This window comes from Streptomyces sp. DvalAA-14, assembly GCF_900091855.1.
GTDB lineage: Bacteria > Actinomycetota > Actinomycetes > Streptomycetales > Streptomycetaceae > Actinacidiphila.
The window spans coordinates 1-57,671 of record NZ_FMCH01000356.1; the positions used below are offsets into that span (position 1 = coordinate 1).

General features: G+C 72.4%; 42 protein-coding genes and 2 pseudogenes (1 of these 44 running past the window's edge). 27 read left to right on the forward strand and 17 right to left on the reverse strand.

Features of this window, described 5'->3' with window-relative positions:
- The coding region (locus tag GA0115240_RS18245; protein WP_202451507.1) for a type II toxin-antitoxin system PemK/MazF family toxin at positions 1 to 305 on the forward strand (305 nt) is incomplete at its 5' end.
- A gap of 21 nt (positions 306 to 326) precedes the next feature.
- Here the strand turns inward: GA0115240_RS18245 and GA0115240_RS18250 are convergent.
- The gene (locus tag GA0115240_RS18250; RefSeq protein WP_256069868.1) at positions 327 to 983 is read right to left on the reverse strand and encodes a hypothetical protein; all 657 of its coding nucleotides are present in this window, start codon (positions 981 to 983) and stop codon (positions 327 to 329) included.
- Positions 980 to 1,540: an RNA polymerase sigma factor gene (locus tag GA0115240_RS18255; RefSeq protein WP_093737738.1), complete on the reverse strand. Its 561-nt coding sequence runs from the start codon at positions 1,538 to 1,540 to the stop codon at positions 980 to 982. Before GA0115240_RS18255 ends, GA0115240_RS18250 begins: the two co-directional genes overlap by 4 nt.
- 422 nt (positions 1,541 to 1,962) lie before the next feature.
- Here GA0115240_RS18255 and GA0115240_RS18260 point away from each other — a divergent pair, with 422 nt between their 5' ends.
- From GA0115240_RS18260 to GA0115240_RS18275, 4 genes are all read left to right on the forward strand, one after another.
- Positions 1,963 to 2,907: an SAM-dependent methyltransferase gene (locus tag GA0115240_RS18260; protein WP_093737739.1), complete on the forward strand. Its 945-nt coding sequence runs from the start codon at positions 1,963 to 1,965 to the stop codon at positions 2,905 to 2,907.
- Positions 2,908 to 3,146: 239 nt separating this feature from the next.
- Positions 3,147 to 3,395 carry a DUF6400 family protein gene (locus tag GA0115240_RS18265; RefSeq protein ID WP_093737792.1) on the forward strand — a complete coding sequence of 83 codons (249 nt, stop codon included), beginning with the start codon at positions 3,147 to 3,149 and terminating at the stop codon, positions 3,393 to 3,395.
- Complete coding sequence (locus GA0115240_RS18270) at positions 3,379 to 3,624, forward strand: hypothetical protein (RefSeq protein ID WP_093737740.1); 246 nt, start codon at positions 3,379 to 3,381, stop codon at positions 3,622 to 3,624. The genes GA0115240_RS18265 and GA0115240_RS18270 overlap by 17 nt, the downstream gene beginning before the upstream one ends.
- A gap of 533 nt (positions 3,625 to 4,157) precedes the next feature.
- Positions 4,158 to 7,907, forward strand: coding sequence for a S8 family serine peptidase (locus GA0115240_RS18275; RefSeq protein ID WP_237554989.1), 3,750 nt, complete (start codon positions 4,158 to 4,160; stop codon positions 7,905 to 7,907).
- A gap of 101 nt (positions 7,908 to 8,008) precedes the next feature.
- Here the strand turns inward: GA0115240_RS18275 and GA0115240_RS18280 are convergent, their stop codons facing one another.
- Together GA0115240_RS18280 and GA0115240_RS18285 are read right to left on the reverse strand one after the other, a co-directional pair.
- Positions 8,009 to 9,196, reverse strand: a complete 1,188-nt coding sequence (locus tag GA0115240_RS18280) for a GDSL-type esterase/lipase family protein (protein WP_093737741.1) — start codon at positions 9,194 to 9,196, stop codon at positions 8,009 to 8,011.
- A gap of 102 nt (positions 9,197 to 9,298) precedes the next feature.
- Positions 9,299 to 9,871: a TetR/AcrR family transcriptional regulator gene (locus tag GA0115240_RS18285; protein ID WP_093737742.1), complete on the reverse strand. Its 573-nt coding sequence runs from the start codon at positions 9,869 to 9,871 to the stop codon at positions 9,299 to 9,301.
- 212 nt (positions 9,872 to 10,083) lie between these two features.
- Here GA0115240_RS18285 and GA0115240_RS18290 point away from each other — a divergent pair, with 212 nt between their 5' ends.
- A complete protein-coding gene (locus GA0115240_RS18290; protein WP_093737743.1) occupies positions 10,084 to 12,603 on the forward strand; it encodes an ATP-dependent Clp protease ATP-binding subunit in 2,520 nt (839 codons plus the stop codon).
- A 172-nt stretch (positions 12,604 to 12,775) separates the two neighbouring features.
- Positions 12,776 to 13,120, forward strand: coding sequence for an SCO0607 family lipoprotein (locus tag GA0115240_RS18295; protein ID WP_237554990.1), 345 nt, complete (start codon positions 12,776 to 12,778; stop codon positions 13,118 to 13,120).
- 62 nt (positions 13,121 to 13,182) lie between these two features.
- On the opposite strand, the gene GA0115240_RS18300 is transcribed toward GA0115240_RS18295, so the two are convergent.
- Positions 13,183 to 13,563: a BlaI/MecI/CopY family transcriptional regulator gene (locus tag GA0115240_RS18300; protein WP_093737744.1), complete on the reverse strand. Its 381-nt coding sequence runs from the start codon at positions 13,561 to 13,563 to the stop codon at positions 13,183 to 13,185.
- 384 nt (positions 13,564 to 13,947) lie between these two features.
- On the opposite strand from GA0115240_RS18300, the gene GA0115240_RS18305 reads away from it, so the two are divergent.
- Complete coding sequence (locus GA0115240_RS18305) at positions 13,948 to 14,367, forward strand: nitroreductase family deazaflavin-dependent oxidoreductase (RefSeq protein ID WP_256069869.1); 420 nt, start codon at positions 13,948 to 13,950, stop codon at positions 14,365 to 14,367.
- A gap of 177 nt (positions 14,368 to 14,544) precedes the next feature.
- Entirely contained in the window at positions 14,545 to 17,721 is a 3,177-nt protein-coding gene (locus GA0115240_RS18310; protein WP_256069870.1) for a discoidin domain-containing protein, read from the forward strand.
- 197 nt (positions 17,722 to 17,918) lie between these two features.
- On the opposite strand, the gene GA0115240_RS18315 is transcribed toward GA0115240_RS18310, so the two are convergent.
- Positions 17,919 to 18,530 (reverse strand): peptide deformylase, encoded by a 612-nt coding sequence (locus GA0115240_RS18315; protein WP_093737795.1) that lies wholly within the window; start codon positions 18,528 to 18,530, stop codon positions 17,919 to 17,921.
- A 192-nt stretch (positions 18,531 to 18,722) separates the two neighbouring features.
- On the opposite strand from GA0115240_RS18315, the gene GA0115240_RS18320 reads away from it, so the two are divergent.
- Positions 18,723 to 21,059 carry a SpoIIE family protein phosphatase gene (locus GA0115240_RS18320; protein WP_256069871.1) on the forward strand — a complete coding sequence of 779 codons (2,337 nt, stop codon included), beginning with the start codon at positions 18,723 to 18,725 and terminating at the stop codon, positions 21,057 to 21,059.
- Between the two features lie 55 nt (positions 21,060 to 21,114).
- Here the strand turns inward: GA0115240_RS18320 and GA0115240_RS18325 are convergent, their stop codons facing one another.
- Complete coding sequence (locus GA0115240_RS18325) at positions 21,115 to 22,137, reverse strand: LLM class flavin-dependent oxidoreductase (protein WP_093737747.1); 1,023 nt, start codon at positions 22,135 to 22,137, stop codon at positions 21,115 to 21,117.
- Between the two features lie 217 nt (positions 22,138 to 22,354).
- On the opposite strand from GA0115240_RS18325, the gene GA0115240_RS18330 reads away from it, so the two are divergent.
- Together GA0115240_RS18330 and GA0115240_RS18335 are read left to right on the forward strand one after the other, a co-directional pair.
- The gene (locus tag GA0115240_RS18330; RefSeq protein WP_093737748.1) at positions 22,355 to 23,386 is read left to right on the forward strand and encodes a DUF4331 family protein; all 1,032 of its coding nucleotides are present in this window, start codon (positions 22,355 to 22,357) and stop codon (positions 23,384 to 23,386) included.
- Positions 23,387 to 23,686: 300 nt separating this feature from the next.
- Positions 23,687 to 24,577 carry a class I SAM-dependent methyltransferase gene (locus GA0115240_RS18335; RefSeq protein WP_093737749.1) on the forward strand — a complete coding sequence of 297 codons (891 nt, stop codon included), beginning with the start codon at positions 23,687 to 23,689 and terminating at the stop codon, positions 24,575 to 24,577.
- A gap of 66 nt (positions 24,578 to 24,643) precedes the next feature.
- Here GA0115240_RS18335 and GA0115240_RS18340 read toward each other — a convergent pair whose 3' ends face one another.
- Positions 24,644 to 25,198 carry a DUF488 domain-containing protein gene (locus tag GA0115240_RS18340; RefSeq protein WP_256069872.1) on the reverse strand — a complete coding sequence of 185 codons (555 nt, stop codon included), beginning with the start codon at positions 25,196 to 25,198 and terminating at the stop codon, positions 24,644 to 24,646.
- A 472-nt stretch (positions 25,199 to 25,670) separates the two neighbouring features.
- Here GA0115240_RS18340 and GA0115240_RS39035 point away from each other — a divergent pair, with 472 nt between their 5' ends.
- The 4 genes from GA0115240_RS39035 (at position 25,671) to GA0115240_RS18360 (ending at position 30,058) form a co-directional block, all read left to right on the forward strand.
- Positions 25,671 to 26,363 (forward strand): hypothetical protein, encoded by a 693-nt coding sequence (locus GA0115240_RS39035; RefSeq protein WP_093737751.1) that lies wholly within the window; start codon positions 25,671 to 25,673, stop codon positions 26,361 to 26,363.
- A gap of 495 nt (positions 26,364 to 26,858) precedes the next feature.
- Positions 26,859 to 27,833 carry a threonine ammonia-lyase gene (locus tag GA0115240_RS18350; protein WP_093737752.1) on the forward strand — a complete coding sequence of 325 codons (975 nt, stop codon included), beginning with the start codon at positions 26,859 to 26,861 and terminating at the stop codon, positions 27,831 to 27,833.
- A gap of 207 nt (positions 27,834 to 28,040) precedes the next feature.
- Entirely contained in the window at positions 28,041 to 28,790 is a 750-nt protein-coding gene (locus tag GA0115240_RS18355) for a FadR/GntR family transcriptional regulator (protein ID WP_093737753.1), read from the forward strand.
- Entirely contained in the window at positions 28,787 to 30,058 is a 1,272-nt protein-coding gene (locus GA0115240_RS18360; protein ID WP_107407165.1) for a CynX/NimT family MFS transporter, read from the forward strand. The genes GA0115240_RS18355 and GA0115240_RS18360 overlap by 4 nt, the downstream gene beginning before the upstream one ends.
- A 789-nt stretch (positions 30,059 to 30,847) precedes the next feature.
- Here GA0115240_RS18360 and GA0115240_RS18370 read toward each other — a convergent pair.
- The gene (locus tag GA0115240_RS18370; protein WP_093737755.1) at positions 30,848 to 32,566 is read right to left on the reverse strand and encodes a chitinase; all 1,719 of its coding nucleotides are present in this window, start codon (positions 32,564 to 32,566) and stop codon (positions 30,848 to 30,850) included.
- 521 nt (positions 32,567 to 33,087) lie between these two features.
- Here GA0115240_RS18370 and GA0115240_RS18375 point away from each other — a divergent pair.
- The 5 genes from GA0115240_RS18375 to GA0115240_RS18395 all read left to right on the forward strand — a co-directional run bounded on the left by GA0115240_RS18375 (position 33,088) and on the right by GA0115240_RS18395 (position 39,812).
- Positions 33,088 to 33,621, forward strand: a complete 534-nt coding sequence (locus tag GA0115240_RS18375) for a toxin-antitoxin system HicB family antitoxin (RefSeq protein WP_093737756.1) — start codon at positions 33,088 to 33,090, stop codon at positions 33,619 to 33,621.
- A 342-nt stretch (positions 33,622 to 33,963) separates the two neighbouring features.
- On the forward strand, positions 33,964 to 34,854 hold the full coding sequence (locus tag GA0115240_RS18380; protein ID WP_093737757.1) for a DUF4097 family beta strand repeat-containing protein: 891 nt from the start codon (positions 33,964 to 33,966) through the stop codon (positions 34,852 to 34,854).
- 41 nt (positions 34,855 to 34,895) lie between these two features.
- Positions 34,896 to 35,933: an ATP-binding cassette domain-containing protein gene (locus GA0115240_RS18385; protein WP_093737758.1), complete on the forward strand. Its 1,038-nt coding sequence runs from the start codon at positions 34,896 to 34,898 to the stop codon at positions 35,931 to 35,933.
- Entirely contained in the window at positions 35,930 to 36,739 is an 810-nt protein-coding gene (locus tag GA0115240_RS18390; protein WP_093737759.1) for an ABC transporter permease, read from the forward strand. Before GA0115240_RS18385 ends, GA0115240_RS18390 begins: the two co-directional genes overlap by 4 nt.
- A gap of 388 nt (positions 36,740 to 37,127) precedes the next feature.
- Entirely contained in the window at positions 37,128 to 39,812 is a 2,685-nt protein-coding gene (locus GA0115240_RS18395; protein WP_093737760.1) for a right-handed parallel beta-helix repeat-containing protein, read from the forward strand.
- Positions 39,813 to 40,017: 205 nt separating this feature from the next.
- On the opposite strand, the gene GA0115240_RS18400 is transcribed toward GA0115240_RS18395, so the two are convergent.
- Entirely contained in the window at positions 40,018 to 40,674 is a 657-nt protein-coding gene (locus GA0115240_RS18400) for a hypothetical protein (RefSeq protein WP_093737761.1), read from the reverse strand.
- A 237-nt stretch (positions 40,675 to 40,911) separates the two neighbouring features.
- Between GA0115240_RS18400 and GA0115240_RS18405 the strand changes: the two genes are divergently transcribed.
- The 3 genes from GA0115240_RS18405 (at position 40,912) to GA0115240_RS18415 (ending at position 42,984) form a co-directional block, all read left to right on the forward strand.
- On the forward strand, positions 40,912 to 41,346 hold the full coding sequence (locus GA0115240_RS18405; protein ID WP_093737762.1) for an SRPBCC family protein: 435 nt from the start codon (positions 40,912 to 40,914) through the stop codon (positions 41,344 to 41,346).
- Positions 41,347 to 41,406: 60 nt separating this feature from the next.
- Positions 41,407 to 42,168 carry an alpha/beta fold hydrolase gene (locus GA0115240_RS18410; protein ID WP_093737763.1) on the forward strand — a complete coding sequence of 254 codons (762 nt, stop codon included), beginning with the start codon at positions 41,407 to 41,409 and terminating at the stop codon, positions 42,166 to 42,168.
- Between the two features lie 99 nt (positions 42,169 to 42,267).
- Positions 42,268 to 42,984, forward strand: coding sequence for an SDR family oxidoreductase (locus tag GA0115240_RS18415; RefSeq protein ID WP_161302283.1), 717 nt, complete (start codon positions 42,268 to 42,270; stop codon positions 42,982 to 42,984).
- On the opposite strand, the gene GA0115240_RS18420 is transcribed toward GA0115240_RS18415, so the two are convergent.
- From GA0115240_RS18420 to GA0115240_RS39290, 6 genes and pseudogenes are all read right to left on the reverse strand, one after another.
- Positions 42,923 to 43,918, reverse strand: a complete 996-nt coding sequence (locus GA0115240_RS18420) for a GNAT family N-acetyltransferase (RefSeq protein WP_093737765.1) — start codon at positions 43,916 to 43,918, stop codon at positions 42,923 to 42,925. The two genes, GA0115240_RS18415 and GA0115240_RS18420, sit on opposite strands and share 62 nt — an antisense overlap.
- 81 nt (positions 43,919 to 43,999) lie before the next feature.
- Positions 44,000 to 46,141 (reverse strand): prolyl oligopeptidase family serine peptidase, encoded by a 2,142-nt coding sequence (locus tag GA0115240_RS18425; RefSeq protein ID WP_093737766.1) that lies wholly within the window; start codon positions 46,139 to 46,141, stop codon positions 44,000 to 44,002.
- A 598-nt stretch (positions 46,142 to 46,739) separates the two neighbouring features.
- Complete coding sequence (locus GA0115240_RS37635) at positions 46,740 to 49,490, reverse strand: glycoside hydrolase family 3 C-terminal domain-containing protein (RefSeq protein WP_256069875.1); 2,751 nt, start codon at positions 49,488 to 49,490, stop codon at positions 46,740 to 46,742.
- 317 nt (positions 49,491 to 49,807) lie between these two features.
- Positions 49,808 to 50,776: pseudogene (locus GA0115240_RS39285) on the reverse strand (glycoside hydrolase family 3 N-terminal domain-containing protein); the annotation flags it as partial.
- 523 nt (positions 50,777 to 51,299) lie between these two features.
- Positions 51,300 to 52,106: a LytR C-terminal domain-containing protein gene (locus GA0115240_RS38305; protein WP_237554991.1), complete on the reverse strand. Its 807-nt coding sequence runs from the start codon at positions 52,104 to 52,106 to the stop codon at positions 51,300 to 51,302.
- Positions 52,107 to 52,227: 121 nt separating this feature from the next.
- Positions 52,228 to 53,268 (reverse strand): annotated as a pseudogene (locus tag GA0115240_RS39290) (LCP family protein); the annotation flags it as partial.
- On the opposite strand from GA0115240_RS39290, the gene GA0115240_RS18440 reads away from it, so the two are divergent.
- The 3 genes from GA0115240_RS18440 (at position 53,186) to GA0115240_RS18450 (ending at position 55,009) form a co-directional block, all read left to right on the forward strand.
- Positions 53,186 to 53,656: a VOC family protein gene (locus tag GA0115240_RS18440; protein WP_093737767.1), complete on the forward strand. Its 471-nt coding sequence runs from the start codon at positions 53,186 to 53,188 to the stop codon at positions 53,654 to 53,656. The pseudogene GA0115240_RS39290 and the gene GA0115240_RS18440 sit on opposite strands and share 83 nt — an antisense overlap.
- 581 nt (positions 53,657 to 54,237) lie before the next feature.
- Positions 54,238 to 54,642, forward strand: coding sequence for a hypothetical protein (locus GA0115240_RS18445; protein WP_141708881.1), 405 nt, complete (start codon positions 54,238 to 54,240; stop codon positions 54,640 to 54,642).
- Between the two features lie 43 nt (positions 54,643 to 54,685).
- Positions 54,686 to 55,009, forward strand: a complete 324-nt coding sequence (locus tag GA0115240_RS18450; protein ID WP_141708882.1) for a hypothetical protein — start codon at positions 54,686 to 54,688, stop codon at positions 55,007 to 55,009.
- Positions 55,010 to 55,168: 159 nt separating this feature from the next.
- Here GA0115240_RS18450 and GA0115240_RS18455 read toward each other — a convergent pair whose 3' ends face one another.
- Positions 55,169 to 57,671: the 3' portion of a Kelch repeat-containing protein gene (locus tag GA0115240_RS18455; protein WP_256069873.1), read on the reverse strand. The gene runs 1,433 nt beyond the window's last position; the window shows 2,503 of its 3,936 coding nt (coding positions 1,434-3,936); its start codon lies off the right edge, out of view; its stop codon occupies positions 55,169 to 55,171.

Sequence of the window (57,671 nt, forward strand, 5' to 3'; positions counted from 1 at the left end):
CCGCGCCGCGGCGGGGTGAGATCTGGTGGGCGGATGTCCCCTTCGAGGACGAACCCGGCTCCAAGGACCGCCCCTGCCTGGTCGTTTCGGTACGGGGCCGGACCGCGCGGGTTGCCAAGATCACCTCGCGGCACCACGTGGAACTGCCCGGCGTCGTCCCCCTCCCGGCCGGGACCGTGGACGACGCGGCCGGCCGCCAGAGCTACTTGGAGACCAGGGAGCTGCGGCACGTCCCCCTGTCGGCCTTCCGGCGCCGCGCGGGCAGCCTCGATCCGCGCGAGATGAAGAGCCTGAAGCTGTCCTGAGGCCGGGGCCGGGCGTTGCCGCTACCCGGCCGCCGCCAGTTGCCGGAGGAGGCTGACGCTGACCTGGGGCACCTCCCCGTACTCCGGGTCGTCGCTGTCGACGGGCAACTGGTGGATCACCGCTGCGAGTCGGGGCGGCAGGCGCAGGTCCAAGCCCTCGTGGCAGCGCGCGATGATGTCGTCGCGCACCCAGCGGGGAAGGAGCGCGTCGGCGGGGTCCAGGACCCGCTGGACGAAGTCCTGCCGGTGCGCGGTGGCCAGGGTCTCCGCCTGCCGGCGCCAGATCTCGGCGTCCAGCACCTCGCCCCGGCTGCGGTGCAGCAGGCTGAGGAGCGAGGCGGAGGTGTAGTTGCCGCCGCCGGCGGCGAACTGCAGCCAGAACTGGCTGCCGTCACGGTGTCCGGAGACGTACAGGAGCGCGCCGAGAACGAGAGCGCCCTCCGGGTGGATGCACCGGTCGTTGGCGAGCCGGCCCAGTGAGGCCGCGGCGGTGGGCATCGCCAGGACCAGGGCGGTCGCCAGTCCCAGTTCGTGGGCTGCCTGTTCCTGGTCCGAGGGCAGCGGGTTGGGCGCCGTCAGATGCCGGGCCCAGCCGCTGTCCTGTGCCTCGGCGGCGGAAAGCTGTTCGGGCACACGTCCGGTGATCATGTACTGGAGCCGGTCCTCGTCGGTGTTCACTGTCCTCCTCGCCGGCCGCGCAGTGCCAGGGAGAGCCGGTCGAGGGCCTGCCTCGCGGTCGATCGCACATTCGCCTCGGTGGTGTCCAGGTATTCGGCGATGACGCTGTCCGGCAGGCCGAGCAGGTAGCGCAGGACCAGGACGTCGTGCCGTCGTTCCGACAGGCCGCCGACGGCCGCGTACAACTCCTCGTGGCTGCCGGGGGCCTCGGCGAGGTGCTGGGCGCGCTCGGCCGCCCGGCGCATGAGCACCACCCAGTCGGGCACCGGCCCTTGCGGCGGCAGTTGCCCGCCGGCCACCGTCCGTTCCGCGAGTGAGGCACCGATCTCCTCCTTGACCAGCGCCCACGCGTGGAAGGCCGGGATCTTCTCGCGCAGCAGCCGCCCCCAGTGCTGCCACAGGCGGTGCTTCATCCGTTCGACCGCGTCGAGCGCCGTGGCCTCGTCCCGCAGCCGGGCCCGGGCGATCCCGATCCAGGCACGCTCGTGCGTCTTGCAGAACGCATCGAACGTCAGGCGGAGGCTGTTCGCACGCACCGCCCACTCGCTCTCGTGCACGTCCCATTCCTTCCCGGCGGCGCCCGCTGCGGGGCGGCGCCCGGCGTGGGCCGCCCGGCCCCACCGGGGATCCCGGGCGGGTCGGAGCAGCAGCCGGATGGGGGAACTGGCGTCCCTCATACGTACATTGGAGCGCATCGCGGGGGCTCTTGTGCACCGGACCGGCCGGGCGTGGCGAGCGTCACCAGAGGTTATGCATGATCAGGCGACTTGTATGATGCGAAAAAATCGGCTGCCGGACGGCGGGTTGCCGGTGGCGCGGCATCATGATCCCCGTCCGGGCGTGCGCCCGCGCGGGTTGCCCGGCTGGGGATGTGGGCATATTCGCTGAGGCCGCGCCGGGGCCCGCCAGGTCCGTACCGGCGCGGTACGGCCCGTCGCGCGGCCGTGGGATCGCGGAGCCTTTGACCCAGGGGGAGCAGATGGCCGAAGAGACCGCCGGCGCCGGCGCGCACGTCACGGACGCCGGCACGGACGCCGGGACGGACGCACGGACGGACGCACGGACGGACGCCGAAAAGGAGCCCGACACGGAGCCCGGCGCAGGGATCGACACAGGGATCGGCACCGGGATCGACACCGAGGTCAGCCTCAACATCCACGTGCCGCACTCGGCCCGGATGTACGACTACTTCCTGGGCGGGACCACCAATTTCCCGCCCGACCGGGAGGCCGCGGGCCGGGCGCTGGCGGTCTTTCCGTACGCGCGCACCGCGGCCCGCGCCAACCGCGGCTTCATGCGGCGCTCGATCCGCCACCTCGCCGAGTCCGGCATCGAGCAGTTCCTCGACATCGGCACAGGGATACCCACCTCTCCCAATCTCCACGAGATCGCCCAGCGGGTCGTCCCCCGCGCGCGGGTGATGTACGCGGACAACGACCCGATCGTGCTCATCCACGCCGAAGCGCTGCTCCAGGGCACGCCCGAGGGCTTCACCGCGTATGTGCAGGCCGACGTGAACGAGCCCGAGGCGCTGCTCGATGCCGCCCGCGACATCCTGGACTTCACCGAGCCGATCGCCCTGAGCATGAACGCCCTGCTGCACTTCGTGCCGGAGCGGGCCCACCAGATCACCGAGGTGTTCAAGGCCCAACTGCCGCGCGGGAGCGCCTTGGCCATCAGCCATCTCACCCCCGCGTTCGCCCCCGAGGAGACCGAGCGGCTCGCCCAGGTCTACACCGCGGCCGGCACCCCCACCCGGGCCCGTGACCGCGCGGAGTTCGCCCGGTTCTTCAGCGGCTGGGAGCTGCTCGATCCCGGCATCGTCGCCACCCCCCGCTGGCGCCCCGGCCAGGGCGGCGACGGCGACGAGCCGACCACCGATCCCGAGGCGTCGTGCTACGGGGCGGTCGCTGTCCGCCGCTGACCTGCCGGCCCGGCGCAGCCGTGAGGTGTGTCACAGCTGGCGCCGAGGACGGCGCCCGTCCCGCACGGCCCCGGCACGGCAACACCCCTCCGGGTCCCGCCGATTCGGCCGGCACCGCCGATGGGTCCGGTGGCGCCTCCCCCCGGGCTGCCCGGCGGGCGACTTAGGTCACCCTTCCCTGCCGTCGCGGGCGCCTGATACAGATGGTGGAGATCCGCCCGTACATCGGAAGCCTCACCATGAACCAGGACAATGCCGACCACGTCCCCTTCACGTTCGACCTGACCCTCGACGAAACCCGGCGAAGGGCCGAGGTCGTGGCCGCGCTCGGCCCCGACTGGGATCCGGTCGCCGCCCTGCGGGGCGAGGCCGAGGCGTACGGCCTTCTGTACTCGGGGCTGGATGCCGAGCAGCAGCGCACCTACGACATGCTGGTGGCCGCCGGTGTGCTGCCAGGGGAGGGACCGGGCCGTGCGGGTACCCATTGATCCGCAGGCGGACCCCTCCCGCCGCGCCTGGGTCGCCTGCCCGGTCTGCGACGACGCCCGGCATTGCGCGACCTGTGCGAGCCACCGCAACTGCCAGGAGCACTGGCGCTATCTGATCTCCAACAGCGGGCCGGTGCTGCACCTCCAGTGCCCGCGGTGCACGCACCTGTGGTCGCTGAACACCCGGCCCGGCGCCTCCCGTCCCGGCGGCGGCGGCCCGCGCTCCTGACGAACGCGCCCGGTTCCAGGCGTCGGAGCCGGCCGTCCGCAGGCCCGCCTGGAACCCGGTGCGCGCGGCGAGTCCGGCCCATCAGGTCGCGCGTCCGGCGCCGGACGGTATCGGGACCGCGTCGGTCCGGACCCCCTCGAAGAGGGTGAACGACCGGCTCGACCGGCACCCCCACCGCCACGCGCGCCGGCTCGCCACCCGTCACCGGGTCGCGGGCCCGGCCAACGGCCTGCGCGGCCATCTGCCGGCCCCGCCCCGGCTACGACTCGCGACCGGGCGCGACAGCCCCCTGCGCCGGACCGGACGCGACCCCAGCCGCCCTGCCCGACCGGTGGCCGTCCGCCCGGCCGGCGGACGGCCGCGGCAGCCCCGGAGTGAGGATTCCGGCCGATCCGTCCGCCTGCGGGCTGTCCGGGCCCTGGCACATCGGCGTCGTGGCACAACGACGCCAGCGAAGGCCCATTGAAGGGCTCCGCGAGCGACCCCCATCATCCGGATGGTCTCTCAACCCTTCGAGTACAGGGGGAGTCTCCTTGGCTCACGTTCCCATTCCCCGCCCGGGGCCGATCGCGCTCGCCGCGGTCGCCGCCCTGGCGATCGGCCTCCTGCCGGCGACCGCGGTGGTCTCCACCGCGGCCACCGACCCCACCGCGGCCACCGCCGCCACGGCGGCCACGACCGGCCCGGTCGACGGGGCCGGCGCCGTCCACCGGTCCCCCGGCGACGGCACGCACACCGTCACGCTGATCACCGGCGACAAGGTCACGATCGGCACCGCCGCCGACGGCACCCCCGTCAGCTCCTTCGTCAGCCCGAACGGCGCCACCGCCGGCTTCCACCGCGCCGTCCTCGACGGCTCGACCTACGTCTACCCCGACGCCGTCCTGCCGTACATCGGCGCGGGGACCCTGGACAAGCAGCTGTTCAACGTGACGCGGCTGATCAGCGACGGCTACGACGACGCGCGCGCTCCCCGGCTGCCGCTCATCGTCAGCTACACCGCTGCCGCCGCGCGGTCCCGCACCCGGGCGGTGCCGGCCGGCTCGACCGTGGTCCGGCCGCTGGACAGCATCCAGGGCGCGGCCCTCGCGGAGAACCGGGAGCAGGCCCCGGCGTTCTGGTCCGCCCTCACCGGGGGCGCCGACGCGACGGCCGCCCGGTCGGCCCACCCGGTCTTCGCCGGCGGCGTCGCCAGGATCTGGCTCGACGGCCGGGTGACGGCGGATCTGAGCGAGTCGACCGCACAGATCGGCGCGCCGGAGGTGTGGGCCGAGGGCAACACCGCCAAGGGGGTGAAGGTCGCGGTCCTGGACACCGGAGTGGACACCGAACACCCCGACCTCGCCGGACAGGTCGACGACAGCAGCAGCTTCGTCCCCGACGAACCGGAGATCGACGACTACAACGGTCACGGATCCCATGTCGCCTCGACGATCGCCGGAACCGGCAGCGCCTCCGACGGCAAGGAGCGAGGCGTCGCGCCCGGCGCCCGGCTGGAGATCGGCAAGGTGCTCGACAGCGACGGCACCGGGCAGGAGTCCTGGATCATCGCGGGCATGGAATGGGCCGCCCAGGACGAGCGGGCCCGGATCATCAGCATGAGCCTGGGCGGGGCCGGCGACGCCGACGACCCGATGAGCCAGGCGGTCGACAGGCTCAGCCGCGGCACCGGGGCGCTGTTCGTCGTGGCGGCGGGCAACGGCGGCCCGCACGCGATCAGCAGCCCCGGAGCGGCGGACGCCGCGCTGACGGTCGGCGCGGTCGACTCCTCGGACCACCTCGCCGACTTCTCCAGCCAGGGCCCGCGCGACGGCGACGGCGGACTGAAGCCCGAGATCACCGCCCCCGGTGTCGACATCGTCGCCGCGCGCTCCCACTACACCCGGGGCGCCGGCTACTACACCACCATGAGCGGCACCTCGATGGCGACACCGCACGTCGCGGGCGCCGCGGCGCTGCTGGCCGCCGCCCACCCCGACTGGACCGGCCCGCAGTTGAAGGAGGCGCTGGTCAGCAGCGCTCGGGCCACCCCTGAGTACACCCCGTACCAAGCGGGCGGTGGCCGGGTCGACGCCTTGGCCGCGGTGCACACCACGGTGTTCGCGACCACCAGTGTGTACTCCGGTTTCCACGCCTGGCCTCCCACGCCGGGCGAGACCGACGTCCGCAAGGTGACCTACACCAATGCCGGCGACGCCCCGGTCGGCCTCGACCTGGCGATCGGCTCCGGTGTCCCGGCGGGGTTGTTCTCGCTCTCCGACGACCACGTCACGGTCCCCGCGCACGGCACCGCCTCGGTGTCCCTGACCGCGGCGCTGGACCGGCTGCCGGCCGACCAGCCGGTCAGCGGCATGATCACCGGGACGGACAGCACCGGAACGGTCCGCGCCCGGACCCTGATCGGCGGCGAGCGGGAGGGCCGGCGGCAGAATCTGACCGTCGTCGCCAAGGACCGCTCGGGCCGGCCACTGTCCGGCCAGCTCGTCCTCACCGCGGAGCACCTGTGGACGACGCTGGACCTCGACGGCTCCGGCACCGCCACGGCTCGGCTGCCCGTCGGCAGCTACAGCGGATGGCTGATCTCCGACGTCCAGGGCGCCCACGGGCCGCACTCGCTGGGCATGGCCCTGCTCAGCTTCAACGACGTCACGCTGGACCGGGACCGGAGTGTCACCCTCGACGGCCGGAAGACCCGTCAGATCCTGGCCCGGGTGCCCGGGCAGACCACCGCGGACGCGCCGCGGCTGGACGTGCGCCGGACGTTCACGGACACCGACGTCGAGACGTCCATGCTGCCCAACTCCTCCTACGACAGCATCTGGGCGCTGCCGACCGGCCGGAAGGTCACCGACGGCGAATTCGAGTTCGGCGCCCGGTTCCGGCTCGAACAGCCCGCGCTCGACCTCGGCACGGCAACGCGGGCCTACCGCGACCCGCTGGTCAAGCGCGGGGCCACCCCGCTGCCGGCCGGCACCCGCACACTGACGGCTGTCTACGCCGGGGACGGGCCGGCCGCGGCTGCCCGGCACGAGGTGCGCGGCCAGGCCGTGGTGGTCCGGCTCGGCGACACCGCCGACATCCAGGAGCAGGCGGCGACCGCGGCGGCGGCGGGCGCCCGGCTGCTCGTCGTGGTGCACGACGGCACCGGCCGGCTGGAACCCTGGGACGAGAGTCCGTGGAGTCCGGACAGCCCGGCGCCGCTCACGGTGGCGACGCTCGACGCCGACCAGGGCGGCGCGCTGATCGCCGCGATCCAGCGGGGCGACGACGCGTTGCGGGTCACCTCGCATCCCACCACCGACTACCTCTACGACGTGGTGCACCACTGGTCCGGCGCGGTGCCGGCCGACCCGACCTGGCGGGAGACGCCGGGCGACCTCGCCCGGGTGGACGTGTCGTTCCGCAACTACCGGCCGGGCAAGGCGATGGAGTACCGCGCCGACGTGTGGCGGGGCTGGGCGGTCGGCAATCAGCTCACCGCGCCCGCCCAGGGCGAGCGGACCGACTGGGTCACCGCCGGCACCGACTGGACGGACGACGCCTTCATCGTCGGCGAGACCGGGCAGCACGCGGCCGACGTCCTGCACTACGCGGCCCGCACGACCGCCGACGTCCGCTGGTTCGGGCCGATCCAGCGGCCGCGGATGGGTCCGATCGGCTACCAGCCGGTGCGCTACCTGGACACGCTGTACCTTCCCGCGCCCGGCTGGGGCGACTCCGGCGCCGGCCATGTCGGGGAGGCCGGCGGCAACTTCGACGTCCAGGACATGGAGGCGCTCTACCGGGGCGATCAGCAGCTCGACTGGGGCAACGCCGAATATCTGGAGGTCGCCGGGCTCGCGGCCGACCCGGAGCCCTACCGGCTGGTGGTCGACAACGACCGCGGCGCCTGGGCCGACCCGTACTCGACGCACACCCTGACCGAGTGGGACTTCACCTCCGCCGCGACCGGCAGCGCCTCGTCCGAGCCGCTGCCGCTGATCCAGCTCGACTACGGGGTGGACACCGACCGGTCCGGCCGCGCGGACCGGCACGCCGGGCTGACGGTGACGCCCGCCCAACTGCCCGGTGTGACGGCCGGCATCGGGAAGGTCTCCGTCGACATCTCCTACGACGACGGGGCGACCTGGCAGCGCGCCGATCTGAGCCGGCACGGTGACCAGTGGCGGACGGCCCTGCGCGCGCCGAGATCCGCCGGCTTCGTCAGCCTGCGGGTGGCGGCCCGGGACAGCGCCGGCAGCAGCGTCTCCCAGACGATCACCCGGGCCTTCGGCCTGCGCTGACACCGGCCGACCCGGCCTGCCACCCGGCAGGCCGGTGTGCGGGGCGGGACCGCGAACAGCGGTCCCGCCCCGCGGCGTTCAGCCGGAGCCGGCGGGCGGCGTCAGGTGCTGCGGCCGGCGAAGGGGCCGCCGGCGGCGAAGGCCAGCTCGGCGAAGCGTTCGCCGATGCGGTGGTGGGTGGCGGCGTCCGGGTGCAGCCGGTCGGGCAGGGGCAGTTCGGCGAAGTCGGCCTCGCCGTAGAGGTCGCGGCCGTCGAGGTAGTGCAGGTTCGTGTCCTCGGCCCTGCGCTGTCCGACGATCCGGGCCAGTTCCTCCCGGATGACGGTGAGGGTCAGTTTCCCGCTCGCGCGCTCCGCCGGGTCGCCCATGGCCCGGAAGGCCAGCTCTCCGGTGGCGAGCGCGTCGGGATCGAAGGCTGCGGGGCCCGGGGTGTCCTCATGGATGGGGCACAAGATGGGCGAGACGACCAGCAGCGGCGTCGTGGGATGCCCCTCGCGGATGGTGTCGAGGAAGCCGTGCACGGCCGGACCGAAGGCCCGCAGCCGCATCAGATCGGTGTTGACCAGATTGATGCCGATCTTGAGGCTGATCAGGTCGGCGGGGGTGTCGCGCAGCACGCGCGCGGTGAACGGGTCGAGCAGCGCGCCGCCGCCCAGCCCCAGGTTGATCAGTTCCACCCCGCCGAGGCGGGCCGCGCGGGCGGGCCAGGTGCTGGTCGGGCCGGCGGCGTCGGAGCCGTGGCTGATCGAACTGCCGTGGTGCAGCCACACCTTGCGGCCGCGCTCCGGCGCCGGTCGGACGGGGGCGTCGGTACGCAGGGCGACGAGTTCGGTGGTCTCGTTGTGCGGCAGCCAGATCTCGACGTCCTTGTCGGCGTCGGGCAGTCCGGTGAAGCGGAGGGTGCCGACCGGGCCGACTGTCAGCTCGGTGGTTCCGGTGGCCATGTCGACGGTCAGGGTGTCGCCGCCGGCCACGCTCCCCTGCCCGGCCGGCCGGCCGTCGACGAGAAGGTCGTACACGCCGTCGGGGCGGGGCGGGGCGCCGGGGTAGACCCGCTTGGTGGGCCGGGTGTCCAGCTCCACCGCGGTGGCCCGGGTGCGGAAGACCAGCCGCACGCCGGAGGGCTGCGACTCGGCCAGGGCAAGCTGCGGATCGGCGCACTGGGCGCGGGCCCGGGCCGGTAGCCGGTGCGGCAGCACGCCGCGCTCGGTGCGCTCGAGTTCGAGGGCACCGCGCAGGAGGTCCGCGGTGACGGGGGTGGTGATCCAGCGGTGTTCGTCGGTGTGCATCGTCCCAACCTGTTGCTCGAAGTCTTCGGACGGCCCGGATCGGGGTGGCGCCGGGCCGTGGCGCGGAAGGGGGCCGCCGGGCGGCGGCGGTCGGCGGTCGGCTCAGGGCGCGGGCCAGTTCCGCAGCAGCGCGTCGAGCGCGTCCAGCATCCGCGTCCAGGTCGCCTGCGAGTCGGGGGCGCTGTGACTGAAGCCGCCGGCCGCCTCCAGGTTGACGTAGCCGTTGAAGACGCTGCCCAGCATCCGGACCGCGTGGGTCTGGTCCGGCTCCGCCAGGTCGTAGCCGCGCAGGATCGCCCGCGTCATCTGCGCGTGCCGCCCGCCGGCGCTGGCCGCTGCCGCCGCCGGATCGAGCCGGAACTGGGCGGCGGCCCAGCGCCCGGGGTGCTCCCGGGCGTAGTCGCGGTAGGCGTCGGCGAAAGCGGTCAGCGCGTCCTTCCCGGCCCGCCCGGCCAGCGCTTCGGCGGCCCGGTCGGCGAGTTCCTCCAGTGCCAGCAGGGCGATCCTGGTCTTGAGGTCCTGCGAGTTCTCCAGGTGCGAGTACAGGCTGGCGACCTTGACGTCGAAGCGTCTGGCCACCGCCGAGACGGTCACCTGCCCGAACCCGACCTCGTCGGCCAGTTCGGCCCCCGCTCGGACCAGCCGCTCGGTCGTCAGCCCCGCACGTGCCGCCATTTCCGTCTCCTTGCCTGCCTGCACCGATAATGCAGCAGCCTAAAGGCTTTAGGCAAATGCCGAAGACATCACGGCCCGGGAGGCCACCAGCCAGGCGACCCCCGACTCATCCCGGAGGAATGAAACGGGATGAGTCGGGCACATGCAGGCGAAGGGGAACGTCTACCGGAGCAGCGCGCCGCCGGTCGACCGGGGCGCCGGAATGGTTGGCTATGAGCAACGGCTTCGCAGGGCCCGAAGGATCCGGCCAGGACCCGTTGGGGGACTTCTTCGCCCGCCTCGGCGGGGGGCAGCGGCACATCGACATCGGCCGGCTGATGAGCGGTCCAGCCCGGCAGCTGGTCGCGTCCGCCGCGTCGTATGCCGCCGAGCACGGCAGCAGTGACCTGAACACCCAGCACCTGCTGCGCGCCGCACTGGTCGTCGAGCCCACCCGGACCCTGATCGCGCGTTCGGGCACGGATCCTGATCGGCTGGCCGCCGAGATCGACCGGTACGCGGGGGAATCCGGGGGTCAGACAACATCCCAGTCGGTGGCGGTGACGCCCGCGGTCAAGCGCGCCCTGCTGGACGCGCACGAGATGGCGCGGGCCGCCGGAGCCATGTACATCGGTCCCGAGCACATCTTGATGGCCATGGCCGCCAATCCCGAGGCGGCGGCCGGACAGGTGCTCAACGCGGCGCGCTTCGAGCCGGGCACCCCGCCCCAGGGCCAGAGCCGGCCGGGCCAGCCCGAGCAGCGGTCCGCCAGCCCCACGCCCACGCTGGACCGGTTCGGACGGGACCTGACCGCGCAGGCCCGCGAGGGAAGCGTGGACCCGGTGATCGGCCGGGAGGACGAGATCGAGCAGATGGTCGAGGTCCTGTCCCGCCGGGGCAAGAACAACCCGGTGCTCATCGGGGACGCCGGCGTCGGCAAGACCGCCATCGTCGAGGGCCTGGCCCAGCGGATAGCCGACGGCGATGTCCCGGAGACCCTGGCGGACCGCCGGGTGGTCGCACTCGACCTGTCCGGCGTGGTGGCCGGCACCCGCTACCGCGGTGACTTCGAGGAGCGGCTGAACGCGATCATCGACGAGATCCGCAGCCACTCCGACCAGTTGGTGATCTTCATCGACGAGTTGCACACCGTGGTGGGCGCGGGCGGCGGCGGATCCGAGGGCGGATCGATGGACGCGGGCAATCTCCTCAAGCCCGCGCTGGCCAGGGGCGAACTGCACATCGTCGGCGCCACCACGCTGGTGGAGTTCCGCCGCATCGAGAAGGACGCCGCGCTGGCCCGCCGATTCCAGCCCGTGCTGGTGCCCGAACCGACCACGTCGGATGCGGTGGAGATCCTCCGCGGCCTGCGCGACCGCTACGAGGCCCATCATCAGGTCCGCTACACCGACGAGGCGCTGCTGGCCGCCGTCGAGATGTCCGACCGCTATCTCACCGACCGCTTCCTGCCGGACAAGGCGATCGACCTGATGGACCAGGCCGGAGCGCGGGTGCGGCTGCGGGCGCGCACCAAGGGCACCGACGTGCGCGCGCTGGAGCAGGAGGTCGAGCAGCTCACCCGCGACAAGGACCAGGCGGTGGCCGCCGAGCAGTACGAGCGTGCCACGGAACTGCGGGACCGCATCAGCGAGTTGGGCGCGAAGATCGGGTCCGGGCAGGACCGCCGGCCGAGCGACGGGCAGATCACCGAGGTCACCGTCGAGGACATCGCCGAGGTGGTGTCCCGGCAGACCGGCATCCCGGTGGCCAGCCTCACCCAGGAGGAGAAGGAGCGGCTGCTGGGCCTGGAGGAGCACCTGCACGAGCGGGTGGTCGGCCAGGACGAGGCGGTCACCGCGGTCGCCGAGGCGGTCCTCAGGTCGCGGGCCGGGCTGTCCAGTCCCGACCGGCCGATCGGCAGCTTCCTGTTCCTGGGACCCACCGGTGTCGGCAAGACCGAGCTGGCCCGGACGCTGGCGGAGGCGCTGTTCGGCAGCGAGGAGCGCATGGTCCGGCTGGACATGAGCGAGTACCAGGAGCGGCACACCGTCAGCCGGCTGGTCGGCGCTCCGCCCGGATACGTGGGCCACGACGAGGCCGGGCAGCTCACCGAGGCGGTCCGCCGCCACCCGTACTCGCTGCTGCTGCTCGACGAGGTGGAGAAGGCGCACCCCGACGTCTTCAACATCCTGCTGCAGGTCCTGGACGACGGGCGGCTGACCGACGCCCAGGGCCGCACGGTCAACTTCACCAACACGGTCATCGTGATGACCAGCAACCTCGGCTCCGAGGCGATCACCGGGCGCGGCGCGACACTGGGCTTCGGGTCGGGCACCGCGGACGCCGACGAGGAAGGGCGCCGCGAACAGGTGCTGCGACCGCTGCGGGAGCACTTCCGGCCGGAATTCCTCAACCGGATCGACGAGATCGTCATCTTCCGCCGGCTGTCCAAGGATCAGTTGCGCCAGGTCACCGATCTGCTGCTGGAGGAGACGCGGCGGCGGCTGCACGCGCAGGACGTGACCATCGAGTTCACCCCCGAGGCGGTCGACTGGCTCGCCGAGCACGGCCACCAGCCGGAGTACGGCGCCCGCCCGCTGCGCCGCACCATCCAGCGCGAGGTGGACAACCAGCTCTCCCGCCTGCTGCTCGACGGCCGGCTCACCTCCGGCAGCCGGGTGCTGGTCGAAGTACAGGACGGCACCCTGCGCTTCCGCACCACCCAGCCGGTGGGCGACTCCCCGGCCCCGTGACCGCCGCCGGTCGGCCCGGCGCCCGCCGCGCCGGGCACCGTTCGACCGGGCCGGTACCCAGTCGAACGGGGGCGCCCGACCGGGATGTACTCATGGGCGGTTGAGTACGCGGACCGATGAGAGACGGCCGCCGTTCGGTCAGGCTGGTCCCACCGACGAACAGGGGGATCCGATGACCGGGAACAACGGGTGGAACCGCACCTCAGGTGCCGCTCCGACGGGAGGGCGCCGGGCGCGCCGGACTCTGGTGGCGCTCGCGCTGCTGGGCGCGGCCGCCGCGGGGATGGCCGCGGCGTGCGACACCGACCTGCGGGATCACGAGTGCATGTCCGACGAGTACCCCGTCCAGGCGGTCGGACCCGAGGGCGGCAGCATGTGCGTCACCAACGGCAAGGAGCCGCCGGCCGGCACGGTCCGGTATCCGAAGGGACAGGTCCCGCAGCGGGTGGGCGACCGGTGGGACCGGTACTGGCAGGACCACGGGCTCGACGCGCACGGCCGGCTCCTCACGAACTGACCCCGCCGGACGCGCCCGTGCCCGGCTGCCTTCGCGGCGGCCGGGCACCGGTGGGGGCCGGCTCAATCCGCCAGGTGGTCGCGCAGCAACTGCCCCAGCAGACGCTCGTCCGCCGTGGGCAGTTGGGCGACGAACCGGGCCAGTACGGCGCCCCGGTCCGCGCCCTTGTCCAGCAGGGCGCACATGCCGGCCGCGACGTGTCCGGCCTCGTCGCGCACCGGCGCGTAGCGGTAGCCGCGGCCGGCCCGCTCCCGGCCGACCAGCCCCTTGTCGTACAGCCGCGACAAGATGGTGAGCACCGTGGTGTACGCGGGTTCGCCGGTCAGGCCGTCGCGGACGGTCGCGGCGGTCGCGGGGGCACCGGCCGCCCACAGGACGCCCAGCACCTCGCTCTCCAGCTCACCGGGTGCTCTGCGGCCGGCCGGTCCGATCTCCTGGGGCATGCTCACCAGCTCCTCGACCTGCGCGTGGCGTCGTGTCCACCGATGCGTCGTGGGGCCCCTCGGCGCGACTCGGGACGAATCTACTACAAGGCGTAGAAACAAGCACGTGGGCGGCCGTTCCGCAGGGCCGGTCGGCCGGCCCCGGGGCTCCGGTCGGCGCCGGCCGCGAAGAGCGTGGTCCGGGGCGGAAAAAACCACCCGGAACAGTGGAACGCCGTGGCACTGTGTGGGCGTCGGAAGACACACGAACGCTGCCGCCGCGGTCGTTCCGGCGTCGGACCGCGGTCAGGTGCCGGGCGGCGTCGCGTGCGCCGGCCCGGCCCGCGGCCGTACCGGCCGAGCGGGACCGCGGGGCGGGAGCAAACCTTGGGGAGGACTGGGTCCGTGTCGGAACGAATGCAGCGCAACCAGTTGGTGATCGACGAGTTCCGGTCGGCCGGCGGCGTGGTGGGAGGCGACTACGAGGGAGTGCCGCTGCTGCTCCTCACCACCACCGGCGCCCGCAGCGGCGAGCCGCGCACCATGCCGGTGACGTATCTCCGGGACGGAGACCGCCTGGTGGTGTTCGCCGCCAACGGCGGCAGGGAGAATCACCCGGGCTGGTACCACAATCTGCGGGCCGACCCCGCCGCCCGCGTCGAAGTCGGCACGCACGCCTACGAGGTGACGGCCGTGGAGGCCGAGGACGAGGAGCGCGAAAGGCTCTGGAACCTGCAACTGCCGCACACCCCCTACATGGCGGAGATGGAGCAGCGGTCCGGCCGCCGGGTGCCCGTCGTCACGCTGGTCCCGCGGCCCGCCTGACGGCCCTTCCACCGCACCGTGCGCACCGGCGGAGTGCGGCCGCCCCGGACCGGGGCGGCCGCACCCGTCCGGGAACGCTCCTGACCAGGAACTCCCTTCCCGATGCTTGACCCGTACACGAATCGGCGAGAACAATGGCTGGCGCCTGACAACGTTGTCGGATTGAGAGGGTTTCCCGTGTCCCACGACTCCGCCGGTCTCGGCAGACGCCGCTTCGCCCAACTGGCCGCACTCACCGCCCTCGGCACCGCCGCGCCGCTGTCGTTCGGCGCGGGAACGGCGGCGGCCGCCTCCGCCGGGCACCGACCCGGCCAGGGGCACGACCACACCACCGGCCCGTCGCACCCCGACACCGTGGCCGCGGCCTACTACCAGGCGCTCCTCACCCACACCAAGTGGGCCGAGGCCCAGTGGGACGCCGCCGCGGGCCACTACGCGGCGGCCGACTTCAACTTCGCGGTCGTGCTCGGCAACGCCGTGCTGCTGACCCGCGGCACCTACGACGCCGAGCAGGCCGGTGTCGACCAGGAGACGCTGCGCGCCCACACCCTGGCCACCGTCCAGCACTTCGCCGCCTCCAACCGGCTGACCGGCGGCACCGAATGGGGCAAGACCCTCTTCTTCGACACCACCTTCCAGCTGTATTTCGTCCTCGCCGCCCGGCTGCTGTGGGACCAGTTGGACGCGGCCACCCAGCAGGCCGTCGACACCCTCGTGCGTGAACAGGCCGCGTACACGCTCTCGTTGGGCACGGCCGCCGATCCGCTGTCGGCCGGCTGGACCACCAACGGCCTCAAGGGCGGCTTCGTCGGCGACACCAAGCTGGAGGAGATGGGCGTCTACGCGCAGTCCCTCGCCCCCGCCCTCGCCTGGGCCGCCGACGACCCGCGGTACGCCGACTGGTCGGCCTCGTACGGGGTGTGGAGCCGCAACGAGACGGGCCTGCCCGCCGCCGACCGGGCCAACCCGGCGCTGGTGGACGGCGTCCCGGTGAGCGCGAACACCGCGCAGAACCTGTACGACACCTTCCTGGTGGAGAACCACAACTCCTTCGGCCCGCACTACCAGGAGGAGTTGTGGCGCACCTCGGGCCGCAACTCCGTCCACTTCATCACCGCCGGCCGACCGCTGCCGGAGGTCCTCACCGCCCAGCCGAACGCCGACCGGCTCTGGCGCACCATCCGGATGGTGATGAGCGACGCCGGCGAACCGCTGATGCCGATGGTGGCCGACCGCGAGCACCTCTACGGCCGCGATGTCATCCCGCTGGCCTTCCTCGCGCAGGTCGGCGGCGACCGCGCGGCCGCGTGGGCCGAGGCCGCCCTGGCCGCACGGCTGGCGCCCTACCAGGCGTATCCCCCGCTCTACCAGCTCGCGAAGTTCTCCGGTGAGGCGAAGTACGAGCCCGAGGCCCGGGCCGAGGTCGCCATCAGCTATCTGCTGCACGAGTGGCGCGCCGCGCACGGTGGCATCGTGCAGCCGCTGTCGGACCGCGAGATGTTCCACCAGGCGGCCGGCGTACGGGACTTCGGTACCGGCCCGGGCCTGGTCGCCCATCAGACCCCCAACGCCTGGGCGGCTGCGGTCACCAAGCCGGGCTTTGTGAAGTTCGCCTGGCAACCCGCCCACGACGACTGGCTGTTCGCGCTGAGCGGCACCACCGCGATGTTCCTGCCGTCCGTGGGCGGCAAGGTGCTCGCCCGCCGCGCCACCCTGCAACGCGCCGCGCGCGACGGCCTCGACACCAGCGCCACCCTGCTCACGCTGGACACCGGGTACGCCGGATTCACCACCCTGCCCTCGGGCGCCGTGGTCTACGCCACCACCGGCACCGCCCCCGGCGAGGGCCACCTCCAGGTGCAGAACCTCACGATGCCCGGCGTCGCCGGACTCGACGGCAGCCGCACCTACACCGCCGCCGAGGCAGTCGCCTCGGTCGCCTCGCAGGACAGCGGCAAGGCCGGCGTCGGCCCCGGCCCGCGGGTCGACACCGTCACCTTCCCCCGCGCCACCTGGCGCCACGTCCGGATGCAGGGCATCACCGGCCACCCGACGTACGGCTACTCGCTCTACGCGCTCGAGGTCCGCGACGGCGACGGCGCGGCCGATCAGGCCCAGGGCGGGACCGCCACCGCCTCCTCCGCCGACACCGGGAAGGGCCCCGAACTGGCCGTCGACGGCAACGCCGGCACCCGGTGGGCGGTCGCCGTCGCCCAGCGGACCAAGCCCGACAGCTGGCTCGCGGTGGACCTGGGCGCCGACCGCTCCTTCGACCGGGTCACCCTGCGCTGGGAGACCGCCGCGGGCAGCGCCTACCGCGTCCAGGGCTCCGCCGACGGCCTGACCTGGACCGACCTCGTCCGCTTCCCCGCGGCCGACCTCACCAGCACCGGCGGCTGGCTGAGCGTCGACGGCCGGGCCGGCCTGGTCGTACGCGGCGCCGCGAACCCCCTGGCGGTCTACGGCGACCTGGTGGTCCTGTCCGACGGCCCCGCCGAGCCGCTGCTCGTCGAAGGACTGCCCTCCGGCGACCCGAAGGCCCTCGCCGCCGCCGCGCGGCAGCCCGCGCCGAGCACGGCGCACCCGGCCGTCGTGGCCAGTACGGCGGGCGGCCACCTGAGCCTGTTCAACCTCTCCGGCAGCGCCGTCACCACCGCCGTGGCCGTTGCGCAGGACCGCTCCCGCCTCACCCTCTTCGCCGGCGCCCAGGTGGTGACCGCGGGCGGCACCGAGTACACCGCGGTGCTCGGTGCCGCCTGCGCCCAGGTGGCCGCCGCCCGGTTCACCCTGCGGGCGGCGGCGCGCGGCGGTGTCCCCACCGGGGTCCGCGCCGAGGTCGTCGACGCGGCGACCGTCCGGCTCGACGGCCCGCGCACCCGGCTGATCCTCGGCACGCCGGACGGACGGCAGGTGACCGCCGAGATACGGCCGGGCCGCACGAGCGAGGTCACGGTGCCGCACGCCACGCCCTACCCGCTCCCCGACGCGGCGATCGGGCAGGACACCTTCCCGTCCGCGCCGCTGCCGCCGGGGATGAGCGACCCCGCCGCCGCGGTCGACGGGAACCCCGCCACCTCGTGGCGGCCGGGGCCCGGCGGCCGGATGGTGGTGGACCTGGGCGCGCCCACCGCGCTGCGCGAGATCCGCGCCGCGTGGACCGGCGGCAGGGTGCCCGAGGCCTCGATCGCGCTCAGCGCCGACGGCCTCACCTACCAGGACGCGGGCATCCTGCGCGGCCGCGGCCGTGACGTTTCGCTGACCACCACCGCCACGGCCCGCTACGTCGCCCTCACCGTCTCCGCCCAGCACACCTCCGACGCCCGGGTGGCCTCCCTGACGGTGACACCTGCCTGAGCCGGGTCCGGGGCCCGGAAGGGCGACGAGGGTCGTGCCGAGGGGCTGTCCGGCCGAGGCCGGGCAGCCCCCCGGGCCGCGGGCTCGCCCGGCCCGTCCGTGTACTCGCCCGGCCCCGTCCGCGTGCTCGCCCGGCCCCGTCCGGCTCCGCGCGAGGTCCGGCCGGCTCCGCGCGAGGTCCGGCCGGCGGCGCGTGATCAGTCCGGCAGGGAGAAGCCCAGCTCCTGCGCGGCCAGGTCCGCGCGGGGCTGGGACCAGCGCTCCAGCACGCTCTCCTGGGAGGCCAGCGAACGGATCTCGGCCCGGTCGAGGTAGAGCGTCCCGTTGAGGTGATCCGTCTCGTGCTGGACGATCCGGGCCGGCCAGCCGGTGACCTCCTCGTCCAGCGGCCGGCCCCGCTCGTCCGTGCCGCGCAAGCGCACGGCCGCCGGACGCGACACCACCGCCTGCCAGCCGGAGACACTCAGGCATCCCTCGTAGAACGCCGCCCGCCGGCTGCCGACCGCGTCATAGGCCGGGTTGACCAGCACCCTGAAGGGCAGCGGCACCCGCTCGCGGACATCGCTGATCTCGCCGCCGGGGCCCCCGGGGTCCTCCAGCACCGCGATGCGCAAGGGGACACCGATCTGGGGAGCGGCCAGCCCGACGCCCGGTGCGGCATGCATCGTCGCCTTCATCGCCTCGACCAGGCGCGCCAGCAACCCGTCGTCGAGTTGGCCGTCGTAGGGCGCGGCCGGCCGGCGCAGCACCGGATCACCGGCCTGCACGATCGGCAGCGGGCGAGGACCGTCCAGCAGTGTCCCGACCATGTCGGGCAGCTTCAGAGCGTTCACCGTGCCACCGTAACCAGCCCGCGGGACCGGGGAGGATCCGCGGACCGGGTTCAGCGGGCCGTCCGCCGGCGGCGGGCCGGGAGCGCCAGGGCCCGGCGGGAGGCGCGGCGCCCGCCCGACCGGCGGCAACGGGAGCGCTGAGGCACGCTGGGAGCGGAGGTGGTCGCCGTGGCAGCCGATGATCCGCTGATGGTCGTGGACAGCACGGGCACGGTCGTCGAATGGAGCCGACCGGCCGAAGAGCTGCTGGGGCGGACCGCGGACGACGTGGTGGGCCGGCCGGCGGCCGACCTCGTCACCGACAGCTGCCCGGATTCCGGCCGCGACACACCGGCGCTGCGGCACCGGGACGGTCGGGCGGTCGCCGCCGGCCTGCGGGTCCGACCGGTGGTGCGTCCCGATGCGTCGGTGCTGTGGGCCGTCCGGCTGGGGACGGGCGGCGAGGACCGCGCGGCCGAGAGCGGGACGGCGGTCCTGGAGTCCATGTTCGCCCGGGCCCCGGCCGGCTTGCATGTCGTGGACACCGACCTGCGGATCATCCAGATGAACCCGGCCGCGCAGACCATGTGCGCCGCGTCCGCCGAGCGGATGCTCGGCCACCGCATCACCGAGGTGTACGACCTCTTCAGCCCGTCCCGGGTGGAGGCGATGCTCCGGGAGGTGCTGGACAGCGGTGTGCCGGCTCCGGAGCGTCCGGAGCCGGCGCATTCGAGGGCCGAACCGGGACGGGAGTGCGTGCTGGCGGTGTCGGCCTTCCCGCTGGAGGGCCCGGCGGGGACCCCACTGGGGATGGCGGTGGTGGTACGCGATGTCACCGGCATCGAGGCGGCGCACGTCCGCACCCGGATCCTGGAAGCCGTCCGGGACCAGGTCGGACGGACCCTCGACGTGGTGGCCACCTGCGAGGATCTCGCGCAGTCCCTGGTACCGGCCTTCGCCGATGTCGCGATCGTCGAAGTGGTGGACTCGGTCGTGCGCGGCGAGGACCCTCCGCTCGGCCCCGCGTCCCGGAATGTGCCGTTGCGCCGCGCGGCGATCCGCTCCAGCGGCAGGGAGTACGAGCTGCAGGCCCACCCGGTGGGCGATGTCCGCGGTCTGCCGGCGCCGACCCCGTACTCGCAGTCCCTGACCGACCTGCGGCCGCGCCTGGTCGCCTTGAACTCCGAGACTCCCTGGCTGGACGCGGACCCGGCCCGGGCCGAGGCGATCCGCGCGGCGGGCGCTCATTCCCTGATCGTGGCACCGCTGAGCCTGCGCGGCGTGGTGCTCGGTCTGCTGAGCCTGTACCGGACCAGAACGGCCGCCCCCTTCGACGAGGACGATGTCGGCCTCTCCCTCGTGGTGGCCTCCCACGGCGCGCTGTCCATCGACAACGCCCGCCGTTTCACCCGCGAGCACACCGTCGCCTCGACCGTCCACCGCCATCTGCTGCCGCAGCGCCCCGCGTCGCAGACCGCCGTCGAAACCGCCCATGTGCAGGTTTTCGGTGAGCGCGGTGGCGGGGGCTGGTACGACGCCTTCGGGTTGTCCGGGGGCCGCACCGCCCTGGTCGTGGGTGAGGTGGCCGGGCAGGGCATCAACACCGCCGCCACGATGGGCCAGCTGCGGACGGTCATCCACTCGCTGGCCACGCTCGACCTGGAGCCCGACGAGCTGCTCGCGCGGGTCAACGACACCGCCAACCGGCTGGCCGCCGAGCGCGCCACACTCCCGCCGAGCGACCCCCTTCGCCGGGACCCCCTCACCGCCAGCTGTGTGTACGCGATCTACGACCCCTTCAGCTGTACCTGCACACTCGCCCGGGCGGGCCACCCCCCACCCGTGCTCGCTCGGCCCGACGGCACCACCGCGGTCCCCGACCTGCCGGGAAGAGCGGCCCTCGGTACGGTGGACGGACCGCCCTTCTGCGTCACGAGCCTCGACCTCACCGACGGAAGCATCCTGGGTTTCTACACTCCCGCGCTGCTGCAGGCCACACCATCGGCGATGGACACGCTCCGGCGGATTCTGGCCACGACCGACCGTCCCCTGCAGAGCCTCTGCGACGACGCCCTCTACCGTCTGCGCGGCGGCACCGGCCAGGGAGACTCGCTCCTCCTCCTCGCCCGCACCCACTCCTTCCCGGCTTCCGCCAGCGCGAGCTGGCCGCTCGACGACTCCCCCGAGGCCGCCGCCACCGCCCGCGCCCTCGTCCGCCGCCAGCTCACCGACTGGCACCAACCCGCCGAAACCGTGGACGCGACCGAACTCATCGTCAGTGAACTGGTGACGAACGCCGTGCGGCACGGCCATGCTCCCCTGCAACTGCGCATCATCCGGGACCAGATGCTCACCTGCGAGGTGAACGACGGCAACAGCACCGGGCCGCGCGTGCGCCATGCCCGGGCAGCCGACGAGAACGGGCGAGGACTGTTCATCGTCGCCCAGGTCGCCGACCACTGGGGCACCCGCTACACGACAGACGGGAAGACCGTCTGGGCCGAACAGATCCTGCCGGCGCGATAGTCGGGACCTGACGACGCCGGCAGTCGGCGCCGTCAGACGACGCGCCGACCCGGGATCAGCGCCAGCCGAGCTCCGGTGCCACGTGGGTGAGGATGCTCTCCAGCAGATGGGCGTTGTACTCCACCCCGAGCTGGTTCGGGATGGTCAGCAGCAGGGTGTCCGCGGCCTGGATGGCCTCGTCGTCCTTGAGCTGCTTGACCAGGACGTCCGGCTCGGCGGCGTACGAGCGGCCGAAGATGGCCCGGGTGTTCTCGTCGATCATGCCGACCTGGTCCCGCGAGTTGCGGTCCTGGCCGAAGTAGGCCCGGTCCAGCTCGTTGGTCAGCGCGAAGATGCTGCGGCTGACCGAGACCCGCGGCTCGCGCGGATGACCTGCCGCCTTGTACGCCTCGCGGTACGCCTCGATCTGCTTGCGCTGCTGGACGTGCAGCGGTTCGCCCGTCTCGTCGTCCTTCAAGGTGGAACTCTGCAGGTTCATCCCCAGCTGCCCGGCCCAGACGGCGGTCGCGTTGGAGCCGGAACCCCACCAGATCCGGTCACGCAGGCCCTCGGAGTAGGGCTCGACGCGCAGCAGTCCCGGCGGGTTGGGGAACATCGGCCGCGGGTTCGGCGCCGCGAAACCCTCGCCCTCCAGCACCTTGACAAATGCCTCGGTGTGCCGGCGGGCCATGTCCGCGGCGGTCTCGCCCTCCGCCGGGGTGTAACCGAAGTGGCGCCATCCGTCGATCACCTGTTCCGGTGACCCGCGGCTGACACCGAGCTGCAGCCGGCCGCCGGAGATCAGGTCGGCGGCGCCGGCGTCCTCGGCCATGTACAGCGGGTTCTCGTAGCGCATGTCGATGACCCCGGTGCCGATCTCGATCGTCGAGGTCCGTGCACCGATGGCCGCGAGCAGCGGGAACGGGCTGCCCGCCTGCTGCGCGAAATGGTGCACGCGGAAGTACGCGCCGTCCACCCCGAGCTGCTCGGCGGCGACCGCCAGGTCGATGGACTGGTGCAGGAAATCGGCGGCCGAGCGGGTCTTGGAGTGCGCGTTCGGCGACCAGTGGCCGAAGGAAAGGAATCCAATCTTCTTCACATCACCCTCAAGCGTCCGGCGGCCCGCGTTTGATTCCCCGCGTCGGCACATCCGCCCTGACCAGCCCGTGCGGGCGTCTCGCCGCGCAGGCGCGGGCCGGCCCGATTATTCTGGGGTGTGGGTAATGCCACCCGTCGGCAGTGCGGCGCCGCGCTTCGGTGCCAGGACACCTCGGCACCTCGTGCCATGCCGCCGCGAATGTTTTGGAGTCGTTGCCATGTCCCATCATCTCGATTCCTCCGCGGCACGGGCTGACGCCCGGCTGAACATCTCCGACATGTACGTGTTCCGGGGCGACCGCGGCACGGTCCTGGTGATGAACGTGTGCTCCGACTCCGCGGGCCCGGACGCGCCCAAGGGGTTCCACCCCGAAGCCCGGTACGAATTCAAGATCGACGGCACGGGCGACGCCGTCGAGAACCTGACCTACCGCCTCGGTTTCGGAGCGCCGGACACGGACGGGTCGCAACCGGTCGAACTGCGCCGGCTCGTGGGCGCGGAGGCGGCCGACGACACGGCGGACGGCACCGTCCTGCTCACCGGCAGGACAGGGACGACCCTCAGCAGCGGCGGCGGCCTGCGGGTGTGGACCGGCCGCGCCGGCGACCCGTTCTGGATGAACCCGGGCGTGGTGGAGGCCGTGGGCCAGGCGTTCGAACACGGCACGGACGTCGAGCTGCCGGAACCGGATCCGTCGCCCGTGACCAGCCTTTTCTCGGGACAGAAAGTGCAGTCGATCGTGCTGGAGATACCGGACGGCGGTCTGCTGCCCTTCACCCGCGGCAAGGACATCGGCGTATGGGGCGTCACCGCGCTCGCCACCGATGCCGGCGGGTGGCACCGCATCAACAGGTTCGGGCTCCCGATGGTCTCGCCGATCTTCGCCCAGTTCGACAACGAATTCGCCGAACGGCTGAATCAGAGCGAACCCGCCGACGACGCCGACACCTTCCGCCAGGAGATCGCCGACCGGGTCGCCGCGGTGGTCGGCGCCCGGGGCACCACGTCCGATCCGCACACGTACGGTGAGCAGGTCGCCGACCGCATCCTTCCGGACATCCTGCCCTACACGATCGGTACTCCCGCGGTCTTCGGCTTCGCGAAGTTCAACGGCCGGGCGCTGACCGACAACGCCGGCGAGGTCATGTTCTCCCTCACCACCGACAGCGCGCTGGGCGTCGGCCTGGGCAAGGAGGCCGTCGACGCGCCGGCCACCCCGTTCTTCCCCTATCTGGCACCGGCCGCCTGACACACCGCCGTTGCCGCGGTGGCATCCCGTCGGGCGCGGGCACGCGGCCACCATCTCCGCGGTGGCGTCGGGCAGGAGCCGTGACCCGGTCTGCGGCGGGAGCAGCGAGGGGGCGTCATGGTGTCTCCGCGTGGTTCGGGCGGCAGGGCTCGGAGTCGGTTCGGGGTCGGTTCGGTCGGGTTCCCCGACCCCGGAGGAGCGGGCAGAATGACATGGCGCGGCGCCCTCGGGCAGTCCCCGCTCGGAACAGCGGGCCTCCCCAGGATCAGCCCGTCGGCCACACTCTCGGGGGACGGTGCGATGGCACGCACGGGTCGACGTGACCTCGGACGGCTGTTCAACGAGGTGCCGGAGCTCTACGACCGCGTCCGGCCGGGCTACCCGGACGCGTTGTTCGCGGATCTGTTCGCCATCGCCGGCCTGGACGAACGATCCTCGGTACTCGAGGTGGGCTGCGGGACCGGCCAGGCGACGCGTTCGCTGGCCGCGCTCGGATGCGCCGTGACCGCCGTCGAGCCGGGCGCCGCGATGGCCGCACTCGCTCGGCGGCGACTGGCCGCCTTCGGCACCGTGGGCGTGGAGACATCGGCGTTCGAGGGGTGGGACGACCGCGGCGCCCGTTTCGATGCCCTGGTGGCCGCGTCGGCCTGGCACTGGATCGATCCCTCGGCCGGCTGGCGGCGCGCGCACGACGTGCTCCATCCAGGTGGGTGGATCGCCTTGCTGAGCAACGTTGTTGTCCGCCGGCCGGGCGAGCCGGAGGTGTACGCCGAGACCGCCGATCTCCACGAGCGGTTCTCCCCCGGAAACCCCGGCTGGGGTCATCCGCCGCTCGAGAGCGACGTAGGTGCGACCACTGAGGGCTGGGGAGCCGGGGAGGGGGCACCGGTCGGCGAGCCCGGCGGCCTGTTCGGCCCGGCGATCGTGCGCTGCTACCCGACCGTCCAGTGGCTCGACGGCGACGGCTTCGCCGACCTCCTTCGCTCGACGTCGCTGTACCGGGTGCTCGGCGCCGAAGTCCGTGAGCCCCTGCTCGACGCCATCGCCGAGCGCATCCGCGACCGGATGGGCGACCGGGTGTCACGCCGTTACGTGAGCGTCCTGCGGATCGGACAGCGCCTGGCGGAACGCTCCGACGGCGTAGGGGCCTCGGCCGACGGCTCGGCGTGCGGGGCGAGCGGACCAACATGAGTGTTCGGCCGTCGGCACGACCGGCCGCCTCACCTCCGTCCCGGCCGGGATCGGATCCCGGTCCGCTCAGCCTCTGTCGTCCGCCCGGTCGTACACCAGCAGGCCGTCGTCGCGCAGTCGGGCGCCGGCGGTCGGCCGGTGCGGGGCGAGCCGGCCGTCGTGGGCCAGGTGCAGCACCGGGGTCGAGCGGGCGAGCACCGCGAAGTCCGCGATGAGCCGCCGGTGGCAGCGCCACCACAGTGTCTCGGAGCACATGACGGCGGTGCGTACGGTCGGGACCGTCTCCAGCAGCTCGTCCATCGCCGCCACGAACTGCGGGTCCCTGGTGTATCCGGCGTATCCGCGGAAGGAGGCGTTGTTCCAGAAGGTGTCGGGGGAATCCGCCGCGGCCTTGCGGAAGCCGCCGAGCCGCGGCTCCCACCGGTACGCGATTCCCTCCTGGGGCAACCACCGCGCGAGCGCGTCGCGGCCGGAGTCAGGGTGGCGACGGCTTCCGGGAACGGCGCGGACGTCGACCAGGGCCCGTACCCCCGCTCCGCCGAGCAGGGTGGCGATCCGGTCCCGGGTGGCGGTTCCGTGGCCGAAGGTGAGCAGCGGCGCGGGGCCGTCGGAGCCGGTCACCCCTGTGCCGGCACGGTGCCGCGGCGCCGGGTGGGGAGTGTCTGCATGATTCCAGTCTGCGCCGGAGCGGGCGCCGACAGCCGCTGCGACGTGCGGACCGCGCACCGCGCAGACCTGTGGGAGAGGCATCGAACTCAATTACCAGCGCGGGCCGGCCGACCCGGTCGCCCGGTCACCGACGCGCGGCCCGCTCATGGACCCGGGGTCATGGTCGCTTCGGCCGGGGCGAAGCCGCAGCACACGTCGACACCCACACGTTTTCCCCGGCACCGACGGCGATGACAGCAGGGTGACAACCCTGCCGAGGGAGTTCCCGGCCAAACTACGCTTTCCGCACGCCTACCATGGGACATGGCGCGCAAGCCGCCGGCGGGTGCGACAGGCCCCGCCGGCGCAGGGCCGACCCCGGCAGCCGTCGAGGACACCAACCGCGCCATTCCCCACACGCACAACGAAAGCGAGCTGAACGGCCGTGACCGACAACGCCACATTGAAGTCCCAGTATCTTGCCCAGGTCGAGGCCGACTTGGAGCGCACCACCAAGGAGCGGGAGCGTATCGCGGCGGATCTGGCCGCGCTCCAGGAGCAGTTGGCGACCCTCGAGCAGGACCACGCCCTGCTCGTGGGCGTGCATGAGACGCTGGCCGGCGCCATCCCTGCCGCCACCCCCGCCGCCGCGCAGGACACCGAAACGGCCGCCGTACCCGCCGCCGTACCCGCCGCCGTAGCCACTGCCGGACCCACCGATGTGCCGCCGGCCGCGGTGCCGCGGGCCCGCAAGCCCACCACGGCCCGCCGCGCGCCCAAGCCCGCGACCGGAAGCACGAAAACCGCGACCGGAGCCGCGACCAAGGATGCGGGCAACACCGCTACGGGCGGGAGCAGTTCCGCCGCAGCGCCCACCTTGGTGGAACTGGTCACCGCCGATCTCGCCGACCACAGCGAACCGCGCTCGGCCAGCGAAATCACCACCGCGCTCACCCACGCCCACCCGGGCCGGAAGATGCAGACCACCGTCGTGCGCAACACCCTCGAAGCCCTCGTCGCCAAGGGACAGAGCCTGCGCTCCAAGCAGGGCAGGTCCGTCTACTACTCGGCCACCCGGACCGCCGACACGGCCCGCACCGCCGCCCCGGCCGGAAAGAAGCCCACGACCACCGCGTAGGGCCTGCACGTGCCCGACGGCGCCGATCCGTCGTGGCAGGGTGCCGGGTCGGCGCGCCGGACGGGCCCGGCGTCCGGCTGCCGGCGCCGATGGTGTCCCGTGGTGAGTGGGGCGCCGGCTCAGACATGGTGGGAGCCGGTCCCGGACCGTCACCTCGACGCCGGTCCCCCACCGAGACATGAACCGTTCGAGGATCTCCAGCACGGCGCGGTGCAGGTCACCGCGAGGCATGTCGGCGCCGGGCGGGCCGGCGGCAGTCAGCATCTCCTCCACGCGCGCCGCCACCTCGCGGTCGCCCTGCACGCCGTCGTGTCCCCATGAACTGTCCGGATGGAGACTGCGGGCACACATGAGGTGATCGTCGTGGAGGTAGCAGAACTGCGGCCGGACCGGTTTGCCGTGCGCCTCAGCCCAACACTGTCGCGGTGAGCCGGGACACCAACTCCGCCGGAACGTCGGCGGGTTCTGGCGCCGGTGGCGCTACGCTGCTGTGCCGTGCAGGAGACGCGCCTCGACACCGCTCGGATCCGGGCGGCCCGCCAGGTGATCGACCCGATATTTCTCGACACTCCGCTGTACCGCTGCGAGGCGCTGGAGCCCGCCCTCGGGTGCATGGTGAGCATCAAGCTGGAGACGGCCAACCCGGTGCGCAGCTTCAAGGCCCGCGGCACCGAAGTCGTCGCCGGCCTGCTCGCCGGCAGCGGCTCGCCGGCCGTGGTGTGCGCCAGCGCGGGCAACCTCGGCCAGGCCCTCGCCTGGTCCGGTCGCGGCCGGGGGCTCGACGTGACCGTGGTGGCGTCCCGCTTCGCGACGGTGGCCAAGCTCGATCGCATCCGGGCGCTGGACGCCCGGTTGGAGCTGGTGGACGGCGACCACGAGCTGGCTCGTGAGCGGGCGGCGGACATCGCGCGACGCGACGGCATCCGGCTGGTCGAGGACAGTCTGGACATCGAGACCTGCGAGGGCGCGGCGACCATCGGCCTGGAACTGGCCGCCGCCGCGGCGTCGTTCGACGCCGTCCTGATCGCTCTCGGAGGCGGCGCGCTGGCCACGGGCGTGGGTCATGTGCTGAAGGCTTGCGCACCCGGTGTCGAGGTGATCTGCGTCCAGCCGCTGGGCGCACCGGCGATGACGCGCTCGTGGCGCGGGCGGCGCGTCGTGACCACCGATTCGACCGACACCATCGCTGACGGCGTCGCCGGCCGTCGCCCCATCGCGGCCGTCCTGGACGACCTCCTCCTGGTCGCCGACGACGCCGTCCTGGTCCGGGAGGCGTCGATCACCGCCGGTATGCGGATGCTCCTCCAACACGCCGGCCTCGTCGTCGAACCGTCGGCGGCGCTCGGCATCGCCGCCATCCTCGAAGACCGTGAGCGCTTCGCCGGACGACATGTCGTCACCATCGTCTGCGGCAGCAACGTCGACATGGACGCCTACCACCGCTGGGTCGGTGCGGCTCCCCCACCCTGAGCTCGCCCGGGCCGCTCCGGGGCACGGGCCGCACCCGGCCGCACCCGGCCGCACCCGGCCGGACCGGGCAGCCCCGGCAGCACCCCGCGCGCTGGCGCGATCAAACATAGGACGTTAGGATGTCCTAAACATGGGATGACCGGCAGAATCCGGGCGATATCAACCCAGTATCAGCGCAGTATCAACGCAGAATCACGCGAGGCTCACGTGCCCATTCGAACCACCGAACGCGCCAACCTGGTCGACCAGGTGATCGAGCAACTCCGCAGCCTGATCGAATCCGGTGAGTGGGCGATCGGCGCGAAGATCCCCGCTGAACCCGTGCTCAGCGAGATGCTCGGTGTCGGCCGCAACACCGTGCGCGAGGCGGTGCGCGCGCTCGGTTACAGCGGGATGCTGGAGGCCAGGCAGGGCGACGGCACCTATGTGCGCGCGGCCGACGCCCTCGGCGCCGCCCTACGGCGCAGGCTGCGGCACGCCGGGCTGCTGGAGGCGCTGGAGGTCCGCTCGGGTCTGGAGCGCGATGCCGTCCGCCTGGCCGCCGCCCGCCGCGACGACGACGACCTCGCCGCGCTCCGCGACACGCTGCGCGAGCGGGCCGCGGCCTGGGGGTCCGGCCACACCGACGCGGCCGTCCGCGCCGACATCGCCTTCCACCGGGCGGTGGTGGCCGCCGCCCACAACGGCATCCTCGCCGACCTGTACAGCAGCCTCACCGACGCGCTGAGCGCGATCGTCGCCTCGGTCCTCGACGCGCCGCTGCCCCCCGGCCGGCGCTGCCGCCAGGACACCCACCACGACGCCCTGGTCGAGGCGATCGCCGCCGCCGATCCCGACGCCGCGGTCGCCTGCGTCGACGAGTACATCGAGGAAGCGGTGGCCTCCGTGCGGGCCCTGCTGGACGCGGACCCGCCGCCGTTGCGGCGTGCCGCCGAGGAAGAGGACGGTGCGCGATGACCACCGCCCCGAACCGCCGGGCCGGCGGGCAGGTGCGCCCGGACGCCCTCCTGCCGGTGGATCGGGCCCGGCCGCCGGTCGCGAAGGCCGGCGTCCTGCTCGCCGTCGGCATCATGGTCCTGGCGCTCAATCTGCGCACGTCGATCGTCGCCGTCTCCCCGATGCTCGACACCATCCGGCACGACACCGGCATGTCGACCGCCGCGGCCGGTCTGCTCACGACGCTGCCACTGCTGTGCTTCGGCCTGCTCGCACCGCTGGTGCCCCGGCTGGGACGCCGGTTCGGCACCGAGCCGGTCCTGCTCGCCACCATGGTGACCATCTGCGCCGGCACCGCGCTGCGCCTGGTCCCCTCCGCACCCGCGCTGCTGGGCGGCACCGTCGTGATCGGCGCGGGCATCGCGGTCGCGAACGTGCTGCTGCCCGGGCTGATCAAGCGGGAGTTCGGCTCGCGGGTCGGCCTCATGACCGGGCTCTACTCGATGTCGCTGTCCCTCGGCGCCGCGCTCGCGGCCGGTATCACCGTCCCGCTGGGCCGCCTCGCACACACCGACTGGCGGACGACGCTGGCGATGTGGGGTCTGCTCGCGGTGGTCGGGCTGATCGTGTGGGCTCCCCAGGTGCGCCGCCGCACCCGGCGGGCGGCGACCGGGGTCGGTGCGGCGGTCCGGCCGGTACGCGGCCTGTGGCGCCATCCGGTCGCCTGGCTGGTCACCGCGTTCATGGGCCTGCAGTCCCTCGGGTTCTACGCCCTCACCGCGTACCTGCCCACCGTGCTGACCGACGCGGGCATGTCGCAGGATTCGGCGGGGTGGATGCTGTCCCTGGCGAATCTGCTGGGCATCGTGGGCGCGTTCTGCGCGCCGGTGCTGGCGGCCCGGGGCGTGCGGCCGGCCGTGCTCGCCACGGTCACCACGGTTTTCACGGCGTGCGGTCTCACCGGACTCACCCTCGCGCCGGTCTCGGGCGTCTACGCGTGGATCGTGGTGCTGGGCCTCGGCCAGGGCGCGACCTTCTCGCTGGCGATGCTCTTCATCGTGCTGCGCGCGCCGGACGGCAGGCACGCGGCACAACTGTCCGGCATGGCGCAGTGCTGCGGTTACCTGCTGGCGGCGGCCGGGCCGCTGGCCCTGGGCGCCGTCCACCAGATGAGCGGCGGCTGGACCGTGCCGCTCGTGGCCCTGCTCGCCCTGCTCGTACCGCAGACCGTCGCGGGCCTCGGTGCGGCTCGAAACCGGCATGCCGCCCCGGAACAGCCGGCGTTGTAGGCACGGTCCGCCGCGTCCGGCCGGCCCGAAAACGGGTGGAGCCGCCCTCCCGTGCGGCGTTAGCGTGCTCCCACCCGCAGCCACCCCGTCAAGGACGTGCCGTTGTACACCCGATGAGACCCCCGAGCGCTGATCCGTCGCGCGTCGCGCAACCGCGCCGCGCTCCTTTCCGCTGCGGTCCTCTCACGGAACCGGTGTTGCCTGTGTCCACAACCTGGGTGGTCGTGCCCACCTGCCTGCCGATCGTTCTCCGCCGTTGCCACCGCTGCGCCGCCGGGCGCTGCCGGGTGAACGGCGCGTCCCGCGGCGACGCCGATCACCTGCTCCTCGACGGCTGGCGCCTCGCGCTGTGCCCGGGGTGCGGGTGCGCCACCGGGCCCGCTGCCCTGGAGCGGCTGAATGTGCGCTCCCCGCTGCCCGCGCGCCAGGACCCGCCGGTACGGCGCCGCACCGTGGGCGGCCCGGGTCGGAGCGACCGGCCGGCCTGGCAGTCGCCGTACGGTCCGCCGCCGCACCGGGCACACCGGGGCCGGTAGGCGCGCGGGCCGGTGTTGGCCAGGCCGCCGGCCACGGTGCCGTACGGGCACCTCTGCGGCCGGTGCGACTGATCTCGCCAGGGGTTTCGGCCTCTGCCGACCAGGGCCGCCCGCCGGCGTGAAGGCTCACGCGGCGGGCGGCCGTCGGACGTTCCCCGACGGGCGGACGTGGTCGGGGCGGAGCACCGTGGTGCGGGCCGGCGGCCGGCTCGGACGCCGCCGTCCGGCTCCGCACACGACCGGCCGACGGGTCCTAGCCGAGAGTGAAGTCGTCGGCGGTGACCGCGCCCAGGCCGTACCAGCCGTGGACGTAGACGGTGACGCTCCCGCTGCTGCCGGTGGTGAAGGTGGTGGTCAGCTGGTTCCAACTCGCGCTGTTGGACCAGGTGCTGGCGGTGGCGCCGCCGCTGACGCCGATGTAGGAGTAGGGGCCCTGGACCCAAGCGGTAAGCGTGTAGCTGTGGTTGGGGGACAGCGTGACGCTCTGGTCGCATTCGCCGGTGCTGCTGGCGCTGGGCGTGATCTGCAGGGCGTGGCTGCCGGTGTGGACCGGGCCGGAGACGACCGCGCCGCCGCTCGCGCAGGTCCAGGGGCTGAGGCTGCCGGTCTCGAAGCCCGCGTTGGCCAGCGGGCCCCCGCCGCCCCCTCCCCCGCCGGTGGTGCCGGTGACGGTGAGCGTGTAGGTCGCGCTGTGGCTGCCGGTCGAGGCACTGCCCGTGACCGTGATCGGGTAGGTGCCGGCGGGCACCGACGAGCCGACCGTCGCCTTCAGCATCGAGGTGCCGCCGGATGTGACGGACGCGGGGCTGAAGGCGACGCCGACCCCGGAGGGCGCGCCGGCGGCGGAAAGGCTCACGGACTCGGCGCTGCCGGCCGCGACGGCTGTGGACACGGTCGTACTGGCGGAGCCGCCCTGGGCGGCCGACCCGGAGCCCGGCGACACGGACAGCGAGAAGTCACTGGTCGTACCGCCGCCGCCACCGCCGCCGCCCGATGTGCCCTCGTACGGCACGAACTTGTCGGTGAAGGCGAGGCTGCTCTGGCTGATCTCACTGCACGTGGACAGCGAGTTGGCGCTGCCGCTGCACGGCTGGTCGCGGTTGGCCGACCAGAACGCCAGCCGTCCGACGCCGTTCTGCGCGGCGAAGGTCTCGACGGTCTGGGCGTCCGCCAGGGTGAAGGTGGAGCCGTCGTCGTTCTTGCCGATCATCGGGGTGATCCCGAGGTTGGCGTAGGTGTAGCCGGAGTCGACGGACTTCATCTGCGCCAGTGTCGCCTGGGCGGCGGAGACCGAGCCCTGGCCCATCTCGGTGCCGGCGCCGGCGTAGTAGTCCATGGTCATGATGTTGACCACGTCGATCTTGATGCCGGCGTTCTTGGCGGCCTTGAGGATGTTGACGCCGTCATTGGTCAACCCGTTGGCCAGCACCGGCAGGGTCATCGAGAACTGCAGGCCGGGATTCGACGCCTTGAGGTCCTTCATCGCCTGCATCTGGCGGGCCGCGGCGGCGGTGTCCGCGATGGCCGCGCCCTCGATGTCGAAATCGAGCTGACTGACGCCGTAGTCGTTGATGATGGCCTGGTAACCGGCGTCGATGCTGCTCTGGTTGGAGCAGGTCCAGGCGAGCGCCAGGCCGCTCGCACCGCCCGAGGAGATGATGACGGAGGCGCCCTCGGACTTCGCCCGGGCGATCTCGGGGTCGGTGAAGGAGTCGGCCCCGATGGGGAGTGTGTCGCCCCAGATCTGGGTACAGCCTTCGCCGAGCACGAAAGCGGCGGTGTACGCCTTCAGGTGGTGCCCGGTGATGGCGGTGTCGAGCAGGCCTTCCTGGCCGTTCGACATGTCGACGTAGGGGGCTACGGAGTAGACGCTGCTCGTTGCGGCGTTGCCGGCCGGTGCCAGGGCGGCGACCGCGCCGGTGGTCGCGAGCGCCAGCGCGCAGGCGGAAGCGGCAAATCTAGCCAGGTGCATGACATGACCCCTCGTGGGGCTGCCCGATGGGCAGGGAGTGGTGGGGGTGTTGGCGCCCAGGCCTGGCGTTGGTACATACCAAACCGCGTGCAAGCCGTCACGTCAAGAGGACTAGACCAACCCGGGTTCGTCGGCCGCGACCGGCCGACCGCGAGCGCGGTTCGACGCTCCTGGCGCGCGCCCACCACCGGCTGCGGAACCGCCGACCACCCTTCCGCCGGGCGCCGGTGCCACCAGCCTTCCCCGAGCACGACCGGCGCCGCCGGGTCCGTGCAGGCGTCCGCTGCTCGAAATCCCCGTCGAGTCGCGGGCGGGAACCGATCGGCGGTCCGGTCGCGCAACACGGTGGCCCCGGTGGCGCCATCTTGGCACCACGACGATGCCACAGCACGGCATCCACCTCGGTCCCATGACGGGTCGAAGTGACTGTCGTAGGGACAAACATGCAGGTGAGAAGAATTGGCGCCAACCTGGACGCCTGATGGCTCGCCATGGCGCCATAGATGTGCCATGATGGCGTCATGGATCTCACGCCCTACGTCGACAACCTTCGGCAGGAGCTCGCCGTTGCCGCGGAGGCCGGCGGCGACGACGCCCGCGCCCTGGCCGAGCGGCTCACCGCCCCCCTGGAGTCCGCCGCCCGGCTGACCCTCCTCAACGCGCTGTCCGCCGCCATGGGCGAGGTCACCCGGGAGCTGGCGCCGGGCTCGGTCGACGTACGACTGCGCGGACTCGACCCGGAGTTCGTGGTGACCGCGCCCCCCGCCCCCGAGCCGTTCCGGGAGGCGCGGGACCAGGTCGCGGCCCCCGCCGCCGGCGGGCCGCCGGAGCCCGTCAACGCCGACGCCGACGACGGCGCCATGGCGCGGATCAATTTCCGCCTGCCCGCCCACCTCAAGGCCCGCGCCGAGTACGCCGCGACAGCGGAGGGCCTGTCGGTCAACGCGTGGCTGGTGCGCGCCGTGTCCACAGCCCTCGACGGCGGGGAGCGCGCGGACCCGCCGGGCCGGGTCAGGGACTCCGGCAGCCGGGGCTTCACCGGCTGGGTCCGCTAGGCCGTGTCTGACAAATCCCGCCTGCCCCGCGACGCCTGGCACGCGCGCTCGCTGCGTTGTCGGGGTCGTCCGAGTAGCCCACTACGAGGACACCCTCCCCCAGCTATCGCTGGGAGGTGCCCCCACCGCCTTGCGATCGCACGCACCAGACGCCGCGGGGCCCCGCCCTGCGGGCGGACGGCGCTATTTGTCAGACACGGCCTAGCAACCGCCGGCTCCCCTCCAACGGGACCGCCGGCCCGCCCCACCTACTTCACCGGCGGGATCACCGATCCCGCCGACGCCCCTCATCACCCGCCCCACCAGCGGGATCACCGACCGAGCCACGAGGACGGAACCTCCATGCCTGCTTTCGAAACCCCCGAACCCATCACCGCCACCATCGAGTTGGACGCCGGCACCGCCCGTATCACCGCCGGCAAGCGCACCGACACCGTCGTGGAGGTGCTGCCGAGCAACGGGTCGGACGACAACGACGTACGCGCCGTGCAGCAGACCCAGGTCACCTGCGCGGGCGGCCGCCTCACGGTCAAGACGCCCAAGAAGCGCTCCCCGTTCGGCCGGCCCGGCTCCGTCGAGGTGAGCGTCGAACTGCCCGCCGGATCCGATGTCCGGGGCGCCTCGGGCATGGGCAGCTTCTACTGCGACGGCCGCCTCGGGGAGGTCACGCTCAAGACGTCGCTCGGCGACCTCCAGGTGGATGAGGCGGCCGGCGCCGGCCTGAAGACCGACCACGGCGACATCCGCCTGACCCGCTCGACCGGCGACATCGAAGTCATCGGCTCGGGCCGGATCGAGATCGGCACGGTCGACGGCACGGCCCTGGTCAAGAACGGCAACGGCGCGACCAGGGTCGGTGAGATCACCGGCAGCCTGACGACCAGTGCGGCCAACGGCGACATCTCCGTCGGCATCGCGCACAGCAGCGTCGCCGCCAAGTCCGCCAACGGCCGGATCGAGGTCGGCGTCGCCCACGCCGGGGTCGACGCGGCCTCCTCCAACGGCGGCATCCGCGTCGGCGACGTCGCCCGCGGCCGTATCGACCTGCGTACCTCCGTCGGTGACCTCGAAGTGGGCATCCGCGAAGGGACCGCCGCCTGGCTCGACCTGAACCCCAAGTACGGCACGGTACGCAATGCGCTCGGCCCCACCACCGGCCCCGCGGACTCCGACGAGACGGTCGAGGTGCACGCCCGGAGCTCGGCCGGCGACATCATCATCCGCCGCGCCTGACCCGGCCGGTGCCAACTCCCCACCCCCGAAAGGAACGCGGCATGACCGCCGACCGGACATCCGCACCGACCGGCCCGAACACCACGGCGTCGGCGATCACCGCGAAGGGACTGCGCAAGTCCTACGGCGACAAGCTCGTGCTCGACGGCATCGACCTGGACGTCGCCGAGGGGACCGTCTTCGGTCTGCTCGGACCCAACGGCGCCGGCAAGACGACGGTCGTCACCATCCTGTCCACCCTCGTCTCCCCCGACCCCGGCTCCGGCCCCGTGTGCGTCGGCGGCCACGACCTGGCCGCCGACCCGCAGGGCGTGCGCGCCGCGATCGGCGTCACCGGGCAGTTCTCCGCCGTCGACGGCCTGATCACCGGCGAGGAGAACATGCTCCTCATGGCGGACCTGCACCACCTGCCCAGGCGTGCGGGGCGGCGGGTCGCCGCCGAACTGCTGGAGCGCTTCGACCTGGTCGAGGCCGCGAAGAAGCCCGTCTCCACCTACTCCGGCGGTATGAAGCGCCGCCTCGACATCGCCATGACCCTGGTCGGCGACCCGCGGATCATCTTCCTCGACGAGCCGACCACCGGCCTCGACCCGCGCTCGCGGCACACCATGTGGCAGATCATCCGCGAACTCGTCGCGGGCGGCGTCACCGTCTTCCTCACCACCCAGTACCTGGAGGAGGCCGACGAACTCGCCGACCGCATCGCGGTGCTCAACAACCGCCGGATCGCCGCCCAGGGCACCGCCGAGGAGCTCAAACGGCTGGTCCCCGGCGGCCACGTACGCCTCCGCTTCGCCGACCCGTCCGGGTACCGGAGCGCCGCCCGGGCCCTGCGCGAGGTCACCCGGGACGACGACGCGCTGGCGCTGCGGATCCCCAGCGACGGCAGCCAGCGCGAGCTGCGCGCCGTCCTCGACCGGCTGGACGCGGCCGGCGTCGAGGCCGACGAGCTGACCGTGCACACCCCCGACCTCGACGACGTGTTCTTCGCCCTGACCGCCACCGGCACCACCACCGCCACCGCCACCCAGGCCCACTCGCCGAACCCGCCCCACCAGCCCGAGGAGGCCGTCCGATGAGTTCCCTGGCCCTCGCCGTACGCGACTCGGCCACGATGCTGCGCCGCAACCTCCTGCACGCACGGCGCTACCCGTCCCTGACCCTGAACCTGTTGCTCACTCCGGTCATGCTGCTGTTGCTGTTCGTCTACGTCTTCGGTGGCGTCATGAGCGCGGGCATCGGCGCCGGCAGCAGCGGGGGCGGGGGCGGCGCCGACCGCTCCGCGTACATCGCGTACATCGTCCCGGGCATCGTGATGATGACCATCGGCGGCACCGTGGTCGGGACCGCGGTGTCCGTGTCCAACGACAACACCGAGGGGATCATCGCCCGGTTCCGCACCATGGCGATCCACCGCGGGTCCGTGATCATCGGGCACGTGGTCGGCAGTGTGCTCCAGTCGATCATGAGCGTGGTCCTCGTGGGGGCCGTCGCCGTGGCCATCGGCTTCCGGTCCACGGACGCCACGGCGCCGGAATGGCTGGCGGCGTTCGGGCTGCTCGTGCTCTTCGCCCTCGCGCTGACCTGGATCGCGGTAGGCATGGGCCTGATCAGCCCGAACGCCGAGGCCGCCAGCAACAACGCGCTGCCGCTGATCCTGCTGCCGCTCCTGTCCAGTGCCTTCGTCCCGATCGACGCGATGCCGGGGTGGTTCCGGCCGATCGCCGAGTACCAGCCGTTCACCCCCGCCATCGAGACCCTGCGCGGGCTGCTGCTCGGCAGCAGGATCGGCGACAACGGATGGCTGGCCGTGCTCTGGTGCCTGGGGCTGGCGGTGCTCGGCTACTTCTGGTCGGTCGCGACGTTCAACCGCGACCCGGCGTAGTGGCCTCCCCGGCGGGGAGGCGCCGAGGCTGGGTCGCGCTTGCGCAATCCCTTGACAGCGGGGACCCGCAGGCCGAATATTCACCCAAACATCGGATGTAAGTGCCCGGGAGGCCCTGCTCGCTCAGACACGACCTCCCCCGCTCCCCCCACTCACTCCCCACCTCAGCCCACATCTCGCCAGCCAACCCCGCTCGCCGAAGACCCTCGCTCCCTCACAGGGCCTCCGACGTCTGCGACGCCCGGTCGTTCCGCCCGATACCCGGATCCCCCCACACCGGAACGCCCTCGATGGAGCGCGCGCCGGCCCCGCCTCCGCCCGGCCACGCCCCCTCGACCGCCCTCCGGTCATCCGCGCACCGCACCTCGGCACCAGGGAAGGACCACTCGTGTCACCACAAGGCTCGATCACGCGGAGACTTCTGCACCGCATCTGCACCGTCGGGGCCGTCCTGAGTGTGGCGCTGGTGGCGCCCGCCGTTCAGTCCGCCGGCGCCGCGTCCTCCGTGACGCTCTATGCCTCACCGTCCGGCGCGGGCTCGGCCTGCTCCGCCTCGGCCCCGTGCTCGCTGCCGGGGGCCCAGAGCGCCGTACGGACGCAGCTGGCCGCCAACGGCTCCGCCGACGTCAGCGTGCTGCTGGCAGACGGTACGTACCATCTGTCGAGCACCTGGACGCTCGGCGCGGCGGACTCCGGCACCGCGGGCCACCCCGTGGTGTGGAAGGCCGCAGCGGGCGCGCATCCGGTGATCTCCGGCGCCTCGCAGGTCACCGGATGGACGCAGCTCGGATCGAGCGGCGTCTGGTCCGCCCCGGTGCCCACCACCAGCAACAGCCGCCAGCTGTACGTGGGCGGTCACGAGGCGCCCATCGCGCAGGCTTCCCCGTCGAGTCTGGGTTTCCGGGGCTCGTGGACGGGATCGTCGACCGGGTACTCGATCTCCGGCGACCAGGCGGCGATGGCGTGGTTCGGGTCGCTGACCGCAAGCCAGGTGGCCGGGGTGGAATTCGACTACCCCGGCGGCAATGGGCCGTGGACCGAGTCGAGGTGTCGGGTGGCGAGCTTCTCGGCGTCGGCCGGCACGCTGAAGATGAGCCAGCCCTGCTGGACCGACGTGACCGCCCGGGCGTCCTTCGCGCAAGGCAGCGGCGGCCTGCCGTCCATGTCGACCGGCACCATGCCCGCGCTCGTCGAAAACGCGCAGACCCTGCTCGGTTCCGGCCAGTGGTTCCTGGACGGCGCCGGCGGCACGCTCTACTACAAGCCCTCAGCGGGTCAGCAGATGAGCAGCCTCGACGTCGAACTGCCCCATCTCGAATCGCTCGTCCGAGGCGCCGGAACACTTGCCGCGCCCCTGCACGACATCACCTTCAGCGGCCTCCAGTTCTCGTACGCGACCTGGAACGCGCCCTCCACGAGTTCCGGATTCGCCGACGTGCAGAGCAATCTGCGGATGACCGGCGCGAACAACCAGAGCATGTGCAATTTCTCCACGCCTGCAGGAAGCTGCCCCTGGGGATCGCTGACCCAGCCCCTGGCGAACGTCGCGTTCAGCGCCTCCAAGAACGTCACCCTCACCGGCGACCGGTTCGCCGAACTCGGCGGCGCCGGCCTGAGCGTGATGTACGGATCCGCCAACACCCTCATTCAGGGCAATGAGTTCACCGATATCGCCTCCACGGCGATCCTCCTCGGGTGCACCTACGACCCGTTGCCGACCGACTCCTCCGAGGCTGCGGGAATCAAGCAGAACTGCACTCCCGACGCCTCGGCGGTCAGCGGCGACACGATCGGCGGCAACGAGATCCTCACCGGCACCACCGTGTCGGACGACCTCATCCATCACATCGGTACCGACTACTCGTCGGCCAGCGGCATCACCCTGCTGTTCTCGCAGCACACCACCATCACCCGGAACAACCTCTACGACCTGCCCTACACCGGCATCACCGCCGGCGTCGTCCAGGGACACGTCGACCAGGCGAGCACCCCGCAGAACAGCACCAACATCAACAGCTCCAACACCATCAGTGACAACATCCTGCACAACTACCTGTCGGTCCGCAGCGACGGCGGCGCGGTGTACGTCGAGGGACACCAGGCGCAGTACGTGTACCAATCGGACGGCACCACCATCGACCCGGTGCAGACCTTGGCCAAGGGCCTTCAGGTCACGGGCAATGTCGCCTACGGCGGCCCGACGACCAACTTCACCTACTACGACGACGCCGGCTCGGAATGGGTGAACTGGCAGGGCAATGTCGCCTTCGGCGCCGGCGCCAGCGCGCAGGGCGGCTGCAGCCCGACGGGCCACTTCTGGATCACCGGCAACTACTTCTCCGCGAACACCCAGTCCTACCCCTGCGCCCAGCCGGTCGACACGCACGCCAGCGGGAACACCACCATCCCCGCGACGCCGAAGCCCGCCGACCTCCCCAGCGCCCTGCTGAGCGCCGCGGGTGCGGGTTCGGGCTCCTTCGCGCCGGTCCTCCAGGTCAGCCCCAGCATCTTCTACGTGTCACCCACCGCCAACGCCACACAGGTCCTGCTCGCCGGCGAGGGCTTCGGCCCCTCGACGCCGGTGTACATCGGCAGCACCCAGGTCAGCAACGTGACCCACCTGTCCAGCGGCTTCATGATCGTACCGATCCCGGCCGGCACCTCCGCCGGACAGATCTCCGTCACCCCGCAACTCCCCGGCACCACCCGGCTCAACGACACCGACAGCAGCATCACCTACAGCGGCTTCTCGTATCAGAGCGGGCGCACCTACGGCGACTACCAGAGCGATGTCCACTACGCGACGGCCAACGGATCGACCGCGTCGCTCACCTTCACCGGGACCGGGATCCAGGTCTACGGCGAGCAGTTCACCGACCAGGGAAACATCGGCATCAGCATCGACGGCGGAACCCAGCAGACCGTCAGCACCCTGCCGAGCGACGGCGCGCGGCACGCGAACGTCGCGGTCTACACCTCCGGCACCCTCTCCTCGGGCACGCACCACATCGTGGTGACCAAGCTGTCCGGCCAGTACAGCACCCTGGACGGCTTCACCACGCACACCGGCTGAGCGCAGCGGCCGCGGCGCGAACGCGGCCCGGTCCGTCGATGCCCGGCCCCCCTGCGCGGGGGCCGGGCATCGGCGCGCCCGGGTGGGCGGGCGGAGCGTCAGCGGGCCCGGACCGGTCCGGTAGGAGGGGCGCCGGAGGACTCCCCGGTCACGTATTCCGGCTGAGCCGGGCCGTTCCTTCGGCGCGGTGATCGCGCGTGCGGTCCTACGTGCCGTCGGTGGGCCGGGGACGGCGCGGTCGGTCCGGTCGGTCCGGTCGGTCCGGTCGGTCCGGTGACAGCACCATGCTCAGGCGTGTCCAACGGGCACGTGTGCGCCTCGACTTGACGATCGCGGCCCCGGTGAGCCCACCGAAGGCCACCCAGAGCAGCGTCAGTGTGTGCTCGCCGGTGTGCCACGTGACGGCGGCGTTGAAGGCGTACAGCACCAGCAGGCAGGGAAGCACCCACGTCGACCGGCCCGACTGGTCGGACTGCTGCCGCCCCACCATCACGGCCATCGCCCGGCGCACGGCGGGGTCGCGTGGCAGCCGCTCCTTCGCCATCCGGCGGTTCAGGATCGCCAACTGTCCCGCGGTACAACCCGTCTCCCGCACCAGCTGCTTCCGCGTCGCCCGCGCCCATCCGGTCGTCATCACCGACAAGGCCGACCAGGTCACGGCGACGACGAGGAAGATCCACCCCGATCCGAACATCACGCCCACGGCAACGCTCACCGTGGCGCCGAGAACGACCAGCACCCAGATGACGAACCACGGGGAGTCGTGTCGGCGTGCCTCACCCTGCCAGTCGACCTCGTCCGGGTCCCGGGCAGCTGTGTGCTCACCGCTGCCCCCGTCTTCCGCCGTATCGTCGCCGGTCACCGCGCCCCCTCCACCCGTCCGCATGATGACACGAGGTCGCTGGGCCACGGTGATCGGCCCCCGCGGCACGGCGGCGGCAGCCGGCCACGCGTCCGGGCGGGGAGGGCCTGCCGAGCGGCGGGTGACGTGGCACGCCGGAAGCACACCGCCCCCGCCGCCGTCGCTTGTCGGCCGATCGCCCCCCTGCAAGGATGTGACGCGCGATCAGATGTCGGCAGGCGGGCGGGGAGAGAGCGGATGACGACGACGTTCGAGAACACCGTGGAGATCGGCCGCTCCCGCGGTGAGGTCTTTTCCTATCTGGCGGAACTCGGAAACCTCCCCGCGTGGAACTACGCGATCAAGAGGACGGTCCGGCACTCGCCTGGGCCGGTGGGAGTCGGGACGCTGTACATCCAGGAGCGGAGCCTGCCCCGTCCGATGACCGAGGAACTGACGGTGACCGCCTTCGAGCCCGACTCGCTGCTGCGTGTCTCCGGAGGATTCGGGCCGTACACCGGGTCGTCCACCTACGAGCTGACGTCGGCGGGCGACGGCGGGACCCTGCTGCGGAACACGATCGAGCTGGAGCCGCAGGGAATTCTGTCGGCCCTGGCCGCCATCGCGACGCGGAAGGTCAAATCCGCTGTCGCCGAGAACCTGCTCGTCCTCAAGAAGATCCTCGAAAGCTGACCGGCAGCCGGCCGGACCCCGGGACGGGCCGATCCGGGCGCCCGGTATACGCTCCAGCGCATGCCGAGTCCTGCCGTGTCCTCCTTCTCCGGCCGTGACGGCGTACGTCTCGCCTACCGGGAGGTGGGTGCGGGCAGGCCGCTGGTCCTGCTGCACGGCATCACCGGAGACGCGACCTTGTGGCTGCGCGACGGCCAGGCCGAGGCGATCGCGGCGCGCGGTCACCGGGTGATCATGCCGGACTTTCGCGGACACGGCGCGAGCGACAAGCCCCAGGACGCGTCCGCCTACCCTGCCGACGTACTGACCGACGACGGTTTCGCCCTCCTCGACCACCTGGGCCTGGAGGCCTACGACCTCGGCGGATATTCGCTCGGAGCGCGCATCGTGGTGCGGATGCTGGTGCGCGGTGCGGTGCCGGGGCGGGCGCTGGTCCTGGGGCAGGGCCTGCGGGAAGTAAGCGGGGTCGGAGGCGGGGCGGGGTCGTTCCTGCGGCGGGTCTTCGCCGGGGCCGACACGTTCGAGCCGGGCTCCGTGGAGGAGCGTGCCGCGCGGCGGCTCCGGTCGAACGGTGAGGACCCGGTGGCTCTGCTCCATGTGCTGGATTCCGTCGTCGCCACCCCGGTCGAGTCGCTCGGCCGGGTTCAGGTGCCGACGCTCGTGGCCGTCGGCAGTGACGACGAGCGGGCCGGCACCGTCGACCAGCTCGTCGCGGCGCTGCCGAGCGGTACGCGCGCCGCGTTGCCCGGAGACCACCGGACAGCGCCCGCGACGCCGGAATTCGTCACGGCGATCGCTGAGTTCCTTGCCGCCGGGCGGTGATCCCCGCACCGACCGGCGCTGTCAGCCGGCAGCGTCGGCGGCCGAGCTGACGGTGGCGCCGAGGTGGAGGCAGCCGCGTCCGCGGGCATGCTGGAGGATATGGGTACCAGCGTCGCTGTCACCGGAGCCGCCGCGGGGCTCGGCTACGTCATCGCTGAGGAGTTGGCCGCCCGCGGCCGGACCGTTGTCCTGCTCGACCGGGACGAAGCGGCGCTGGGCGCCGCTGTCGAGCAGCTCGGCGGTGGCCGCCACGGCCGTGTCGTGGGTCTTGCGGCCGATCTGTCGACTGTCGAAGGTGTCCGTGCCGCCGCCGGCGCGCTCCTGGCACAAGGTGGCATCGGCGGGTTGGTGAACAATGCCGGTGGCTGGCTGCCGGACGAGCAGTATCCCGACGCCGAGCCCGAGCGGTGGCTGTCGGCGCTCACGCTCAACCTGACCGCGCCGATGCTGCTCACCCAGCTGCTGTGGCCGGCGCTGTCGGCGGCGGCCGGCGCGGTGGTGAACATCGGGTCCAGTGGCGGCCTCGGCGACGCGGCCTACGGTTCGCCGGAGTACGGCGCCGCGAAAGCCGGACTGCACCGCTTCACCACGAGCCTCGCGGGACGCGTCGACGTCCGCGTGACGGCCGTGGTGCCCGGCTGGATCGGACTGGAGCGCGCGCGGAAGCAGTGGGCCGCGCTGTCCGAACGCGAGCGGGACGAAGCCGGCCCGCTCGTCCGGCCCGAAGAGATCGCGGCCACGGTCTGCGCACTTCTCACATCGGGTCGGGCGGGAGAAGTGGTCGAGATGCTGGGCGGCGACCGGCGTCCGGGGTGAGGTCGCACGAGCGTGTCTCCTCCAGTACGCGGTAGCCCACCGCGGTGTACAGGGACATCGCGACCTCGTTGCCGCCGAAGACATTGAGCATCAGGACCTGGTCGCCGGCGGCCCGCGTGACCTGCTCGCCGACCGTCATGGCCGCGCGGCCGTGGCCCCGGCCGCGGAACTCCGGGTGGACCACCAGCGAGTACCCGAAGGTGACCCCGGACAGGAAGCCGTGTTTCAGCCAGGCGTTGCCGATCGGCTCACCGTCGCTCTGCAGCACCAGGAGGGTGTTGCCAGGGGTGGCCACGCCCTCGGGAAGGAGGGCGCGGTAGTCCTCCTCGGCCCTCTCCCGGGCCTGCTCGGGCGTCCAGGAGCCGGCCCGCACCATGTCGGCGGCATAGCGCTGCGTCCCGGCGGCCTTCCACACCGGGTACTCGGCGTGCGTCATCGGCCGGTATGTCATCGCGGTCGGCGGCTCGGCCCCAGCCCCCGCCCCGGCCCCCGGTCCGACCCCCGCTCCCGCTCCGACCGGCTTGATCCGGGTCTGGCCGCGGACCGGGTACTCGGCGAAGAGCCGGTCCGGAGCCGTCTGCCGAACGACCACCTGCCCCGCCCCGTGCTCCGCGCACCAGCGCAGCGCCCAGGCGTGGGCCGCGCGGCGGTGGCGGCCCTGTTCGTCGCGGCCGGGGTCGGTCCAGAGCTCGCCGATCCGGCCGACGGAGCGGCCGGACTGCTCGGTGAGGCCGACAACGACCTGCCCGATCCGGCGGCCGTCGCCGTCGAGAATCGATGCCGCCGTCCAACTGCCGCTCAGTTCGACGGTCTTGGCGGCCAGTTCGGTTGCGGCCGGCTCCGGCAGACCACCGGCCCGGTAGGAGTCGATGAGGCGCCGCCGGTAAGCCGGCTGCCAGTCGGCGGGAACGGTGAGGAGCGCGAAATCCGTCATCCGGGCAAGGAAAGGAGATCAACACCCCTGCTGTCCAATGGTTTTCACCGGGGCGCTCGCCTCAGACCCATGAGACGTCCGTTAGCCGGCCGGCCGCCCGTCCGCCGGAGGGACGAGGCCGGTGTGTTCGGCGCAGAAGGCGAGGGCGTCGCTGTGGAGGTCGGCGTAGCGGGACGCGGTGCGCGGGCCGTGGCCGACTCCGTCTTCGGTGCGCAGGAGCACGGGTCTGCCCGAGGCGGTGGCGTGTTGCAGGGCGGCGGTGAGTTTGCGCATGTGGGCGGCGTCGACGCGGGGATCGACCCGCGGGCTGGTGAGCAGGACGGCCGGGTAGCGGGTGCCGGGACGCACGTTGTGGTACGGCGAGTAGCTGAGCAGGGTGTCGAGTTGGTCGGGGTCGTCGGCTGTGCCGAATTCCTTGGTCCACCAGGCGCCCAGGCCGAACAGGGGATAGCGGACCATGTCGGTGATGGCGTCGGAGCAGACGGCGGCCGCGTAGAGCTCGGGGTTGCGGGTGATGGCGACGGCGACCATCAGTCCGCTGTGCGAGGCGCCTTTGACGGCGAGCTGCGCGGGGGTGGTCAGGCCCTGGTCGATGAGGTGGCGGGCCGCGGCGGCGAAGTCGGCGAAGGCGTTGGGCTTGCCGGCGCCGCGGCCCGCGGTGTGCCAGGTCGTGCCGTGTTCGCCGCCGCCGCGCACACCGGCCACGGCGTAGATGCCGCCGGCTCTCACCCAGGCGGTGATGCTCGGCGAATAGGCGGGGGCCGCCGAGGCACCGAAGCCGCCGTAGGCGGTCAGCAGTGCGGGCCGGGGTCCATCGAAGGGTGCGGCGGGGCTGATGACGTACAGGCCGACGGGGGTGCCGTCCTCGGACCGGCAGATCAGCTGCCGTACGACCGGCTGCTCCGGTCGGCGCGAGGGGGGCCGGGGCCCGCCCGCCGCGATGCCGGAGACGTGCCGGGTCTCGGGCTCGCAGCGCTGCTGCGGCAGGGCGAACCGGTGGACGGCGGGCGGGGTGACGAAGTCGGTGTAGCGGAACCACACGCGGTCGCTGTCACCGGGCGGTGTACTGAGACCGCTGATCGTGCCCGGGCCCGTCCCGGGTGTGGCGATGTCGGTGAGCCGCCGGCCGGTGACGTCGTGCAGGGCCAGGAAGGGAACGCCGTTGCGTACGGTGCTCACCAGCAGCCGCACCTCGCCGCTGCCGGGATCGCGCAACGCGGTGCAGGCGGACAGCAGGGCGTCGGGGCCCGGCTCGACGACCGTGGTCCAGGCCGAGGAGTGCGGCTCGGCCGGATCGATGACGCAGACCCGTCCGCGCGGTGCCCCCGCGTCGGTGATGGCGTACAACAGCCCGCGCGGGCCCGCTTTGACCAGGGCGCTGCTGCCCTGTGCTGTCCCGTCGTGGACGGTCACCAGGTGCGGGTCGCCCGGGCCGCGGCCGGCCGTCGCGTCGGCTTGCAGGTCCGCCAGGCGGAGGATGTTGCCGGTCTGCGGGCCGGCAGCCGCGCTCACCAGGAGCCAGCGGCCGTCGGGGCTGAGCGAGACCGACAGGTGACGCATCGGCGTCTCCAGTACGACCGGGTCGTGCGCGGGATCGTCCCCGAGGTGGTGCAGTCTCACCCGGCGCGGCTCGGCCGGCGACCCCGTCACGTAGTAGAAGCCGGTGTCGTCGGCGAGCCAGGCCACCGCGGTCGGCCGTCCCAGGACCAGCGGGCCGTCCACCGGCCGGCCCCGCGTCACGTCCAGCACGCGCAACCGCGGTGACTCCGAGCCGCCGGCGGCCACCTGGAAGGCCAGCAGCCGCCCCGACCACGACGGACGCCACGCCAGCAGCGACGTGCCCCCGGACGGGTCGAGCTCCATCGGGTCGACGATCACCCGCCCGGCCTCGTCGGCCTCTCCTTCGGCGGCGGCCACCAGCACGGGCATCTCCTGGCCGGCCCGCCGGCGCAGGAAGAACCGCCGCGAGCCGCGCACCACGGGCGCCGACACCACCGGCACCGCCGCGCCCCCGCGGTCCATCAGCTCATCCAGCAACGCCCGGAAGGCCGGCCGGGCCCGCCAGCCCGGTCTGTGCTCGGCGAACATCCGGTCCTGCGCGGCGAGCCACTGGACGCACTCGGCATCGGTGTCGTCCTCCAGCCACCGGTACGGGTCGCACACCGTCCGGCCCTGCACGCTTTCCACGAACGGTTCGCGCCGCAGTGTCGATGCGTCACTCATGTTGTCCTGACTCCCTTTCACCGATCCGGCGGTGAGCCCCGGAACGGGCCCACCGCCGGAGGACGGACACTCAGTCGGTGTCACCCTCGGCGAGCTCCATGCGCCATTCCTCGAGGCTCCCGATCTCGTCCGCCAGCTGAGTGAGGATGATGGGAAGGCCCGGCATCTCTTGCATTGGTTTCACCTTTCCGTGCTCCGGTCGTCGACCCGTCTCAGGTCCTTGAGCGGTGACTACCCACTGTGCACGAGGACACCGTCTCGACTGCCGAAACCACCCGTACGGGGCCACGCAGATGGCTGACCCCGGACGGCGCGGCCGTCGGCTGCCGCAGGTCATCGGCCGCGTGTCGGACGGCCGGTGCGGCATCCGGGGTCACGGCTCGGGCGAGCACGCCCGCTGGCGGCCGGGATGGTGTGCTACGCAGCGTGTCCGTCCCGGCCGACGACGGCCCGAGTCCCCCACGGCCCACGGCCACCCGGCGCTCTTCGTATCGTTCGACAGTCCCGAAGAGCGCCGGGTGGCCGTTCCGCGTGGTGCAGGCCCCGGGTGAGACCGGCTCGACGTGGTCGTGCCGGTCTCACGCTGCGAACGGTGCGGCTACGACGCGCTCGCGGGCATCAGCTGCGCCATGTTGAAGCCGGCGACGTCCTTGCTGGAGCCGATGCCGTCGCCCCACTGCATGTAGCCCTTGCGAACCCCGTTGTCCTTGTCGTTGACGTCCAGCGCGAAGGAGAACACGTTGTTCGCCGCGGGCTGCACCGAGGTGAGGTCGCTCCACGGCACGGCCAGCTCGTACAGGGTGGTGTGGGTCGCGTCGTCCCGGGTCACATTCACGGTCGCGTTCGTGACCTGTCCGCTGCCCTCGGTCGGAGCGATCCATCGGTACAACTGAGCGCCGACCGAGGTGAGGGCGGCGCCGTACTCGTAGTGTCCGTTGACCGAGGCGGTGCTTTCGGTGGCCGACGAACCGGGCACGCCCGAGGTGGCCGCCAGTTGCAGGCAGTCGCCCTGCCAGATGTCGGCCCCGGTCGCGGGTTCGGACTGGACGTCGTCGGTGAGGTCGGCGGTGACGTAGAGGTTCGTGGCATCCCAGTCGAGCCACACCTTGCCCGACAGATCGGACGGGCCGCCGTAGGGCTGGGCGGCGTCCAGTGTTTCCCATGTGCCGTTGGCAGTAGTGGCCAGATCCACCGCGGGACCGTCCTGGACCTGGGAAAGCGTCCACGAACTGCCGAGGCTCTTGTTGACCACGGGCAGGAAGGTGACGTGCCCGGAGAAGGCTTCCGAGGACAGGTCGCCGGAGATGACACTCGTCACCGTGAACGGGTAGACGGTGGCGAAGCCGATGTTCGTCACCGGCACGTCCACCGTGGCCGATGCCTGGGGAGCGATGGTCGCGCTGACCGGCTGGGTGCCCGATGCGCTGCCGAGCTTCCAGTTGACCGCGGTCACCGTGGTGGGCGTGTCCGACGGGTTGTTCAGGACCACCTTGAGCGAGCCGGCCGGCGGGCTGACCCCGGTCACCACCGGGGTGACCTGTTCCGGAGTGGCGCCCGAGGTCACGGTGAGTGCGCTGACCGCGTTTTCGGTGTAGGCACCGGCGCCGCCGGTGAACGCTGCCGTCGCCTCCAACTCGGCCTTCGTGCCCGGGCTCGCGGTGGCCGGAATCGTGACACTCCAGGTGGCCGTCACGTGCTGACCGGGCGCGACATGGGACAGCGAGACCGGTGAGGTCGCCGTCGCCGTCCAGCCGCTCGGCGGCTTCAGGCTCATCGAAAGGCCGTGGACGGCGGTGGTGCTGGTGTTGGCGAAGGTCGCCGTCGCGGTGATGGTGGTGTTCGGCTTGACGATGCCCGCCGCCTGCAGACCGAACGGGTCCTGCACCACGATCGGAGCTGTGCCGGTCACGCCGTTCACCGTCACCTCGACGGTGGCGGCGCCGGGTGCCCGCATGGTGACCACGCCGGTGCGGCTGACCGTGGCGACCCGCGGGTCACTGGTGCGGTAGGTGACACGGGCGTGGGACAGGTCGGCGAACGACTGGTCGTTGTCGGCCGCTTCGATGATGTTGTCCGCGCTCGCGTGGTTCTGCTCGAGCGCGGAGTCGGTGTCCGGCGCGATCCAGGGGTTGGTACCGGTGAGGTCCAGCGCGTCGCCGGGCTTGAAGACCACCTGGTCCGGCTGGACGGTGACCGACTGCACCCGCGCAGTGATGGCGCCCCGCACCCGCACCGTGCCGGAGCCGGCCGCGGTGGCCGCATCGGGTCCGACGCGGAACTGGTAGGCACCGTTGCGGACGACCTGCTTGAGGGCGCTCTCGTCCCACTGGCTGAGGTCGGCGACCTTGACGGACAGCTTGACGTGCTGGGTGTGCCCCGGCGCGAGCACCGCCGTCTTCTGGAAACCCGCCAACTGCTCCTTCGGCAGCTCCACACCGGGCACGGTGAACTGCGGCGCCGCGTAGAGCTGGGCGACCGTGGCGCCGGCGACCTTGCCGGTGTTGGTGACGTCGAAGCCGACGCTCACCGTGCCGTCGGCGGACACCGAACCGGGTCCGACCCGGACGTGGGAGTAGCTGAACCGGGCGTAGGACAAGCCGTATCCGAACGGGTAGGTCGGTTTGCCGGCGAAGTACATGTAGGTACGGCCGAGCCCGCCCGTCTGGGACGCGGTGAGCCCGTAGTTGTCCATCGCGGGGAGCTGTGCGTCGTCGGCGAACCAGGTGAAGTCCAGGTGGCCGGACGGGTTCTGTTGGCCGAAGAGCACCTGGGCGAGCGCTGTGCCCTGGCTTTCGCCGTTGTAGCCGCTGAACACGATCGCCGGGAAGTCCTGCTGGGCGTCCTGGATGTCGTACGGGCCGTCGGCCTGCATCACCAGCGCCGTGCGGGGGTTGCCGAGGGCGGCGACCTGGCTGATCAGCGAGTCGTAGTTGCCGGGCAGGGCCAGCGTCGAACGGTCGGTGCCCTCGTCCGCGACGCCGAGATCCGAGCCGACGACCACGATCACCAGGTCGGCCGCCTTGATCGCGGTCTGGGTGGCGGCCGGGCACGCGGCGGGCGTTGTGGCGGTTGTCGAGGTGCCGCAGGCGTCGAAGGTGACAGTTGCCGACGGGTTGGCCGCCTTGACCGCCGCGGTAATCCCCTGCACGGCGTTGACCTGGAGCGTCGGATTGCCGGAGTAGCCGCCGAGCGTCGTCGGTTGGCCAGATTGCCGACGATGGCGATGGTGTTCAGCTTGGCGGGGTTCGCCGGCAGCAGCGGGGCCGAACCGCCCGGGACCTTGTTGTTCTGCAGCAGCACCAGGTCCTGCGCGGCGACCTTCTCGGCCAGCGCCTGGTGGGCGGGCGATTCGATCTGCGCCTTGGTGACCTTGGTGTAGGCGACCTTGCTCGCGGGGTCGAACTCCCCGGTCTGCATGCGGATCGTGAACAGCTTCGTCAGCGCGCTGTCGATCACCCCGGGCGTCAACAGACCGAGCGAGATGGCCGCGTCGATGTTCTGCGTGGTCAACTCACCGCCGGCGCAGTTCAGCTGGGTGCCCGCCCGCAGCGCGAACGCCTGCCCGCCCGCCGATGCGGAGATCTGCCGGCCGGTGGCGGTCTCCGTCCATGTGGTGCCGTTGGTCGTCCACCCCGGCGGTGCCCAGTTGTGGCCGCCGGAGGAGTACACGTCGCCGATCGCACCGCAGTCCGAGGTGGTGTACCCACCGAACCCGTAGGTGGCCTGCAGCAGTTCGTTCACCGTGTAGGTGTCCGCGGGCGCCGGCGTGCCGTTCACCGCGTTGTAGGAGGTCATCACGCCGGACACGTGGGCGTTCTGCACCAGGCTGGCGAACTGCTTGGTGTAGTAGTCCCTGATGTTGGCGTCGGTGGTGTTCGCGCTCTGGGTGTGCCGGCTGTCCTCGTCGTTGTTCAGGGCGTAGTGCTTGGCGGTGGCCGCGACCTTCAGGTAGGGGGTCATCGGCCGACCGGTGATCGTCTCGCCCTGATACCCGTCGACGAACGCGTCGGCCATCGTGGACGCCAGATAGCTGTCCTCGCCGAACGACTCGTTGGTACGCCCCCAGCGCGGATCGCGGTCCATGTTGACTGTCGGCGCCCAGAAGGTGAGATCGCCGTAGTCCGACGCGGACGGGCCGATGTTGTTCTGCCCGGTCCCCCACAGCGACTTGTCGAGGAATCCGCGCGCCTCGTCCGAGATCGCCGTGGTCTCCTGGTAGGTCAGCTTCGGATCCCAGGACATCGTGGACGCGAAGTTCACCGGGAAGCTGGTCGCCGTCACGTTCAGCTCGCCCTGACTGCCCGCCGCGGTGTCGGCACCGAGCCGGTTGATGCCGTGCTGGCCCTCGCTCCAGTACGTGTACCGCTGGACCCCGAGCCGGGGGATGGCCGGCGCGTCGTTGGTCTGCAGTTGCGCTTCCTTCTCGGCCAACGTCATGCGCGAGACCAGATCGGCCGCCCGCTGGGCGAAGGTGTAGTGGGTGTTCAGGTAGATCGGTGGCGTCGAGGCGGCGGCGGACCGGGCCGGATCTCGCGTGCTCGCCTGCGCCACCGCCGGCACTCCGGCGACCACGGTCACCGCCAGGGCGGCGGCCAGGAGGCGTCCGACGGATGATCTGAGTCCTGGGGAGTGCATGGTTGTCTCCTTCAGGTCATGCGCCGCTGGGGCGCAGGTTCATGGGGAGCACGCCGGCACCGGTGACGGTGGCCTGCGCGGGGGGACGGTCACCGGGGAGCCGGGAGCGATGCGGACGTCGGCCGGGTGGTCGCGGCCTCGGCCGGGCGCGCGTCGGCATCCCGGCCGAGGCCGTGCCGGCTGGATGGCGACAACGTTGTCTCCTTCGCGCACGAAGTACGGCGTACCGCGGCTGCCCGCCGAACCTGATGAAAGCTCGCCCCCACACTGTTTAGCTTGCTATGAGCAAAAGTCAAGGGTGCTGCCGCAGGGGCCGCCGCAGAACCGGACGAAGCGTCAAATCCCTTGCCAGGCTTGACAATCCGTGTCCTGGCGGCGAGATTCCGCGACGGGAGCGGACCGGGGACGGGAGGGCGAGCTCGGCTTCGGGTCGGGGTCCAGGTGATGCGTGCCGGGTTGGGCGGCCTATTTCTGACTAATGTCGTCGAAAGTCCCTACCCGGAACTGCGGGCGCCCGACAGCATCAGGGCGCCGAGTCCTTCACGTTCGGGCTGAGGGCGTAGGCGCGGGTCGGGGAGGTGCCGGAGGCCGGGTGGTCGGACGAGGTGGGCTTGCCGCTCGCGTCCAGCCCGATGACATCCTTGTAGGTGCTGACCTCGGCGCATTTCTTGTCGGTGCCCAGTTGCTGGTTGGTGCCGTTGAGCGCTGCCTGGGTGTCGACGGGCGCCGGGGCGGCTTTGCCGCCGGGGAACGTGGCGCCGGTCGGCCAGTCGGCGCCGATGAGCAGCACGATCCGGGTCCCCGGCCCCTGCACGAGTCCCCTGGCCGGCAGACCGATTGACCTGGCGACCGCTTGGGCCTGCGCCTTCTGACCGGGCGGATAGGTCAACGAGGTGGTCGCGGCCGGCGTTCCGTTCCCCGGCGCCGTCCTGTCGCTGAATCCCCCGTCGATCAGTTGCTGGGCGATCGCCAATGCGCGGCCGTTGACCGTCGTGCCGTTCTGGACCTGTACGGCGATGGAGGCGATCGGCACCGGGGGGACGGTCGGCGAGGAGGAGTGGCCGGCCCCCGCGGCGGCCGCCGTGAGTGACTGATCGGTGGCAATACTCTTGAACATCGCCTTGGCACCCGGGGCGATCTCGGTCCGCGAGGATCCCTGCACCGTGACGTCCTGGGTCTGCATGGTGGCCCAGGTGATGCGGCTGGCGGGGACCTTGTTGAGGTCGCCGGCCAGGCCGATGAGCTTCGTGGCGGAGTCGAGGCTGTTGTCGACCGTCAGTGCCTTGGTGGCGGCGTTGGCGATGCCCCACATCTTCGTCGGACTGCTCAAGGTGCCCTTGCTCTTCAACTGGCTGAGCAGGGCGTTGAGGAAGAGGTGCTGGGCGACGGTCCGGCCGCGGCTGTCGCTGGCGTCGCCGACCGTGCCGGGTCCGCAGGAACTCCAGCGCCGACTTGCCCTTGAGGACGTGCGTGCCCGCCTTCAGCTTCAGGTGGCTGTAGGGGTCGTAGATGTCCTTGTCCACGCAGACCGTTGCCCCGCCGACCGCGTTGGACATGTCCACCACGCCGGAGAAGTCGACCATCATGAAGTGGTCGATGGGTATCCCGGTGAGTTCGTGCACCGCCACGACGCTGCAGCCGGGGCCGCCGTTCAGCGCCGAGTTGATCATCGCGCCGGTCTGCGGGCCCATGCTCGGATGGTTGGCGTCATGGCAGCCGCTCCAGTCGCTGCGCAGGTCGCGCGGGATGCTCATCACGGTGGCGTTGGACCGGTCGGCGGAGATGTGGACGACCATCTCCACATCGGCCCGGGCGCCGCTGGCGGTCCCGCAGGCACCGCCGAGCTTGCAGTCCGCGGCGTCGGTACGGGCGTCCGAACCGATCACCAGGATGTTGATCGGACTGCGCCCGAACGCGTCCACCAGCTCGTGTCCCGCGCCGTCCTTGCCGTTGGCGGACAGGTCGTCGGAGTTGATGTTGCTGTTCAGCTTCCAGTACGCGTACGCCGCCGTCCCGGCTCCGAGCACCAGCACAAAGCCCAGCGACAGACCGACGATCTTCACAGCGCGCTTTCCGCCCGGCTTCTTCCGGCTCCTGCGCATCGCGGCCCGGCCGCCGGCGGGCGGCTCCGCCGCGTCCGTCGCAACACCCCTGTTCTGGCCGGCTCCATGCCTCCGCGATCCGCTGGGGGGCTTGGGCATGGGCACTTCCTCACAGGTTCGGGCTGCTGGCGGATCACAGGACAGATCATCAAGTATGACTTCCAGCGGACGTGTTGGGTTCCGCGCCTCCCACAGCGGTGGATCTCTTCCCGTGATCCGGCGCGAAGGCATGCCCGGATCCTGGGTGCCCACGCGGCGGCAGGTTCGGTCCGCCAGAAATGTCAGCGGGGTCTGCAAGGCTCCGGCCATGGAGATGACCCTGCAACTGACGATCGACTGCGCCGCCCCGCAGACGCTGGTGGCGTTCTGGAGCCAGGCGCTGGGGTACATACCCGAACCGCCGCCGGGTGGCCGTGCCACCTGGCGGGAGTACTGGGCGGCCACGGGGGTGCCCGAAGAGGAGTTGCCGGTCGGAGCGGGCGAGAGCCCGGAGTCGATCGTCGATCCCGCCGGGCAAGGGCCTCGGGTGTGGTTCCAGCAGGTTCCGGAAGCCAAGACCGGAAAAAACCGCATCCACCTCGACCTGAAGGTCGGCGGCGGGCGCGACGTCCCGTTCGCGGTCCGCGCGCAGCGGGTCACCACCGCGGTGGAAAGACTGACCGCGGCCGGCGCCCATCTGCTGCGGACCACGGACGAGCCGGACACGGGGCACTACGCCGCCGTGCTGCAGGACCCGGAAGGCAACGAATTCTGCGTCGTCCAGGACCCGTCTTCTTGATCGGCCATCGAGCTTTCAGGGCCGCCGGCTGCCCCCAGGGCGAGACCGCCTTGCCGATTGACGTCGGTCGGTTCGTACCCACCAGGTGCGGGGCAAGCGGCGACTGCAACCGGGACGCCCGCGGCGAATGCGGGTGTCCGCGGTCGGACATGGAGCGTGGGCGGAGCAAGGGGCCCAGCACCGAACGGTGACCGCGTTGGCGGACGCGCTCGCGCTGCGGGGAGAGGCACGTGAGCAGCTGGTCGAGTTGGCGCGCGACGGTCGGCTGCGGGATCCCCGGGCGCGTTCGAGGTGGTCGGCGGCACCGAGGCGAGCAGCCGCTGCCACGCCCTGGCCGGCGCCGCAGGGGGCATGGACGTCCGCGTTCGTGTGGGCGATCCGACCTGACGGGGCCATCGGCCCGGCGGGCAACCTTCTGCTAGATTTCGGCGCTGCTGTTCGCTGATGGCCCCCACGTCGTCGGCGTGATGCGCTGTTCGCATTCCGTGACGTCCTGGGGGGTCTTCTTCGTGAGCGCCGACTGTCCGCCACCGCCGGTCGCCCGGGATCGGAACGGCCTCCGCCCCGGCCTGGTGGCGGGCGTGCTCGTAGCGATCGTGGCGGCGCTCGCCTACGGCGGGCTGCTGCGGGCGCTGGCCCATGGCAACGGCCACAGCACCGAATTGGGCTACGGCCCGCTGGCGGTGGGCGCACTGGTGGGCCTCGCCGTCGGCAAGGTCGGCGGGCGCGACGCCAGGCTCCCCGTCGCGGCCCTACTGCTGACGATCTCCGCGGTGATCCTCGGCGACCTGTTCGGCACCGCTTTGATCCAAAGCCACCTGGCGTCCGGCCTCGGCAACGACATCCCGGTCACCGACCTGTTCCTGCACCACTTCGCCGCCCTGTGCCAGGCGTGGAAGCACGACGCCGACGTGAAGCGGATCGTCGCCCTGTGGTTCGCCGCGCTCGCCGCGTACGGACTGGCCCGGCGCTTCGGCCGCGGCTGAGCCCCGCCGCGCGCCCACCCCGAGCCGACCCGGAGAGCAGCGCATGACCTGGCCCGAGACAGCCCCGACGAAACCCATGTCCCGCGGCCGGCTGATCGCCGTCAGCACGGTCGCCGTCGCGATCGCGGTGGCCACCGGCGTGCATACTTTGCGAGCAGACCTCCGCGAGGCGGACCGGGGCCCGGCCGCGAGCTGCGCGTCGCTCGTGCGGGCCGTGACCCCGGTCGTGGCGGCCACGCACGGGGCGGACACCGCGGGTCTGCGGCGTGCGATGCGGCTGGTCGTGCAGCATCCCGAGTGCTTCCCGCAAGACATCCGCGACGCCGCCCAGACGCTGCTGGACGAGCCGGCGGCGACGCCGGGCTGACGCGGACCCCGCCCCGACCGGCCGCCCTCCACCCCCTATGGGTGGGCATGGGCACGAAGACCTCCGGCCGGTGTGTCCCGCGGACAGCCCCACCGCACCGGAGGTCTTCGTGTTCACACCCCGCGCGTGGCGACGGGGCTCGTGGTCAGGACTGCCGGGCTACGGCGTGCGTGGGCGGGCGGGTGCGGTGACGTGGAGGGTCACCGCGGCCGACGGCAGCGCGTACGGCGTGTCCGTGCCGAAGTCGAGCCGGGCCCGGTAGTCACCGGGAGCGGTCACCTGGGGCGTGTCCGCCCCCAGGGTCACGGTCACGGTGGCTGTCGCCCCCGGGCGCAGGGTGAGCCGCTGGGTGCTCTCCTTCAGCCAGGGGACGTCGGAGGTCGGGTCGACCGCGAAGCCGGGCAGGTTCTCCACCGCCCCGGTGACGGCCAGCCCGCCCGTTCCGCCGCCGACCTTGTAGAAGCCGAGCGCGCCGCCGCCGCGGTAGGTGGCCGTGGCGGCGTTGGGCAGGGCGTTCCAGCTGCCCGTGCGCGGATCGTAGGCGAAGCCCTGATTGCTCAGGTCGTCGCCGCTGACACCGCCGGAGACCACCAGCAGGCCGTCCGCCGAGGCGTACGCCGAGCCCCACAGCGGCAGCGGCATGTCCGCCAGCCGTGACCAGGCGTCGGACGCCGGGTCGTAGACGTAGGTGTGCGCGGTGTTCCCGGCGTCGGTGGCTCCGCCGGCGCAGTAGAGCTTGCCGCCGATCGCGGCGCAGGACACCCAGGAGACGGGCTCGGGGTAGTCCGCCGCCCGGCCCCAGGTGTCGCTCGCCGGGTCGTAGACGTTGACGTCGGCGACGCCGCAGGCCGTGTCGCAGCCGCCGACCAGGTACAGCCTGCCGTCGAGGACGGCGCTGCCGGCTCCGGCGTGCGGACGCGGGTCGGGTGCGCCCGTCGTCCAGCTGTCGGTGGCGGTGTCGTACACCTCCAGTGCGGGGTCGGGGTTGGCGTCGGCGCCCCAGCCGCCGGCGATGTACAGCTTGTCGCCGATGAAGCCGTGGCCGGGCGCTTCGCGGGTGTCGGTGGCGCTGGCGAGCTGCTTCCAGTTGTCGGTGGCGGGATCGAGCACGTACAGCTCGTTGCTGTCGCCGACTCCGCCGATGGAGAAGCCGGGGTCGCCGAAGCCGGCGTAGAGCCTGCCCTGGTGGCTGTCTGCGATGTTGTCCATGGCAGCCACCGGCAGGTCGGGGGCGCTCTGCCAGGCGTTGGGCGGGGTCGGCGCCGGGTGACCGGCCGGCGAGGAACCGGTGGGCGCCCCCGTGGGGACGCGGCCGAGCGGGTAGTCGCCCTGGACGCGCCGCAGGGGCGCACCGTGCGTCGCGTCCGGCAGCAGCACGTCGTCCTGCTCGCCCAGCGTCAAAGTGGCGGGCTCGGTACCGGTGTTGGTGATGGTGAGCTTCCGCCGCACCTGCCGGCCGGGTGCCGTGGTGGCGTCGAGTGTTCCGGGCGTCGCCGACAGCCGTCCGGCGCGCAGGGAGTACGCCACCGGCGTGGTGCGGTCGGCCCGTACGGTCAACGCCCGTTCCTGGTCGGCGTAGTTGCTCTTGGCGGCGGTGAGGGTGTGCTTGCCGGGGCCGGGGGTGAAGAGCGAGAAGTACCCGTCGGCCAGCGTCGGGTCCTCCGGGGTGGCCACCGTCTCGGTGTGCACGGCCGGGTTTCCGGCGTCGGTGATGGTGGCGCCGGTGGCCGGCAGGCCGGAGTTGGCGTCCTTCGCGGTGCCGACGACCATGCCGCCGGGGGTGGGAGTGAAGTCGCGCTGCCCGACGAAGACATCGTCGACGCCCCAGTACCAGACGCCCGACGCAGCGTAGTGGAAGCGGAGTTGTACGGCGGGCGCGTCGGCGTAGGCGCCGAGGGGCACGACCACCGGAGTGGGGCCGGCGTAGAACACGCTGTCGTCGGGGGTCCAGACCGTCGACCAGGTGGCGCCGCCGTCGTCGGTGGCCTCCACGTCGAAGTTCATCCGCGACGGGTTGTAGGTGTACATGGTGTCGAAGGCCAGCTCGGGGGTGTCCTTGCCCGTGAAGTCGTAGACCGGGCTGGTCAGTTCGGTGTCCTGGTGCTGGTCCCAGCCATAGAAGGTGCTGTCGACGACGGCGAACGCGCCGTCACCGCCGGTGTTGTTCCCCTCGCCCGCCGGGTCGTCGAACTCCCAGCCGCCCTTGGTGCCGTCGGCGTCGGTGACGGTCCAGCCCTGCGGCGGCGCCGTGGCGGAGTCGAACGTCTCGGTGCTGCCGGTCAGATGGACGGCGTAGCCCGGCGCGGTGGCGACCCACGGATCGGCGGTGAGCGGGCAGTCCGCGGTCAGTGCGCGGGTGCCGACGTGGATGTCCTTGGTCACGGCGCGGTAACCGGGCGCCACCGCCGCCACGTCGAGGGTGAGATCGGCGTTGCGCGGCAGGGTCACCCGGTAGGCGCCGGTGGCGGGGTCGGTCCAGACCGCGTTGGGATCGCCGGCCACGCCGATCTTCGCGTAGAGCGGCCAGCCGTGGCCGGAGCCGTCGGTGACCTTCCCCGAGACCGTCTCGCTGGGCACCCGGCCGACGGTGATGTTCCGGGTGACGGAGGCGCCGTCGCCGATCGCGATGCCTCTGACGGTTCTGGTGGCGTAACCGAAGGCG

Coding starts and splice junctions, on each gene's coding strand:
- GA0115240_RS18260 (WP_093737739.1), top strand. CDS start 1,963: ATGGCCGAAGAGACCGCCGGCGCCGGCGCGCACGTCACGGACGCCGGC.
- GA0115240_RS18265 (WP_093737792.1), top strand. CDS start 3,147: ATGAACCAGGACAATGCCGACCACGTCCCCTTCACGTTCGACCTGACC.
- GA0115240_RS18280 (WP_093737741.1), bottom strand. CDS start 9,196: ATGCACACCGACGAACACCGCTGGATCACCACCCCCGTCACCGCGGAC.
- GA0115240_RS18285 (WP_093737742.1), bottom strand. CDS start 9,871: ATGGCGGCACGTGCGGGGCTGACGACCGAGCGGCTGGTCCGAGCGGGG.
- GA0115240_RS18290 (WP_093737743.1), top strand. CDS start 10,084: ATGAGCAACGGCTTCGCAGGGCCCGAAGGATCCGGCCAGGACCCGTTG.
- GA0115240_RS18295 (WP_237554990.1), top strand. CDS start 12,776: ATGACCGGGAACAACGGGTGGAACCGCACCTCAGGTGCCGCTCCGACG.
- GA0115240_RS18300 (WP_093737744.1), bottom strand. CDS start 13,563: ATGCCCCAGGAGATCGGACCGGCCGGCCGCAGAGCACCCGGTGAGCTG.
- GA0115240_RS18315 (WP_093737795.1), bottom strand. CDS start 18,530: ATGGTCGGGACACTGCTGGACGGTCCTCGCCCGCTGCCGATCGTGCAG.
- GA0115240_RS18330 (WP_093737748.1), top strand. CDS start 22,355: ATGTCCCATCATCTCGATTCCTCCGCGGCACGGGCTGACGCCCGGCTG.
- GA0115240_RS18335 (WP_093737749.1), top strand. CDS start 23,687: ATGGCACGCACGGGTCGACGTGACCTCGGACGGCTGTTCAACGAGGTG.
- GA0115240_RS18360 (WP_107407165.1), top strand. CDS start 28,787: ATGACCACCGCCCCGAACCGCCGGGCCGGCGGGCAGGTGCGCCCGGAC.
- GA0115240_RS18370 (WP_093737755.1), bottom strand. CDS start 32,566: ATGCACCTGGCTAGATTTGCCGCTTCCGCCTGCGCGCTGGCGCTCGCG.
- GA0115240_RS18375 (WP_093737756.1), top strand. CDS start 33,088: ATGGATCTCACGCCCTACGTCGACAACCTTCGGCAGGAGCTCGCCGTT.
- GA0115240_RS18380 (WP_093737757.1), top strand. CDS start 33,964: ATGCCTGCTTTCGAAACCCCCGAACCCATCACCGCCACCATCGAGTTG.
- GA0115240_RS18385 (WP_093737758.1), top strand. CDS start 34,896: ATGACCGCCGACCGGACATCCGCACCGACCGGCCCGAACACCACGGCG.
- GA0115240_RS18390 (WP_093737759.1), top strand. CDS start 35,930: ATGAGTTCCCTGGCCCTCGCCGTACGCGACTCGGCCACGATGCTGCGC.
- GA0115240_RS18405 (WP_093737762.1), top strand. CDS start 40,912: ATGACGACGACGTTCGAGAACACCGTGGAGATCGGCCGCTCCCGCGGT.
- GA0115240_RS18410 (WP_093737763.1), top strand. CDS start 41,407: ATGCCGAGTCCTGCCGTGTCCTCCTTCTCCGGCCGTGACGGCGTACGT.
- GA0115240_RS18415 (WP_161302283.1), top strand. CDS start 42,268: ATGGGTACCAGCGTCGCTGTCACCGGAGCCGCCGCGGGGCTCGGCTAC.
- GA0115240_RS18420 (WP_093737765.1), bottom strand. CDS start 43,918: ATGACGGATTTCGCGCTCCTCACCGTTCCCGCCGACTGGCAGCCGGCT.
- GA0115240_RS18425 (WP_093737766.1), bottom strand. CDS start 46,141: ATGAGTGACGCATCGACACTGCGGCGCGAACCGTTCGTGGAAAGCGTG.
- GA0115240_RS18440 (WP_093737767.1), top strand. CDS start 53,186: ATGGAGATGACCCTGCAACTGACGATCGACTGCGCCGCCCCGCAGACG.
- GA0115240_RS18450 (WP_141708882.1), top strand. CDS start 54,686: ATGACCTGGCCCGAGACAGCCCCGACGAAACCCATGTCCCGCGGCCGG.